Raw genomic sequence first — 57198 nt, forward strand, 5'->3', positions numbered from 1 at the left:
CGCGGCTTTCGCTCACCGTTGCGAGGTGGCGTATATTACGCTTTCCTCTTTCAGAGTCAACCCGTTATTTCAGGATTTTTTCTCTTCAACCGACCGGGCTGTTTGTGAAGTGATTCACATGTTCCGTGTCGATGGAGGCGCATTATAGGGAGTTCTCCGCAGGCCGCAACCGCTAAATGACAGAAAAATGACTGACTGCTGCATTCCACAGCAAAACCCCGCCTTATACCTTTTTACACACAGACTTATCCACAACCGCCCCTTAAATCCACTATACTAGCGACAAATATTCCCCCTGCAGGCTCCTCCCATGACCACACAACGTCTCACCCGTGACTGGCGCATCCCCACAGCAGGGCTGATGGCGCTGGTACTTCTCTTTGCAGGTTTTACGCTCCATACGCACTGGAATGCCTTTATTCAGTGGTGCCTCGCCACCCAGATCACCTTACATCGCTATCTGGTGATGTACTTGCTCCAGCTGAATAACCATCAGTACAGCGGCGGTCTGTGGCTACTCACCGGTGCCTTCCTTTATGGCGTACTGCACGCCATCGGACCGGGGCATGGTAAATTCATTGTCACCACCTATCTCAGTACAAATAAAGAAAGCGAATTGGCCGCCCGGGTTGTGCCGTTTCTCGGCAGCCTGATGCAGGGCGTCAGCGCCATACTCTTTGTCTTTATACTGGCGATAGGGTTTAACCTCGCCTCGGGGGATATCAGTACCAGTCGATGGTATGTCGAGAAGGTCAGCGCCGTCCTTATTGGCGCATTCGGCGCATATGTGATTTATCAGGCACTGAAAAGCCTGCGTCCGCGTCGAATGACACTCTCCTCGATCAAGCCCTTCCACCAGCATGATGAGCATTGCGGCTGCGGCCATCATGGCGTGGGAGCCGAACTGACAAAAGGCGACTGGAAAACGCGTCTGGGCGTGGTGATGGCGATTGGCGCGCGGCCGTGCAGCGGCGCGATCATGATCCTGATGTTCTCGAATGCGCTCGGCATTGTCACCTGGGGGATCGCCGCGGTGATGACCATGTCACTGGGTACAGCGCTTTCTATTATGGTTCTCTCGCTGGCGGTACGCTATGCCCGCGAACGTACGGTGGCGTATTTCGGCGGCGGGTCATCGCTAAGCTGGCTGGTCCCGGTCGTAAAAATTGCGGGAGGGATCGTGCTGATTCTGTTCGCCACCGTCCTGTTCCTGACGGTGATCCCCATCAGCGCCAACGGCGACTACATTGCCGCCGGATGCTAATAAAAGAAAACCCGCCAGCGGCGGGTTTCATTATTACTCGTTAATTCGTGGATGTTGATCAACAAGGCGAGAGCGTTTCTTCTGCAGCTCTTCAATCTCTGCGTCAATATCCTCTATCTTCTGCTCTACGTTATCGTAGTGCTCGCGCAGGATCTCTTTCGCTTCCTGAATATCGGATGCCGCAGGCGTCGCCCCTTTCAGAGGACGGTTCGCCGTCTCCTTCATGGTCAGACCGGTTGCCAGGCCAATGACTGCAATAACCATCAGATAATAAGCAGGCATCATCAGGTTCTGCGTGCTTTCCACCAGAGAGGCGGCAAGCGTCGGCGTCAGGCCCGCAATCAGAACCGAGATGTTGAACGCCGCCGCCAGCGCACTATAACGAATGTGCGTCGGGAACATCGCAGGCAATGTTGACGCCATCACCCCGATAAAGCAGTTCAGGATCACCGCCAGCATCAGCAGGCCCGCGAAAATCAGACCCAGCACATTACTGTTAATCAGAATAAAGGCCGGGATCGCCAGCGCAAACAGCGCCACACTGCCGAGGATGATGAACGGTCGACGGCCAAAGCGGTCGCTCAGCAGCCCCATAATCGGCTGCACAAACAGCATACCCACCATGATGGCGATAATAATCAGCACACCGTGATCTTCCGAGTAGTGCAGGTTATGCGACAGGTAGCTCGGCATGTAGGTCAGCAGCATGTAGTAGGTCACGTTGGTGGAAATCACCAGACCGATACAGGTCAGCAGGCTGCGCCAGTGTTTGGTGGCAATCTCTTTGAACGATACTTTCGGGCCTTCCTGCAGCCCTTCGCGGTCTCCCTGCTCCAGCTTTTCAACGTGCTGCTGGAACGCTGGCGTCTCTTCCAGCGCATGGCGCAGGTAAAGACCGATGATGCCCAGCGGCAGCGCGATAAAGAACGGAATACGCCAGCCCCATTCGAGGAAGTTCTCTTCACCCACCACGGTTGAAATCAGCACCACGACGCCCGCGCCCATCACAAACCCGGCAATCGAACCGAAGTCCAGCCAGCTGCCCATAAAGCCACGCTTACGGTCAGGTGAATACTCCGCAACGAAGATCGACGCACCGGTATACTCGCCCCCGACGGAGAAGCCCTGCGCCATTTTGCAGAGCAGCAGCAAAATCGGTGCCCAGATGCCTATGGTGGCGTAGGACGGTATCAGGCCGATACAGAATGTACTGATCGACATAATAACAATGGTGATAGCGAGTATTTTCTGGCGACCGTATTTGTCACCGAGCATACCGAAGAACAGACCACCCAGAGGGCGAATCAGGAAGGGAACGGAGAACGTACCCAGCGCGGCAATCATCTGCAGGCTTGGGTCGGCACCGGGGAAGAACACTTTACCTAATGCATAGGCAACAAAACCGTAGACACCAAAATCGAACCATTCCATCGCATTACCGAGCGAGGCGGCGGTGATCGCTTTACGCAGTTTTGCGTCATCGATAATCGTGACATCGCGAAGCGTAATGGGTTTAACCTTTTTCCTTCTTAGCATAGCTTTCCTCGTAGACTCAGCCCTGTCCGTTCCACAGCTAACTCGCGTTCTGTGAACCTGGGATTCGCTCCATGCGAATCGCCTTATTCAAGCGTAGCAGGTTTACTTACATTGACGTTTCACGTCGATACAACCGAACCTGTTGACGCCTGCCTGGGCAGTTAATGACCTTTTTACCCTACCAGTGTTTATATATGTGATCAACTTCACATATCTTTTTCCTGTTCGTCAAATGACGTCAGACTTTGTCAATTCCTGCGAATGCGTACTTACTCAAGCGGCCTAAAAAATATGCTTACGTACGTTATTATTCGGGGCGCAGCAAAAGATTAAGCCACAATCCTTCACATCAGATTTACATAAATTTTAATAATAAAATGCCGCATCCTTTGTTTACATTCATTATGTGATCGAGATAACTAAAACATTGTTTTATTTTCATTGAATCGCAATTCCAAAGATCGCATCATAAATCCGCAAACATCATCTCCAGTGCTTCCGAACAAAAGAATCGGAAGACACTCATTTAATTTTATTGCATGGATAACGAATTAGCCCCTCAAAAAGGCAGGTAATCCATTGAATTTGTTTATTTATTTTTTTGAAGCTTTCCGCCAGATACGCGGGGCGAGATGCGAGGGTTAAACATGAAGATTAAAGCCACAATAGAACGTATCCCCGGCGGAATGATGTTGGTTCCGCTGGTACTTGGTGCGATCTTAAATACACTGGCACCGAATACCGGTGCTTATTTTGGTGGATTCACAAAAGGTATGATTAGCGGAACGGTACCGATTCTGGCGGTATGGTTCTTTTGCATCGGTGCATCCATAAATTTACGTGCCACGGGTACGGTATTACGCAAATCAGGCACACTGGTTATCACAAAAATTGCCGTCGCCTGGGTTGTTGCAATGATCTGCGCGATGTTCATTCCGGAGAACGGCATTCAGACCGGATTCTTTGCCGGATTATCCGTGCTGGCCATCGTGTCAGCGATGGATATGACCAACGGGGGCCTGTATGCCAGCCTGATGAATCAGTACGGCACCAAGGAGGAATCCGGTGCGTTCGTGCTGATGTCGCTGGAGTCCGGCCCGCTGATGACCATGTTGATCCTGGGCTCTGCCGGTCTTGCCTCCTTTGAGCCTCACCACTTTGTCGGCGCGATCCTGCCATTCCTGATCGGTTTTGCGCTGGGTAATCTGGATCACGATTTACGCGATTTCTTCAGCAAAGCTACGCCGGTGCTGATCCCGTTCTTTGGCTTCGCACTGGGTAACACTATCAACCTGAACGTGATCCTGGATACCGGCCTGCTGGGTATTGTGCTGGGCGTTGCCGTCATCATCATCACCGGTATTCCGCTGATTATTGCCGACCGCGTGATTGGAGGCGGAAACGGAACCGCGGGTGTCGCCGCGTCTTCGGCCGCCGGGGCTGCCGTCGCAAACCCGGTGATTATTGCCCAAATTAACCCAGCCTTCGAACCGGTCGCCGCGTCAGCCACAGCGCTGGTTGCCGCCAGCGTGATCGTCACCGCGATTCTGGTCCCCATCATCACGGCGCTGTATGCGAAACGCTACGGGAATGTGCAAGAGACTCAGCCTGAACCGAAACCAGTAGAAATGAATCATTAAACCGCACCAAACCATCCCCTCTCCCCTGCGGGGAGAGGGTTAGGGTGAGGGGGGAAGGGATCAGCCAAAAATTTCTTCCACCATCCCATCCACCAGCCGTTTTGCCGAACAGAGCCTTGGCATGCCCAGCGCGACAGTTTGCCAGCTCTGCGTCACCGACCAGCAAACCGGATGCTTATCCGCCAGGCACCAGTCCCCCAACCAGCCCAGCATATCCTTGTAATCCATCAGACCGGGGGAGGCGGATGTTGTCAGCCATTGAGGGTAAAAGTGTCGGGTAGTGGGAGAGGCATTAATACCCTGAGCAAGATAATTCGCCGCCATGCTGCGCAGGTTATCCTTGAGCATGGCCGCCACATCGTCATTTGCCAGGCGGCACGCATCACCAAACGCCCCCCAGCGCAACTCTTCCAGAACAACGTAACAGCGGCCAGCCAAAGACCAACTGTCGTATTGACCGGCACGCCAGCGGGTAAAAATCTGCTCGCTATGCTCACCCGCCTGAACCGTGAGCCCGCGCTGCGTCAGCGCTTTCTCTTTATAAGCCGCACGCTGGCTAAAGTGAGCGGTGAGTTCTTCATACTGCTGTATCAGACCCGGAGGCTGAACGGTGCGCGGGTTCGTCTGCTGCCGAAGCGCCAGCAATTTATCGGACATACGGGTCAGTGCCAGATGGCCAGGATCGAGCATTCCGGCCAGCTTCTCCGCCAGCCCCAGCCGCAATGCCGTATTTTCGGTGAACATTCCCGACATCGCCCACGGCCGCAGCCGGGTGTGCGTCATGATTTCCTGAGTCAAACGTTCACGAAACTGCAGCTGCTGCGGCCCCAGATGGGGATGACGCGCAGCGTCCACGCCCTGAACCAGATCGACCATAAATTTGGGATGAATACACTCCAGCGTCCGCCCGGGACCGTCCAGTAGCTGTGTTGTCATGGTTGCTCTGCCGCGAATAGGGTTTGAATATCATCGCGTAACAGTCGGGTATCTTCCTGAATCCACGCTGCAGTCGTAAGACTTTGCTTCAGCATCTGGCTGAGCGCTCGTGTCGAATGCTCATTTTGCTGACGCACTGCGAGGCTATCACGCAAGCTTTCCTGTAACCCGGTCAGGCATAATGAAAATTCCGCAAAGAATGTCGCCATACCTGCCGTAACAGAAACATCGACCTGCGCGGCCAAAGCTTTACCTATTTGTTCACAAAACTGGTCGATATGTTGCTTAAATTTGTCATGAAGCTGCGCGATATCGATGACGTATCGTGTACGCGTCGCGACCGCGTCCTCCCAGCCCCAGCCCGGATTGTTCAACCAGCGCGAGACGGTTTCACGCATGCTGCCCGTACCTGAAGATCGCCCTGCCGGACGGCTATCCATCGCAATGGCATCGTTAAACAGCGCGCGCGTGTTGAAGTTCAGCTGATTAGGCTGAAACGCAGGGAAACTGATCCGCGCCCGAAAACCCGCATGGCTCAGCTGCGCTTTAATCCGCGTCTCTATGGGGCGCATGGCCTCATTCAACGAACGTGCCAGCGTGGATTCCAGCTGATCGAAGCGCAACGCCAGCTCTCGACAGATCTTATCCTGCGCATCCAGCATGATCAGTTCACATGAGGAGCTGATCTTGCTCAGCACAACCTGCGCCTGCCCTTCGTCGTCCAGCACCAGATGATGTGCCTCTTCCACTGCGTCGTTTCGCACATTCAGCGGATCGATACCGGCGACACCCATAATATTGCTGTGGCTAAAGACCTGCCCAATCGCCTGTTGCAGCGCGTCCTTTTGCCGCGCCATGAACTCAGCTGTTGCGCTAAGCGCCTCTTCAACTTCGTGCTGCACTTCATCACTGACCACACTCTGACGCGTTTTTATTAGCGCCATGTCGTCCTCAAGCCGGGCAATGTTCAACTCCAGCTCGTCGAAGGCCACGGTCAGCCCCTGATAGCGAAAATCGAGATACTCCCGGGCATTCTGCGCATAGTTGAGCAGCTTGTGGGACGCCGAACGCAGGGCAAACAGCGAGGCGTTGGCATACGCGGCGTAAATCAGCTTACGAATGGGTTGTTCAAACAACGAGTCTTCCCACAGCAGGTCCGCGGCGTGACGGATATGGTCGATATCGTCCAGATCGGCTGTTCGCCAGCGACGTCCCAGCGCCGCCTCGGCAAAATCCTGCACCCAGCGCTGCGCCTGATGGTCAGGGAGCCGTCCGTTAGCGGCCATCTCATAGCGGGCACGATTGGCCAGGTAGGCCCACATCGAGGAAACCGGGTAAATCTGCCCAGGCGAAATATTTCCCTTCATCAATGTGCCGGAAATCAACGCCCGGACCTGTTCCTCGTCGTCGCTGTTACGATCTTTCTGATCGAACTTATTGACCAGCGCATACAGGGGGACCGATTTCCCCGCCACCGAAATCGCCTGACGAACTTCTTCATCGGAAATCGATTTGAGCTGGGTGTAGTCCATCACCGCCAGGACAGCCGAGGCGCGAGCCAACTGCTCGCTGAGCATTTTTTGCAGATGCGGCTGTCCGGCTTCATTTGGCCCCGGCGTGTCGAGTAACGTCAGTTGACCCAGATGGGCATCCAGCCCTGCGAGATGGACAAACTCCACCTCAATGACCGGAATATGTTCAATTGTCGTGTATTCGGAAAACGGAAAATCCACGCCCAGCGCCAGAGAAAGGCGTACCAGGTCGTTAAGGCTTTTCAGACAATGGAATATCGGCTCTGCGCCCAGATGATGCTTTTCAAATGGCTCACCTTTTTCGATACGCTCCAGCAGGGTATTCATGTCTTTATCTATTTCCAGACGCTGGGCCAGCTTACCGCGATCGTCATCGCAGAGCTTTTTCTGCAATTGCAGGATCAACGCATCAATAGGAGAGACATGCGAAAAATGAAGTACAGGCTCCTTCTGGCCCGGCGTATGGCGGATCAGCGTCGGGAGCGCGGTCATTGGCCGGTTGCGGTTCGGCAATACCTCGGTACCCACAATCGCATTAATGGTGGTTGATTTACCCGCCTTCATGGTCCCGACTATGGCCAATACCATTTCGAGACGGGTTATTTTGCGTAATTCATTATTTAGCATCGCCTGCTGAGCATCGACGCCACGGGCGCTGAAATGTAAAGGCAATACATTATTATTAACGCCACTCACCGCGGCCGTCGCGCTATCCAGCATCGCCCCTGGCATTGATTTCAACGTCTCAAGATTCTGTAGCGCGAGCTGTAACAGACGCTCAGCTTCCTGGCTTAATTCAAAAATAGTCTGTGTGTGCATGATAAAAGCCTTTCCTTAACGCAAATTTATTACTTTTATTAAGCCACTTTGTTTTGATTATGCTGTTTCGGCTTATATGATCACGTATGGAAACATGTTCGCAAAATATAACTAATTGATGGCAATCAAAAATAAATAACCATCCTTGCAAGGCGTGTAAAACGGCCCCCTTGGCCGGAAAGCCAAAAGATAAAAAGCGTAGCTCATTTTCAGGAAACATCAGGATATATCATTGCTATTTACCCACCTAAAAAGAGAGGTAATTCTCCACCACCACGGGATGAATGGCGTTGGTGAACGTAGATAAATAACAGCTTGTTGCTTAACCTTATCCGAAATGGAAGAGCGTAGCAATTTGATGCAATAAAATATTCGATATATTTAGCATCATTTCTTTCCATCGTCTTAATGCGTCAAGCATCGCTTAACTGACTGACAGCAAGTGTCACTGGCCACACAATTTTTTGCATTTTTTAATTATGCAATAGCACCGACAAAAGTGTGGATTTGCGTTATACTTGCCGCCTTTTTCGGCACTCTGCCGTCATTTAGCTGGCATTTTCCAGCGTGTTAACACTTTTGAGGATACCGACATGCAACTCCCACACTGCCCGAAATGCAATTCTGAATACACGTACGAAGATAATGGCATGTTCATCTGCCCGGAATGCGCGCACGAATGGAATGACGCAGAGCCTTCGCAGGACAGCGATACCCTTATCGTAAAAGATGCGAACGGCAACCTTCTGGCCGACGGCGACAGCGTCACTGTGGTGAAAGATCTGAAGGTGAAAGGCAGCTCTTCCATGCTGAAGATCGGCACCAAAGTGAAGAATATCCGTCTGGTTGAAGGCGATCACAACATCGACTGCAAAATTGACGGCTTCGGCCCAATGAAGCTGAAATCTGAGTTCGTGAAAAAGAACTGATTTACCCGCCCGGTGGCGCTTCGCTTGCCGGGCTTTCGGGAACTACACTTAATGGGCTTTTCTTACGTGAGGTAAAGATTATGCCGTTAAGTCCCTACATCTCTTTCGCCGGCAACTGCGCTGAGGCCACCGCCTTCTACCAGCAGGCCGTCGGCGCAGAACTCCTCTATAAAATCACCTTCGGCGAAATGCCAAAAGACGAAAACAGCGAAGAAGGCTGCCCGTCCGGCATGCAGTTTCCGGATTCCGCCATCGCCCACTCTAACGTCCGCATCGCGGGCAGCGATATCATGATGAGCGATGGAATACCGCCCGGCAGCAGCGCGCAGTACGCCGGATTCACGCTGGTGCTCGATACCCAGGACGTCAATGAAGGTAAACGCTGGTTCGACAGTCTTGCCGCGGGCGGAAATATCGAAATGGCCTGGCAGGAAACCTTCTGGGCCCACGGCTTCGGTAAGGTCACCGATAAATACGGCGTGCCGTGGATGATAAACGTCGTTAAATCGTAGGCCGGATAAGCGCAGCGCAACCAGCAACAGCGCCCGGTGGCGCTGCGCTAACCGGGCCTACGGTAATTGTCATCAAACTCCCCTCAACTCTTCAAATTCCCGCAACCCAGACTTAACCCAAATGTCATATTGATGCGCCAGCATGAGGCCACATTTATCGTGAGGCCCAGCACATGCAAACCGTCATCCGCGTCGAGAAACTGAGCAAGACCTTCCATCACAACAAGGCGCTGCATGCCGTTGATCTGAACGTCCAGCAGGGCGACATGGTGGCGCTTCTCGGGCCTTCTGGCTCAGGTAAATCCACCCTTCTGCGCCATTTAAGCGGTCTCATTACCTGCGATAAAAACCCGGAAAGCCACGTCGAACTGCTGGGCAACACCGTACAGCGTGCAGGCCGTCTGGCGAGCGATATTCGCAAAAGCCGCGCCCAGACGGGCTACATCTTCCAGCAGTTCAATCTGGTTAACCGCCTGACGGTGCTGGAGAACGTGCTGATTGGCGCGCTCGGCAGCACCCCGTTCTGGCGCACCTGTCTGCGCTGGTTCTCCCCTTCTCAGAAACAAGAAGCGCTGCAGGCGCTAACCCGCGTCGGTATGGCGCATTTCGCCCACCAGCGCGTCTCCACTCTGTCCGGTGGACAGCAGCAGCGCGTCGCCATCGCCCGCGCGCTGATGCAGAAAGCGAAAATCATTCTTGCCGATGAACCCATCGCCTCGCTGGACCCGGAATCGGCGCGCATCGTAATGGAAACCCTGCGCGACATTAACCAGCACGACGGCATCACCGTGGTGGTTACGCTGCATCAGGTGGATTACGCCCTGCGCTACTGCGAGCGCATCGTCGCCCTGCGTCAGGGGCACGTGTTCTTTGATGGCGCAAGCCACCAGTTTGATAACGAACGTTTTGACCATCTCTACCGCAGCATAAATCGCGTCGAAGAGAACGCGCAGGCTGCTTAACGCCCCCATAACGAGGAATGGAAATGAGCTATAAAACGGTTGCCGCGCTGGCCTTCACCAGCATGTTCAGCATCAGCAGCCTGTTAAGCCCGGCCCACGCCGAGGAGCAGGAAAAAGCGCTGAACTTTGGCATCATTTCGACGGAATCACAGCAGAACCTGAAACCCCAGTGGGAACCGTTCCTGAAAGATATGGAAACCAAGCTGGGGATCAAAGTGAATGCCTTCTTCGCCCCGGACTACGCGGGCATCATCCAGGGGATGCGCTTTAACAAAGTGGACATCGCCTGGTACGGCAACCTCTCCGCCATGGAAGCGGTGGACCGCGCGAACGGCCAGGTCTTTGCCCAGACCGTTGCAGCAGACGGTTCTCCGGGCTACTGGAGCGTGCTGATCGTGAACAAAGACAGCCCGATCAACAACCTCAACGACCTGCTCGCCAAACGCAAAGAGCTGACCTTCGGCAACGGCGACCCGAACTCCACCTCTGGCTTCCTCGTTCCTGGCTACTACGTCTTCGCCAAAAACAACGCCTCCGCCAGCGACTTCAAGCGCACCGTCAACGCCAGCCACGAAACCAACGCCCTGGCCGTCGCCAACAAGCAGGTGGACGTTGCCACCAACAACACCGAGAACCTCGACAAGCTGAAGACCTCCGCGCCGGACAAGCTGAAAGAGCTGAAGGTCATCTGGAAATCGCCGCTGATCCCCGGCGACCCGATCGTGTGGCGTAAAAACCTCACCGAAAGCACCAAGGAGAAGGTGTACGACTTCTTTATGAACTACGGCAAAACGCCGGAAGAGAAAGCGGTTCTTGAACGTCTGGGCTGGGCACCGTTCCGCGCGTCAAGCGACCTGCAGCTGGTTCCGATTCGCCAGCTGGCGCTGTTTAAAGAGATGCAGGGCGTGAAGGACAACAAAGGCCTTAAGGAAGACGAGAAGACCAGCAAAGTCTCTGAAATTCAGGCCCAGCTGGACGATCTCGACCGCCTGACCGCCGCGCTGGGCGCAATGACCAGCGTGAATAAAGCGGTGCAGTAACTCAAGTCCCCTCTCCCTTGAGGGAGAGGGTTAGGGTGAGGGGGAAATGCGCACGCTGATGCCCTCACCCCGGCCCTCTCCCACAGGGAGAGGGAGAACGGATTAAGGAGTCAAACATGCAAACCATCACCCTCCCACCGCCAAAGCGCAGCTGGTTCTCGCTCATAAGCTGGGCCATCCTGCTGGCGGTGCTGGTTATCTCCTGGAAGGGCGCGGAAATGGATCCGCTGCTGCTCTTCAAAGACGCGGGCAACATGGCGACCTTCGCCGCCGACTTCTTCCCGCCGGACTTCAGCCAGTGGCAGGACTACCTTGGCGAAATGGCGGTCACCCTGCAAATCGCCGTCTGGGGCACCGCCCTTGCCGTCGTCCTCTCTGTTCCGTTTGGCCTGATGAGCGCCGAAAACATCGTGCCGTGGTGGGTATACCAGCCCATGCGCCGCCTGATGGACGCCTGCCGCGCCATCAACGAAATGGTCTTTGCGATGCTGTTCGTGGTCGCCGTCGGCCTGGGTCCGTTCGCGGGCGTGATGGCGCTGTTCATCCACACTACAGGCGTGCTCTCCAAGCTGCTCTCCGAAGCGGTCGAAGCCATCGAGCCCGGCCCGGTAGAAGGCATTCGCGCAACGGGCGCCAACAAAATCGAAGAGATCCTCTACGGCGTTCTGCCGCAGGTGATGCCGCTGCTGATCTCCTACTCCCTGTACCGCTTTGAGTCCAACGTCCGCTCCGCCACCGTGGTCGGCATGGTCGGCGCAGGCGGGATTGGCGTCACCCTGTGGGAAGCGATTCGCGGTTTCCAGTTCCAGCAAACCTGCGCCCTGATGGTGCTTATCATCGTCACCGTCAGCCTGCTGGATTTCCTCTCTCAACGTTTGCGTAAGCACTTCATCTGAGAAGCGAGGCTTTGTTTTCTATGCACTTATCCAGACATCCGACCAGTTACCCCACCCGCTGGCAAGAGATTGCGGCAAAGCTCGAAGTGGAGCTGCGCACGCACTACCGCTGCGGGGACTACCTGCCCGCCGAGCAGCAGCTTGCCGACCGCTATGAGGTGAACCGACACACCCTGCGCCGCGCCATTGACCAGCTGGTCGAGCGCGGCTGGGTACAGCGCCGTCAGGGCGTGGGCGTGCTGGTGCTGATGCGCCCGTTCGACTACCCGCTAAACGCCCAGGCGCGCTTTAGCCAGAACCTGCTGGATCAGGGCAGCCACCCGACCAGCGAAAAGCTGCTCTCGGTATTGCGCCCGGCTTCCAGCCACGTGGCGGACGCGCTGGGGATTCAGGAGGGCGATAACGTCATCCACCTGCGCACCCTGCGCCGCGTCAACGGCGTGGCGGTGTGCCAGATAGACCACTACTTTGCGGACCTCGCTCTCTGGCCCGTGCTGCAGCATTTCTCCAGCGGCTCGCTGCATGATTTTCTTCAGGATGCGACAGGCATTGCGCTCAAGCGCACCCAGACGCGCATCAGCGCCCGCCGCGCGCAGGCGAAAGAGAGCAAGGTGCTTGAAATTCCCAATATGGCCCCGCTGCTCTGCGTACGCACCCTCAACCACCGTGACGGCGAGATTAACGCGACGGAATACTCCGTCAGCCTGACCCGCGCCGACATGATCGAATTCACCATGGAGCACTGAATGCACTTCGACACCGCCACCCGACAGCGCTGGATGCGCGTGCTGGCCCACACCCAGCCTGCCGCGCTGGCTGCCCGCATGAACGCGCTCAGCCTGACGCCAGACTACGACACCCTCCGCGCACCGGAGATTGGCCTGGTACAAATCCAGGCGCGCATGGGCGGCACCGGCGAGCGCTTCTTCGCCGGAGACGCCACCCTCACCCGCGCGGCGATCCGCCTGCACAGCGGCACGCTGGGCTACAGCTACGTGCTGGGGCGCGACAAAGCCCACGCCGAGCGTTGCGCGGTGATCGACGCGCTTTTACAGGAACAGCCGCATTTCCAGACGTTAATGGAAACCCTTATTGCCCCGCTGGAAGCCGACCGCGCCGCGCGCATTGCCGCACGTCAGGCCGAAGTGAACACCAGCCGGGTCGACTTCTTTACGCTCGTTCGCGGAGACAACGCATGACGCTTCAACCTGCTTTTACCCTGGCCGTCCAGGATGCCCAACACAGTTTTCGTCGCCTGCTGAAGGCCATGAGCGAGCCGGGCGTGATCGTCTCGCTGCACCAGCTCTCCCAGGGCTGGCTGCCGCTGAATCTGGCAACCACCAGCGTGCTGCTGACGCTTGCCGATAACGACACCCCGGTGTGGCTTTCGGGCACCCTGTCGAACGACATCGCCAGCCAGAACCTGCGCTTTCACACCGGCGCCCCGCTGGTCGATCAGCCCCGGCAGGCGGTCTTTGCCGTGGCCGATGAGCACATCAGCCACGAGCAGCTCAACGACCTGAGCGAAGGCAGCGCCGTCGCCCCGGAGACCAGCGCCACCCTGATTTTGCAGGTCTCCAGCCTCAGCGGCGGCCGCATGCTGCGCCTGACGGGCGCAGGCATCGCGGATGAACGCATGGTCGCGCCGCAGCTGCCGGAGTGCATCATTCACGAACTGACCGAGCGCCCGCACCCGTTCCCGCTGGGCATTGACCTGATCCTGACCTGCGGCGAGCGCCTGCTGGCGATCCCGCGGACCACCCACGTGGAGGTGTGCTGATGTACGTTGCCGTCAAAGGGGGCGAGAAGGCCATCGCCGCCGCCCATGCGCTGCAGGCGCACAGACGACGGGGCGATGTACGGCTGCCCGAGCTGAGCGTCGCCCAGATTGAACAGCAGCTAAACCTTGCCGTCGACCGCGTGATGACCGAGGGCGGCATCGCCGACCGCGAGCTGGCGGCGCTGGCCCTGAAGCAGGCCAGCGGCGATAACGTCGAAGCCATCTTCCTGCTGCGCGCCTACCGCACCACGCTTGCCAAACTGGCGGTGAGCGAGCCGGTGAACACGGCACAGATGCGCCTGGAGCGCCGCATTTCTGCCGTTTATAAAGACATTCCCGGCGGCCAGCTGCTTGGCCCTACCTTTGACTACACCCACCGCCTGCTGGATTTTACCCTGCTGGCGAACGGCGAAGCGCCGCCGCTCAGCGCCTCTGACGCCGAACAGGAAGCGTCTCCGCACGTCTTCAGCCTGCTGGCGAAACAGGGTCTGGCGAAGGCGGAAGAAGATTCCGGCGCGCAGCCGGATGACATCACCCGCACGCCGCCGGTTTACCCGTGCTCGCGATCGTCCCGCCTGCAGCAGCTGATGCGCGGCGACGAAGGCTATCTGCTGGCGCTGGCCTACTCCACCCAGCGCGGCTACGGGCGTAACCATCCGTTTGCCGCCGAAATTCGCAGCGGCTATATCGACGTCGAAATCGTGCCGGAAGAGCTGGGTTTTGCCGTAAACGTCGGCGAACTGCTGATGACCGAATGCGAAATGGTGAACGGTTTTGTCGCGCCCGAAAATGAAGACCCGCACTTTACCCGCGGCTACGGGCTGGTGTTCGGCCTCGGCGAGCGCAAGGCGATGGCAATGGCGCTGGTTGACCGTGCGCTGCAGGCACCGGACTACGGCGAGCACGTTGCAGGCCCGGCGCAGGACGAAGAGTTCGTGCTGGCCCACGCGGATAACGTTGAGGCCGCGGGCTTTGTCTCGCACCTCAAGCTGCCGCACTACGTCGATTTCCAGGCCGAACTGGAACTGCTGAAACGCCTGCAACGGGAGCGCAAACATGGCTAACTTAAGCGGCTACAACTTTGCCTATCTGGATGAGCAAACCAAACGCATGATCCGCCGCGCCATCTTAAAAGCGGTGGCCATTCCGGGCTATCAGGTGCCGTTCGGCGGCCGCGAAATGCCGATGCCCTACGGCTGGGGCACGGGCGGTATTCAGATCACCGCCAGCGTGATCGGCGAGGCGGACGTGCTGAAGGTCATCGATCAGGGCGCCGACGACACCACCAACGCCGTGTCGATCCGCAGCTTCTTCAGGCGCGTAACGGGCGTTAACACCACCGAAAAAACCGAAGACGCGACGCTGATCCAGACCCGTCACCGCATCCCCGAAACCCCGCTGACGGAAGATCAGATTTTGATTTTCCAGGTGCCAATTCCGGAGCCGCTGCGCTTTATCGAGCCGCGCGAAACCGAAACCCGCACCATGCACGCCCTGGAAGAGTACGGGGTCATGCAGGTGAAGCTGTACGAGGATATCGCCCGCTTCGGCCACATCGCCACCACCTACGCCTACCCGGTGAAGGTCAACGGGCGCTACGTCATGGATCCGTCGCCGATCCCGAAATTCGATAACCCAAAGATGGACATGATGCCCGCCCTGCAGCTGTTCGGTGCCGGGCGCGAAAAGCGCATCTACGCCGTCCCGCCTTATACGCGCGTCGAAAGCCTGGATTTCGACGACCACCCGTTTACGGTGCAGGAGTGGGACGAGCCGTGCGCCATCTGCGGATCCAAACACAGCTATCTGGATGAAGTGGTGCTGGATGACACGGGCAAACGGATGTTTGTCTGCTCCGACACCGATTTTTGCCGCCAACAGAGCGAGGCGAACGGCCAATGAAACCGCTGCTTTCGGTAAACAACCTGACCCACCTTTACGCGCCGGGCAAAGGCTTTAGCGACGTGTCGTTCGAGCTGTGGCCGGGCGAAGTGCTGGGGATCGTCGGCGAGTCCGGTTCCGGCAAAACCACCCTGCTGAAGTCCATCTCCGCGCGCCTCGCGCCGCAACACGGCGAGATCCTGTATCAGGGACACTCCCTCTACGGCATGAGCGAGGCCGAGCGCCGCCGTCTGCTGCGCACCGAGTGGGGCGTGGTACATCAGCACCCGATGGACGGCCTGCGCCGTCAGGTCTCGGCGGGCGGCAACATCGGCGAACGCCTGATGGCCACCGGCGCGCGCCACTACGGCAACATCCGCGCCACGGCGCAGCGCTGGCTGGAGGAAGTTGAAATTCCCGCGTCGCGCATCGACGACCTGCCCACCACCTTTTCCGGCGGCATGCAGCAGCGCCTGCAGATCGCCCGCAACCTGGTCACGCACCCGAAGCTGGTGTTTATGGATGAACCCACCGGCGGGCTGGACGTCTCGGTGCAGGCGCGCCTGCTCGACCTGCTGCGCGGCCTGGTGGTAGAGCTAAACCTGGCAGTGGTGATTGTCACCCACGATCTGGGCGTTGCGCGCCTGCTGGCGGACCGCCTGCTGGTGATGAAGCAGGGCCAGGTGGTGGAAAGTGGGTTAACCGACCGCGTGCTCGACGATCCGCACCATCCGTACACCCAGCTGCTGGTGTCGTCCGTGTTGCAGAACTGAGGTTGCTGCTGCCGGGCAACACGAACACCGCACCTGTAGGCCGGGTAAGGCGTAGCCGCCACCCGGCAAAACGAATCGCGAGGCCAACATGATCCACGTACAAAACGTAAGTAAAACCTTTGTGCTCCACCAGCAAAACGGCGTGCGCCTGCCGGTGCTGCAAAACGCCTCGTTAGAGGTCAGCAAGGGCGAATGCGTAGTGCTGCACGGCCACTCCGGCAGCGGAAAATCCACCCTGCTGCGCTCCCTTTACGCCAACTACCTCCCGGACGAAGGCCATCTTCATATTCGCCACAATGATGAGTGGATCGATCTGGTGCAGGCCCCCGCGCGTAAAGTGCTCGAGGTGCGCCGCTCGACGATCGGCTGGGTAAGCCAGTTTCTGCGGGTGATCCCACGGATCTCAGCCCTCGACGTGGTGATGCAGCCCCTGCTGGATCTCGGCGCGCCGCGCGAAACCTGCGCCGCCAAAGCCGCCAGCCTGCTGACGCGCCTGAACGTGCCCGAGCGCCTCTGGCACCTTGCCCCGTCGACCTTTTCCGGCGGCGAGCAGCAGCGCGTCAATATCGCCCGCGGGTTTATCGTCGACTACCCGATTTTACTTCTGGATGAACCCACCGCCTCGCTCGACGATAAAAACAGCGCCGCCGTGGTTGAGCTGATCGAACAGGCCAAAGCGCGCGGGGCGGCGATCGTCGGGATCTTCCACGACGAAAGCGTTCGCAGTCGCGTCGCGGACAGACTGCACCCAATGGGGACTCTCGCATGATTATCAATAACGTCAAGCTGGTGCTGGAAAATGAGGTGGTTGACGGCTCAATCGAGATCCGCGACGGCGTCATCCGCGCGTTTGCTGAAACCCAGAGCCGCTCACCGGAGGCGATGGACGGCGACGGCGGCTGGCTGCTGCCGGGGCTGATCGAACTGCATACCGATAATCTGGACAAATTCTTCACCCCTCGCCCGAAGGTGGACTGGCCCGCCCATTCGGCGATGAGCAGCCACGACGCGCTGATGGTCGCCAGCGGCATCACCACCGTGCTGGACGCGGTGGCGATTGGCGACGTGCGCGACGGCGGCGACCGCCTGGAGAATCTGGAGAAGATGATCAACGCCGTGGAGGAGACGCAAAAGCGCGGCCTCAACCGCGCCGAGCACCGTCTGCACCTGCGCTGCGAGCTGCCGCACCACACCACCCTGCCGCTGTTTGAAAAGCTGGTTGACCGCGAGCCGGTGTCACTGGTCTCCCTGATGGACCATTCGCCGGGACAGCGCCAGTTCGCCAACATTGAAAAGTATCGCGAATACTATCAGGGCAAATACTCGCTCAACGATGCGGAGATGGCGCGCTACGAGAAGGAGCAGCTGGCGCTGGCAGCGCGGTGGTCGCAGCCGAACCGCCTCGCTATTGCCGCGATGTGCCGGGACCGCAACATCGCGCTGGCCAGCCATGACGACGCCACGCACGATCATGTGCGCGAATCCCACCTGCTTGGCAGCGCGATCGCCGAATTTCCCACCACGTTCGAAGCGGCGGAAGCCTCACGCAGGCACGGCATGAACGTGCTGATGGGTGCGCCGAACATCGTTCGCGGCGGATCGCACTCCGGCAACGTCGCGGCAAGCAGGCTCGCCTCCCTCGGCCTGCTGGATATCCTCTCGTCCGACTACTACCCCTCCAGCCTGCTGGACGCGGCGTTCCGGGTGGCCGACGACGAGGGCAACCGCTTTACGCTGCCGCAGGCGATTCGCCTGGTGACGAAAAACCCGGCCTCGGCGCTTAACCTTCACGATCGCGGAGAAATTGCCGAAGGGAAACGTGCGGATCTGGTGCTCGCCCACCGCAAGGGCGAGCACGTTCATATCGACCACGTCTGGCGTCAGGGAAAAAGGGTGTTCTGATGGGAAGACTCATCTGGTTAATGGGGCCATCCGGCTCAGGGAAAGATAGCCTGCTGTCGGCGCTGCGGCAGCAGGAACACGCGCGACTGTTGGTCGCGCACAGGTACATCACCCGCGCGGCCAACGCCGGAAGCGAAAACCATATCGCCCTGAGCGAGCAGGAGTTTTTTACCCGCGCCGGGCAAAATCTGCTGGCGCTGAGCTGGCACGCCAACGGCTTTTACTATGGCGTGGGCATCGAAATCGACCTTTGGCTGCATGCGGGTTTTGACGTGCTGGTTAACGGCTCGCGCGCGCATCTACCGCAGGCAAAAGCCCGGTATGAGGCGGCGCTGCTGCCGATCTGTTTGCAGGTGTCGCCGGATATTCTGCGCAGCCGACTGCAAAGCCGGGGGCGGGAAAACGCAAAAGAGATAGACCAGCGCCTGGAGCGTGCGGCGCGCTACACCCCGTCGGGCTGCCACGTCCTCAATAACGACGGAAGTTTGCTACAGTCAGTCGAGACCTTTTTATCGCTTATCCGTCAGAAGGAGAAACAGCATGCCTGAGTGCCAGCTTCGCCCCGCCACCGCCGACGACGCGCAGAGTGTTTACGCTCTGATCTGCGAACTTAAGCAGGCAGAGTTCGATCATCAGGCGTTTCACGCGGGCTACCTTGCCAACCTGCAGGATCACAACATGCGCTACCACCTTGCCGAACTGGACGGGCAGGTCATCGGCATGATCGGTCTGCACATGCAGTTTCACCTGCATCACGCGCGCTGGATCGGCGAGATCCAGGAGCTGGTGGTGATGCCGCAGGCACGTGGGTTGAAGGTCGGCAGTCAGCTGCTGGCCTGGGCAGAGGACGTTGCGCGGCAGGCCGGTGCGGAGTTGACCGAACTTTCCACCAGCGTGAAGCGCGTGGACGCGCACCGTTTTTACGTCCGTGAAGGATATACGCAGAGCCATTTCCGATTCACCAAACCGCTATAGAGGTGCGTTATGAGTCTGACAATCACGCTCACGGGGACGGGTAGCGCCCAGCTGGTGCCGGTCTTTGGCTGCGACTGCGCGGCCTGCCGCCGGGCGCGCCTGCAGGACAACTATCGCCGTCGCCCCTGCAGCGCGGTGGTCAAATTCAACGATGCGGTGACGCTGCTGGACGCGGGAATTCCGCACCTGATGGACGACTGGCCCGCAGGCAGCTTTCAGCAGTTTTTGCTCACGCACTACCATATGGATCACGTTCAGGGGCTGTTCCCCCTTCGCTGGGGCGTGGGCGCGACGATCCCCGTTTACGGTCCGCCGGACGAAGCGGGCTGCGACGACCTGTTCAAGCATCCGGGGATCCTGGATTTCAGCCACACGCTGGAGCCGTTTGTGATGTTTGAGCTCCAGGGTCTGCGGGTCACGCCGCTGCCGCTCAATCATTCGAAACTGACCTTCGGCTATCTGCTGGAATCGGCCCACAGCCGGGTGGCATGGCTTTCGGACACCGCCGGGCTGCCGGAGAAAACGGTGAAGTTTCTGCTCAACAACCCGCCGCAGGCGATGATTATTGACTGCAGCCATGAGCCGCGCGACGAGACGCCGCGCAACCATTGCGACTTAACTACCGTGATGGCGTTAAACGAGGCGATTGGCTGCCCGCAGGTGATCCTGACGCACATCAGCCATCAGTTTGACGTGTGGATGATGGATAATCCGCTGCCGGAGGGAATTGAGGCGGGGTATGACGGGATGATGCTGGTACTCGACTGAGTTTTGCCGGGTGGCGACTGCGCCTTACCCGGCCTACGGCCCAGGGTTTTGTAGGCCTGCGTCAGCGAAGCGCCACCAGGCTTTATCCTCGATCGTAATCGTCTTCTAACCTGCGCTCATCCTCTTCTAACCGACGGCGATCGTCATCCAGCTGGCGCTGGCGCTCGTCTAAGCGCTGGCGTCTGTCCTCAAGCTGCCGACGGCGATCGTCGTACTGGCGGCTGTCGGTCTGGCGGCTGCGATCGTAACGATCGTCGTCGTCATCGTCGCTGCGGCTGCTGCTGGGGTTATAGGCATCGTTGATCGCCTGCTGAATGTTGCCAATGGCATCATCAATCACATCGGCGTGAGCCAGCTGGCTGGTTAAAGACAGCAGACCAAATAACAGCGCGGTAGAGTAACGTTTCATAGAGCCAGTCTCACAGGTTGACTGGCTTTACGGTAATGAACGGCAGGGAACGGGGGTAGCGGAGGAATCTCAAATTACCATGACCTTCCGCAGCGCCTGCGCCAGCTGGACCCGCGTAAACGGCTTACGCAATAACGGAACGTCCGGCAGCTGCGGATTATGCGTGGGCCGCAAATCCTGACCGCTGATCAGCAGCACCGGAAGCTGCGGATAGTGGCTGCGCACATGGCTAATCACCTCGGCCCCGCTCAGGCTTCCGGGCAACATCAGGTCGCTGATAAACATGCCAATATCCGGCGACGCCGCCAGCATGCTCAGCGCCTGCTCGCCGTTGTCCGCTTCCAGCGTCAGATAGCCGAGCTGATGCAGCTGCTCGCACAGGGTCTGGCGGACATCGGCTTCGTCCTCCAGCACCAGTACCAGGCGCTCGCTCTCGACGGAGGCGGTGGCTGACAGCGCTTCATCAACTGCAGCGGCGGGCAGCGTCGAGCGCGGGAGGTGAAGCCGCACGGTGGTGCCCTGTCCCGGCGCGCTTTCAATCTCCACGCGACCGCCGGACTGACGCACAAAGCCATAGACCATCGACAGGCCTAGCCCGCTCCCGCTCCCGGTCTGCTTGGTGGTAAAGAACGGTTCAAAGACCCGGGACTTCACCTCCTGCAACATGCCGCTGCCGTGGTCAATGACCTCCAGCGCCACCATATCCTGCCTGCGCCCGTCGCTGCGGGTCACGCGCTGGTTCCAGGTGCGAATTTTGATCACCCCGCTTTGCCCTTCCATCGCGTCACGCGCGTTCATCACCAGGTTGATAATGGCGTTTTCCAGCTGGCTGACGTCTATCCACGCGGGCCATGCCGGGGATTGCGCTTCAATCTCCAGGGTCAGGGTGGCAGGCAGAGAGTGGCGAAGCAGTTCCCGGAGGTTCTCCAGCAGCGGCAGCATCTCTACCGCATGCGGCGTCAGGGATTGCTTACGGGAAAACGCCAGCAGGCGCTGGGTCAGTAAGGCGCCACGCTCGGCCGCCTTCAGCGCCCGGGTAATGCGCGGCGCGTCTGGTGATTCGGGGTCGGTGAGCTCAAGGCTGCCGATGATCACCGCCAGCAGGTTGTTAAAATCATGCGCCAGCCCGCCGGTCAACTGCCCGACCGCCTTCATCTTCTGGCTATGCAGCAGCGCCTCTTCCAGCCCCTGACGCTCGAGGCGGTCGATCTCCATCTGGGAGGTTTTCTCTTTCAGCAGACGCGTGGTGTGCTCAAGCGAGGCGGTGTTGCGGGCAAAAACGTTAAACGCGCGCGCCAGCTCGCCCAGCTCATCGCGCCGCTGCAGCGCGGGCACCGAAACATCCTGCTCGCCGTGCGCAAGGCGCGACATCGCCCGGGAAATGGCCGTCAGGTTAGAGCCCAGATTGCGGTAGATATACCAGCAGGCGCACCCGGTGATGATCAGCGCCAGCACGGCGAAAATGGTGATAAACACGCTGATGGATTGCAGTTCATGATGGCTCTGGGCGGTGCGAAGCCGGGAGGCCTGCGCCACCTGCTCCACGTACTGATTGATGTCGCTATTGAGGATCGCCACCAGCGCCTTGATGTGGAACATATACCAGCTTATCGCCAGATCGCTCTCCTCAAGCTGCTTCGACAGAGGGGCAAGTTTATGCAGCTCGATGTTAAAATCAGGCAAAACCCTGTTCACGACAGGCTGGATGGCACGCCGGGGAAGCATGGCCGTCACGGCGTCAAGCTGCTGAACGGTCGCGCGCGGCGAAGGGGTGTCGATGGCGGCAGCGATCAGCCGGTCCATTTCCATCAGCTGCTGCGCGTCCGGTACGTTGGTGCTGTAGCGGCGGTTGATGTCCTGCAGATGACGCAGATAGCTCTGGCTTTGATATAGCGAGCTGAGCAGCGCGTTACGCTCCAGATGGCGTCGCTGCCCGCGCTCCAGCATCTCCGTCACGCTCTGCTGGAGCTCATTGCTTCGCTGAATAATGCGCGCCACCAGGGCCGGCTCCTGCTGCGCCAGCGGTGCCTCCGCAAGCTGTTCCAGCGAGTGGCGAAGCGCCATCTGGGTCTGCTTCAGCCGCTCGGCTTCGCCTTTATATTCCAGCGCCCCGACAACCTGGGAGAGCCGCACCGCCGCCGTCGCCACGTTGGCGGTATCACGAGCCAGGTTCATGCTGCCGGTCATGTCGTCCAGCGTTTGCTGCTGCACCTGCTCCTGGATCTGGCTCGCGTGACGAAAGCCAAGTACCGCCACGCCGCTCACCATCAGCGTCACGGCGACCACCAGCAGATTGAAAATCAGCAGGCGTCCGCGGGCGCTGGCGAAAAACGGGGGGCGTGAAGACATGTTGACTCCGTAACTGTGATCCACATTAGCTATTCATAACTATGACAAATATGAACAGCTTCTGACATTTTGCATTTACGCACCTGTGATGAAGTGCAGATATCGACATTCGCAGGAGATCCGCCATGAGCAGAACCCCGGTATTAGAGATGCGCAGCATTGCCAAAACGTTTGGCAATTTCCACGCGCTCAAGGGTGTGGATTTGACGGTTTTCCCCGGTGAGATCCACGCGCTGATGGGGGAAAACGGCGCGGGAAAAAGCACGCTGATGAAAATCCTCGCGGGAGCCTATACCGCCACCGGCGGCGAGATCCTGATCGACGGCCAGCCGTTTCACATTAAAGGGCCGAAAGATGCGCTGGCCGCAGGCATCACCCTGATTTATCAGGAGATGCAGCTCGCGCCCAATCTGACCGTTGCTGAAAATATCTTCCTTGGCAGCGAGCTGTCGCGCGGCGGGATGGTGCAGCGCAAAGAGATGGCTGCCCAGGCGCAGGCGGTGATTGACCGCCTCGGCGCGCAGTTCAGCGCCACCGATCTGGTGATGAAGCTGACCATCGCCGAACAGCAGCAGGTGGAGATCGCCCGCGCGCTGCACCGCAATAGCCGCATTCTGGTGATGGATGAACCCACCGCCGCCCTCTCCTCGCGGGAAACACATCGCCTGTTTGAACTGATTTTACGCCTGCGCGATGAAGGGATGGCGATCATCTACATCAGCCACCGCATGGCGGAAGTGTATGAACTCTCTGACCGCGTCAGCGTTCTGCGTGACGGGCAGTACGTCGGCAGCCTGACGCGCGACAAGCTGAATGCCTCTGAGCTGGTGCGCATGATGGTGGGCCGCCCGCTAAGCGACCTGTTCAACAAAGAGCGAGATATCCCCCTCGGCAGCCCGCGCCTCAACGTCCACCACCTCACCGACGGTAAAAAAGTACAGCCGTGCAGTTTACAGGTGCGTTCCGGCGAAATCGTCGGGCTGGCGGGGCTGGTCGGGGCCGGACGGTCCGAGCTGGCGCAGCTCATCTTCGGCGTGCGCAAAGCCACCGGCGGCATGATTGAGGTCGACGGCGAGCCGGTGGTGATCCACTCCCCGCGTGCGGCCATCGAAAACGGCATCGGTTTTCTCACCGAAAACCGCAAGGAGCAGGGGCTGTTTCTGGAGCTGGCGGCGCAGGAGAACATCACCATGGCGACGCTGGAACGCGACGCCACCTTCGGCATGCTAAACCGTAAAAAAGCCCAGTCGATTTCCGATGACGCCATTGCCCTGCTCAACATCCGCGTGCCGCATTCGCAGGTGCGGGCGGGCGGGCTCTCCGGCGGCAACCAGCAGAAGCTGCTCATCTCCCGCTGGGTGGCCATCGGCCCGCGCATTCTGATTCTGGACGAACCCACGCGCGGCGTGGACGTCGGCGCGAAAAGCGAGATCTACCGCATCATGAACCAGATGGCGCGCAAAGGGGTGGCGATTTTGATGATCTCCAGCGAGCTGCCGGAAGTGGTGGGGATGAGCGACCGGGTGTACGTGATGCGCGAAGGCAGCATTGCGGGCGAGCTCCACGGGCGCGACATCTCTCAGGAAAACATTATGACGCTGGCAACCGGCGTGAACGACACTCATCATCAGGCGGTGCAATCATGACAACTCCTACCCATCCGCAGCAGGTGGCGAAATCCGCCTCCGCCAAAAAAATGCTGATGAGCGATCTGATGCAAACGGTCGGTATCCTGCCGATTCTGATCCTGATTGTGGCGGTATTTGGCTTTATCGCCCCTAACTTCTTCACCGAGAGCAACCTGCTGAATATTACCCGCCAGGCGTCGATCAACATCGTGCTGGCGGCGGGAATGACCTTCATCATTTTAACCGGCGGGATTGACCTCTCCGTGGGCTCGATTCTGGGCACCACGGCTGTAGCGGCGATGGTGGTCTCGCTTATTCCTGAATTTGCGATGCTCTCCATTCCGGCCGCGCTGATGCTCGGCATGGTGCTGGGCCTGTTCAACGGCGCGCTGGTGGCCTTCGCCGGGCTGCCGCCCTTCATCGTGACGCTCGGCACCTATACGGCGCTGCGCGGTGCGGCCTATCTGCTGGCCGACGGCACGACGGTCATTAACTCCAACATCAGCTTCGAGTGGATCGGCAATAACTACCTCGGCCCGATTCCGTGGCTGGTGGCGATCGCCCTGGCGGTCATTGTGGTGTGCTGGTTCATCCTGCGCCGCACCACCCTCGGCGTTCACATCTACGCGGTGGGCGGCAACATGCAGGCGGCGCGGCTGACCGGCATCAAGGTCTGGCTGGTGCTGCTGTTTGTCTACGGCATGAGCGGCCTGCTCTCCGGCCTCGGCGGGGTCATGAGCGCCTCGCGCCTCTACAGCGCTAACGGTAACCTCGGCACGGGTTACGAGCTGGATGCGATTGCGGCGGTGATCCTCGGCGGCACCAGCTTCGTCGGCGGGATCGGCACGATCACCGGCACGCTGGTCGGCGCATTGATCATCGCCACCCTCAATAACGGCATGACGCTGATGGGCGTCTCCTACTTCTGGCAGCTGGTGATCAAAGGGGCGGTGATCATCATAGCGGTGCTGATCGACAAATACCGTACCCGACACCATCAAAGTGCATAACAACAACACCCTACAGCTTCGAGGAAAACCATATGCGTTTGAAACCCTTAGTGACCGCGCTCTGTGCTGGCGCGCTGCTTGCCGCAACGCCGTTTGCGCAGGCAAAAGATCTGAAGTCCATCGGCGTGACGGTGGGCGACCTGGCCAACCCGTTCTTCGTGCAGATCACCAAAGGTGCCGAGCTGGAAGCGCGCAAGCTGGCTGGCGATAACGTCAAGGTGACGCTGGTTTCCAGCGGTTACGATCTGGGTCAGCAGGTGGCGCAGATCGACAACTTTATTGCCGCGAAGGTGGACATGATCATCCTCAACGCCGCGGATTCCAAAGGGATCGGCCCGGCGGTGAAGCGCGCGAAGGACGCCGGGATCGTGGTCGTGGCGGTTGACGTAGCGGCGGAAGGGACTGATGCCACCATCACCTCCGATAACACCCAGGCGGGCGAAATGGCCTGTAAGTACATTACCGACCGCCTGAAAGGCAAAGGCAACGTGGTGATCATCAACGGACCACCGGTTTCCGCAGTGCAAAACCGCGTGGAAGGCTGCCAGACGGAATTCAAAAAATATCCGGATATCAAGGTGCTCTCGGATAACCAAAATGCCAAGGGCAGTCGTGAAGGCGGTCTGGAAGTCATGACCTCCCTGCTGGCGGCCAATCCGAAGATCGACGGCGTGTTTGCGATTAACGATCCGACCGCGATCGGCGCCGATCTGGCGGCCAAGCAGGCTCAGCGCAACGAGTTCTTTATCGTCGGCGTGGATGGTTCACCGGACGGTGAGGAAGCGCTGAAGCGGGAAAACTCCCTGTTTGTGGCGACCCCTGCGCAGGATCCGCAGGTCATGGCGGCAAAAGCGGTGGAGATCGGCTATGACATTCTCCAGGGTAAACCTGCGCCGAAAGCGCCGGTGCTGATCCCGGTGACGATGATCGATAAAAAGAACGTCGGGACCTATAAGGGGTGGACGGTTAAGTAACCTCGCTGCAGCCTGATGCCCCCTCACCCCGGCCCTCTCCCCAAAGGGGAGAGGGTTAGGGTGAGGGGTAAGGTTTTGCATAAAATTCAAGGAGTACCATGAAACGCTCCGACATCAATGAAATCCTCGGCCACACGCGGCAGTTTTTCTCCATGCACGACGTGCATCTCCCGCCGTTTGCCAGCTTTCCGCCAACAAAATGGCAGCAGCTTGACCAGGCCGCGTGGCAGGAAGTGTTCGACCTCAAGCTCGGCTGGGACGTGACGGCGTTCGGCGGCAACAACTTTGCCGCTGAGGGCCTGACGCTGTTCACCCTGCGCAACGGCTCGCCCAACGGCGTTCCGTATGAAAAAGGCTATGCTGAAAAAATCATGCACGTGCGCGACGGCCAGGTGACGCCGATGCATTTTCACTGGCGCAAGCGCGAAGACATCATCAACCGGGGCGGCGGGAATCTGATTATAGAGTTATGGAACGCGGGCGCGCATGAAGAAACCGAAAACACGGATGTGACCGTCACGATAGACGGCTGCCGTCAGACCCACGCGCCCGGCAGCCAGCTGCGGCTGCTGCCCGGGGAAAGCATCTGCCTGACGCCCACTCTTTACCACAGCTTCTGGGGCGAACGCGGCTTCGGCGACGTGCTGGTGGGCGAAGTCTCCTCGGTCAATGACGATGAACACGACAACCACTTTTTGCAGCCCGTTGCCCGCTATAACAACATCGAAGAAGACGAGCCGGCGGTGCTGGTGCTGTGCAACGAGTACAACCTGTTTCGGATATAAGGGGTGAATGATGCCATTGATTTCTCTTGCCGACGGTCTTGCCCACGCCAGACAACACCGCTATGCACTGGGCGCATTTAACGTGCTCGATTCCCACTTCCTGCGCGCGCTGTTCGCCGCCGCGAAGCAGGAACGCTCGCCGTTTATCATCAACATCGCCGAAGTGCATTTTAAGTACGTGTCGCTGGATTCGCTTGTCGAGGCGGTTAAGTTCGAAGCCGCTCGTCACGACATTCCCGTGGTGCTTAACCTCGACCACGGGCTGCATTTTGAGGCCGTCGTACGCGCCCTGCGCTTAGGGTTCAGCTCGGTGATGTTCGACGGATCGACGCTAAGCTACGAGGAAAACATTCGCCAGACGCGGGAAGTGGTGAAGATGTGCCACGCGGTGGGCGTGTCGGTGGAGGCGGAGCTGGGCGCGGTCGGTGGTGATGAAGGCGGCGCGCTTTACGGGCATGCGGACGAAGCGTTCTTTACCGACCCGCAGCTGGCGCGCGAATTTGTCGATTCAACCGGCATCGACGCGCTGGCGGTGGCTATCGGTAACGCGCACGGCAAATACAGAGGCGAGCCGAAGCTCGATTTCCCGCGTCTGGACGCCATTCGTCAACAGACGGGACTGCCGCTGGTTTTACACGGCGGCTCCGGGATTAGCGATGCCGACTTCCGCCGCGCCGTCGAGCTGGGCATTCATAAAATCAACTTCTATACCGGCATGTCGCAGGCCGCGCTTGCCGCCGTGGAGCAGCGCATGGCGAACCGCCAGCCGCTGTACGACGAGTTTGCCGAGCTGCTGCTGGGGATAGAAGAGGCGATAACCGATACGGTCGCCGAACAGATGCGCATCTTCGGCAGCGCGGGGCAGGCATGATGGAACGCAAAGGCATCATCGCCGCAGGCAATATGCTGGTGGATCACGTCCACCAGATCGTGCAGTGGCCGGAGCGCGGCTGGCTGGCGGAAATCACCCACAGCGAACGATCGACCGGCGGCGCGCCCCTCAACGTGCTGCTGACGCTGGCGAAAATGCACGTCGGCCTGCCGCTGCAGGCGGTGGGGCTGATTGGCGAAGACGGAGACGGGGACTACATTCTGGCGATGCTTGACCAGTACCACGTCAACCGCCAGCGCGTGCAGCGCACGACGTTCGCCCCAACGTCAATGTCGCAGGTGATGACCGATCCCAGCGGACAGCGCACCTTCTTCCACTCGCCGGGCGCCAACCGCCTGCTGGATCTTCCCGCTTTCGATCGCTTAGACGGATCGATGAAGATCTTCCATCTCGGCTACCTGCTGCTGCTCGACAGCCTGGATATGCCCGACGACGAATTTGGCACCCGCAGCGCGCGGCTGCTGGCGCAGATGCGCGACCAGGGATATCAAACCTCGCTCGACCTGGTGTCCCGCAAGGGCGACCCGCGCTACCAGCCGCTGGTGCTCCCTGCCCTGCGCCATCTGGATTATCTGGTCATTAACGAGCTGGAGGCCGGAGAGTTTAGCGGGCTGGAGATGCGCGACGGCAGCGATGCGCTGAACACAGCCCATATTGCTGAAGCCGCCGCGCAGCTGCTGGCGGCAGGCGTTCGTCAGCGGGTGGTGATCCACTGTCCGGAAGGGGCATGGGGGGAAGCTCCGGGTGAGCAAGGCCGCTGGATCCCGTCGTGGATGCTGGAGCAGGAAGAGATTATCGGCAGCGTCGGCGCGGGCGATGCGTTTTGCGCGGGGTTTTTATACGGTTGCCATGAATCGCTGTCGCTTACCGAGAGTATTTATCTGGCGCACGCCTGCGCGCGGGCAAGCCTGCTGGCCGCCAACGCGATTGACGGCGCGAAAACGCTGGCCGAGCTGCAGCTGTTTATCAAAGAGAATACCTAGGCCGCTTTCTCGCTATGGGAAACGTCGGTGGCAAAGACATAGCCCAGACCGCGAATGGTTTTAATCAGCGCAGGCTGATGCGGGTTGGCCTCGATTTTTCGTCGCAGACGCATGATCAACACGTCAATCGTACGGTCGAACACCTCGGTACTTTCGCTGTGGGTGAGTTCAAGCAGCTGCTCGCGGCTGAGTACCCGGCGGGCATTTTGCGTGAGCGCCAGCAGCAGGCCGTACTCGCCCTGCGTTAAAGGGACGGTGTTACGCTGCGGATCGCTCAGCTCGCAGCGGGTGGTATCCAGCGTCCAGCCGTTGAAAGCAACGCCCGTCGCACGCGGCGCGGGGGCTTCTGCTGCCAGCACGCCCGTCCGTCGCAGTACCGCCTTCACGCGGGCAACCACCACGCGCGGGTTAAACGGTTTGCCGATGTAATCGTCGGCGCCCATCTCCAGGCCCACGACTACGTCGGATTCACTGCCCAGCCCCGTCAACATGACTACCGGCAGTTCTGGCCGCTGCTTTTGCAACTGGAGCAAGACCTGCAGGCCGTTGATATCCGGCAGCATCATGTCCAGCAGCACGAGTGCGATACCCGGTTCCTGATGTACCCGGCTCAGCGCGTCCTGTCCGTTATGGCAGACGAGCACGGTAAAGACGTGCTCGCTGAGCACGTCCTGCAGCAATTCACACACTGCCGTATCGTCATCAACCACCAGAATCGCCGGTTTCATCGTATGCTTCCGTCAGGGGATTATGTTAAGTCTGAACCATTCTGCCGTCGGCTCCAGCCAAATTGTTTTTTACGTGACGGAAATTCAACCCATGTCACATCCGCTGCCCTTTCGACACGTCAATTTTGACGATTGCCTGTTTTTCGTCAGGGTTTTGCGCACATATCAGCCGTACAGTCTGGAGATACCCACATTAAAAACATGGCATAGAAGCTGCATAGTGGGTGCGAAAGATTCGATTAACTGGAGCAGACTGATGAAAAAAGTCGTCACGGTTTGCCCTTATTGTGCCTCAGGTTGCAAGATCCACCTGGTGGTCGATAACGGCAAAATCGTCCGGGCAGAGGCCGCACAGGGGAAAACCAACCAGGGCACGCTGTGCCTGAAAGGTTACTACGGCTGGGATTTTATTAACGATACCCAAATCCTCACCCCGCGCCTGAAAACCCCTATGATCCGCCGCGAGCGCGGCGGCAAGCTGGAAGCCGTCTCCTGGAGCGAGGCGCTGGATTACGTCGCCACGCGCCTGAGCGCCATCAAGGCCAAGTATGGCCCGGATGCCATCCAGACCACCGGCTCTTCCCGCGGAACGGGGAATGAAACCAACTATGTGATGCAAAAATTCGCGCGCGCCGTTATTGGAACCAATAACGTCGACTGCTGCGCTCGCGTCTGACACGGCCCATCGGTTGCAGGTCTGCACCAGTCGGTCGGTAACGGCGCAATGAGCAATGCCATCAACGAGATAGATAATACCGATCTCGTCTTCATCTTTGGTTATAACCCGGCGGATTCTCACCCTATCGTCGCGAACCACGTTATTCGCGCTAAACAGAATGGGGCAAAAATCATCGTCTGCGATCCGCGCAAAATTGAAACCGCGCGCATTGCGGATATGCACATCGCGTTGAAAAACGGCTCGAACATCGCGCTGCTGAACGCAATGGGGCACGTCATCATTGAGGAGAACCTGTACGACCAGGCGTTTGTCGCGACCCGTACGGAAGGCTTTGAAGAGTACAAGAAAATAGTCGAAGGCTATACGCCAGAGTCGGTTGAAGCGATCACCGGCGTCAGCGCGCAGGAGATCCGCCAGGCGGCACGCATGTATGCCGGGGCGAAAACCGCCGCCATTCTGTGGGGTATGGGCGTGACCCAGTTCTACCAGGGCGTGGAGACCGTGCGCTCGCTGACCAGCCTCGCGATGCTGACCGGAAACCTTGGCAAGGCGCACGTCGGCGTCAACCCGGTGCGCGGTCAGAATAACGTCCAGGGTGCCTGCGATATGGGCGCGCTGCCGGATACCTATCCGGGCTACCAGTACGTGAAGTTCCCGGAAAATCGCGCCAAGTTCGCGAAGGCCTGGGGCGTGGAAAGTCTGCCTGAGCACACCGGGTACCGCATCAGCGAGCTGCCGCATCGCGCGGCGCATGGCGAAGTGCGTGCGGCCTACATCATGGGTGAAGATCCGCTCCAGACCGACGCCGAACTGTCTGCGGTGCGCAAAGGGTTTGAGGATCTGGAGCTGGTGATTGTCCAGGATATCTTTATGACCAAAACCGCGGCGGCGGCGGATGTGATTTTACCGTCGACCTCCTGGGGCGAGCATGAAGGCGTCTACACGGCAGCCGACCGCGGCTTCCAGCGCTTCTTTAAGGCAGTCGAGCCGAAGTGGGATCTGAAAACGGACTGGCAGATCATCAGCGAAATCGCCACCCGCATGGGCTATCCGATGCACTACAACAACACTCAGGAGATCTGGGACGAGTTGCGGCATCTGTGTCCGGACTTTTATGGGGCAACCTATGAAAAAATGGGTGAGCTGGGCTACATCCAGTGGCCGTGCCGGGATGAGTCAGAATCCGATCAGGGGACGTCATACCTCTTTAAAGAGAAGTTCGACACCCCGAACGGGCTGGCGCAGTTCTTCACCTGCGACTGGGTCGCGCCGATCGATAAGCTCACCGACGAGTATCCGATGGTGCTCTCCACCGTGCGTGAAGTGGGCCACTACTCCTGCCGCTCCATGACCGGCAACTGCGCCGCGCTGGCGGCGCTGGCGGATGAACCGGGCTACGCGCAGATCAACACCGCCGATGCGGAACGCCTCGGTATTGAGGACGAAGCGCTGGTGTGGGTGAACTCGCGTAAGGGCCGCATCATTACCCGCGCGCAGGTCAGCGACCGTCCGAACAAAGGGGCGGTCTATATGACCTACCAGTGGTGGATTGGCGCCTGTAACGAGCTGGTGACGGAGAACTTAAGCCCGATAACCAAAACGCCGGAGTATAAATACTGCGCCGTCAACGTTGAGCCGATTGTGGATCAGCACGCGGCGGAACAGTATGTGATCGACGAATATAACAAGCTGAAAGCCCGGCTGCGCGAAAGCGCAATGGGTTGATGCCGTTAATTAAACGATGAATAAAGGGAGTGAAATATTCACTCCCTTTTTATTTCCGCTTAATCCATTAAAAATATCAATTATTATTCTGGAAAGCGGCTCGCAGAAATAATGTAATTTTCGCGAAAAAGAATTACATCTTTGCATTTTAATTCAGAGGGATAAGATGTGCGGCGGGTGCTTAAGACTTTCTGTCTTGAGCATTGTTGAGGGACAGAAAGCAGGAAGCCCCGGGAAATTTTCATTTACCCGAGGCTACTCCCTCAACTCCAACAAGTTGAGAGTAGCCTCTTATTCTTTTTTTGACAAGGAGTAAAAGGCATGACGCCATTAAAAACTGCGTTAGGCATCGTCTTTATTATCTGCCTGACGATAGTGATCTTTACCTTTATTACTCGCGGCAGGCTCTGCGAGTTTTCAATAAAGAGTGAGCATCAGGAGGTGGCGGCGAAATTAGCCTGCAACCCAGGCTAACCTCTGCGGGCGGAACAACGGTTCCGCCCGGCTTGTAGGATGCTGAGGTCTTAATGCACCCGTTTTTTTCTTTTGCGCCCGCGATTATACTGCGCGGCGTGTACCCAGATGATAAGAATCCATGAAAGCCATTTTTCTGTTGTTCGTGTTTTTAACGTCCTTCGCCCGCGCGGATGAGATAGGCAGCCAGTATCGGAAACAGGCGGAAGCCGGTGATGCACGTGCCCAGTATTATCTTGCCGATACGTACTTCAGCTCCGGCGACAGCAAGCAGGCCGCGCTGTGGGCCGAGAAAGCCGCAAAAGGCGGCGATGTCGACGCCATGGGGCTGCTCTCGCAAATCCTTTTTACGCAGGGCGATTACGCCCAGGCCAAAGCCTTGGCCCAACAGGCAAACATTGCTGGCAGCAAACGCGGCGCGATCATGCTGGCACGCGTGCTGGTGAATACTCAGGCGGGGAAAACTGACTATCCCCAGGCCATTAAACTGCTGCAAACGGCGACCGAAGATATCGACAGCGACTCTGCGGTCGATGCGCAACTGCTGCTGGGGCTGATTTATGCCAACGGCGTAGAGGTGGCGCAGGATGACGTGCAGGCCGCCTCGTGGTTCAAGCGGAGTTCAGCCCTTTCGCGTACGGGCTACGCCGAGTACTGGGCAGGGATGTTGTTCAGGCAGGGTGAGAAAGGCTTTATCACGCCCAATAAACAGAAAGCACTGTACTGGTTGAACCTGAGCTGCACGGAAGGGTTTGATACGGGATGCGAAGAGTTTGATGCGTTGAGCGGGGAGTAAACCATTGCCCGGTGGCGCTGCGCTTACCGGGCCTACGGCTTGTGTAGGCCGGGTAAGGCGAAGCCGCCACCCGGCTTTTTACATTACTGGTCAGCCGTCTTATCAAAACGACCCAGCACTTCGCGTTCATACGCCAGCGCTTTTTTGCGATCGAATTTGTGCTCCCACTTGGCGATAACCAGCACCGCCAGGGCATTCCCCACCACGTTCAGCGCCGTACGCGCCATGTCGAGGATACGGTCAACACCCGCAATAAACGCCAGACCTTCCAGCGGAATACCGACGCTGCCGAGCGTTGCCAGCAGCACCACGAACGAAACGCCCGGAACGCCTGCAATACCTTTGGACGTCACCATCAGCGTCAGCACCAGCACGATCTCCTGCCACAGCGACAGATCAATGCCGTACAGCTGCGCGATAAAGATAGCGGCGATACTCTGGTACAGCGTTGAACCGTCCAGGTTAAAGGAGTAGCCGGTCGGCACCACGAAGCTGGTGATCGACGCTGGCGCGCCATAGGCTTCCATCTTCTCAATAATACGCGGCAGCACGCTCTCAGAGCTTGCCGTGGAATAGGCCAGAATCAGCTCATCCTTCAGGATACGGATCAGGATCCAGATGCTCAGCCCGCACAGACGTGCCACGATCCCCAGCACCACCAGCGCGAAGAACAGGATGGCGAAGTGCACCAGGATGACCAGCTTCGCCAGCGGCCACAGGGAGGCAAAACCGAAGTTCGCCACGGTGACGGCGATAAGCGCGAACACCCCGACCGGCGCGTAGCGCATCACCATGTGGGTCACTTTAAACATGGTTTCGGAGATAGAGCGGAACACGGTGACCAGCGGCTCACGGTGCGTCGCCGGCAGAGAAGAGAGTCCCAGACCAAACAGCACCGAGAAGAAGATAATCGGCAGCATCTCGCCCTTCGCCATTGATGCCACAATGTTGGTCGGCACCAGCGAAAGAATAGTCCCCATCAGGCCGTGCGCGTGGCTCTGCACGTCAGCGGTCGTACTTTGGTATTTCGAAATATCCACCGTAGCCAGCTGCGACATATCTATCCCGGAACCCGGCTGGAACACGTTCGCCAGCGTGATACCGAGGATAATCGCAACCGTAGTGATCACTTCGAAATAGATAATGGTTTTTGCACCAATACGGCCTAACTGCTTCGCATCGCCGACGCCCGCAATACCGACCACCAGCGTCGAGATCACAATCGGTACCACAATCATCTTGATCAGATGAATAAAGATGTCCCCTGCCGGTGAAAGCAGGTTCGCAATCAGCCATTCGCGGCTGTCGCTGTGATAGTGAAGGTAACTGCCCAGCAAGATGCCCAGCACAAGGGCGATTAAGATCTGCCAGGCAAGGCTGACTTTAACGTTTTTCATAGAAACTGACTTCCTCAATGAAGCGCCTTATTCACAAAAAATGCATGAATATGGGGACATACTGAAAGGGTATGAATTGTGTTGCGTTGGTTTATGGGATTTTTTAACGCGGCGTATGAGTATCATTTGCACGGCCTGTTGCGCAAGCCTTAAAGAACGACGCATTTCACTCGAAAAAGCGGGGATGACGGGAGTTTGTCCTAATTCTGATAAATAACCTTTTGTTATAAAAAAGCTTTTTTAAACATAAATGTGAATAATCGTCAGCGTAAATTATTTCCCTTCAAAGTTTCATTCGCTCATTTTTCAGCCTATTCAAACAATGCGTGATCTGCCGCCCAAATACTAAACAAAGCTTGTAAAGCCCCTACAATTAACGTTTTTGCGACATATTATTAACATCTTACACGGAGAAAAAAAGCCATGAGCCAAATCCATAAACACGACATTCCCGCAAACATTGCGGACCGTTGCCTGATAAACCCGGAGCAGTACCACGAGAAGTATCAGCAATCCATCTCCAGCCCTGACCTCTTCTGGGGCGAGCAGGGCCATATCCTTGACTGGATCAAACCGTATCAGAAGGTGAAGAACACCTCCTTTGCACCGGGTAACGTCTCCATTAAATGGTATGAAGACGGCACGCTGAACCTGGCGGCAAACTGCCTTGACCGCCACCTCGCCGAGCGCGGCAATGAAACGGCCATTATCTGGGAAGGTGATGACGCCTCGCAGAGTAAATATATCACCTATAAAGAGCTGCACCGCGACGTGTGCCGCTTTGCCAACGTGCTGCTGGAACAAGGTATTAAAAAAGGCGACGTCGTTGCTATTTATATGCCGATGGTGCCGGAAGCGGCGGTTGCCATGCTGGCCTGCGCGCGCATCGGTGCGATCCACTCCGTTATCTTCGGCGGCTTCTCGCCGGAGGCGGTTGCGGGTCGTATTGTCGATTCAAGTTCAAAACTGGTGATCACCGCTGACGAAGGCGTGCGCGCCGGACGCGGTATCCCCCTGAAGAAAAACGTCGACGAAGCGCTGAAAAACCCCAATGTGAAAACCATCAGCAACGTCATCGTCCTTAAGCGTACCGGCGGCAAGATCGACTGGAACGAAGGTCGCGACCTGTGGTGGAGCGACCTGATTGAAAAAGCGAGCGACCAGCATCAGCCGGAAGAGATGAATGCGGAAGACCCGCTGTTTATCCTTTACACCTCCGGCTCAACCGGCAAACCGAAAGGCGTGCTGCACACCACCGGCGGCTATCTGGTCTATGCGGCCACCACCTTTAAATACGTCTTCGACTACCATCCGGGCGACATCTACTGGTGTACTGCCGACGTGGGCTGGGTCACCGGACACAGCTACCTGCTGTACGGCCCGCTGGCCTGCGGCGCAACGACGCTGATGTTTGAAGGCGTACCGAACTGGCCGACCCCGGCGCGTATGTGCCAGGTGGTTGATAAGCATCAGGTCAACATTCTCTACACCGCGCCAACGGCGATCCGCGCGCTGATGGCGGAAGGCGATAAAGCCATCGAAGGGACCGACCGCTCTTCCCTGCGTATCCTCGGCTCCGTGGGCGAGCCGATCAACCCCGAAGCCTGGGAGTGGTACTGGAAGAAGATCGGCAACGAGAAGTGCCCGGTGATGGATACCTGGTGGCAGACCGAAACCGGCGGCTTCATGATCACCCCGATGCCGGGCGCCACGCAGCTGAAAGCCGGTTCGGCCACCCGTCCGTTCTTCGGCGTGCAGCCTGCGCTGGTGGACAACGAAGGCAATCCGCAGGAAGGCGCTACCGAAGGCAACCTGGTGATCGTCGATTCCTGGCCTGGCCAGGCGCGTACCCTATTCGGCGACCATGAGCGCTTCGAGCAGACCTACTTCTCGACCTTCAAAAACATGTACTTCAGCGGCGACGGCGCGCGTCGTGATGAAGACGGCTATTACTGGATCACCGGACGCGTTGACGACGTGCTGAACGTCTCCGGCCACCGTCTGGGCACCGCGGAGATTGAGTCGGCGCTGGTGTCGCATCCGAAAATTGCCGAAGCCGCCGTTGTCGGTATTCCGCACAACATCAAAGGCCAGGCGATCTACGCCTACGTCACCCTGAACCACGGCGAAGAGCCGTCGCCAGAGCTGTACGCTGAGGTGCGCAACTGGGTGCGTAAAGAGATCGGCCCGCTGGCGACGCCGGACGTGCTGCACTGGACCGACTCGCTGCCGAAAACCCGCTCCGGCAAAATTATGCGTCGTATCTTGCGCAAAATCGCGGCAGGGGACACCAGCAACCTCGGCGATACCTCAACGCTCGCAGATCCTGGCGTGGTGGACAAACTGCTCGAAGAGAAGCAGGCCATCGCAATGCCTTCATAATTTTTTCTCCCTCTCCCCGTGGGAGAGGGCCGGGGTGAGGGCATCAGACCGCACCTTCCTCCCCTCACCCTAACCCTCTCCCCATAGGGGAGAGGGGATAAAACAAACCAACCTTACCTTTGGAGAACTCTGTGATGAATGACCATATTTGTCAGCAGATAGAGAATAGTGCGCACTACAGGGAGCTCGTCGATAAGCGGCAACGGTTTGCCTTCTTACTTTCCATCATCATGCTGGTTATCTACGTCGGCTTTATTCTGCTCATCGCCTTCGCCCCGCACTGGCTGGGTACCCCGCTGCACGCGGGTACCAGCGTCACGCGCGGTATTCCGATCGGCATCGGCGTGATTGTCATTTCGTTTGTGCTGACGGGCGTATACGTCTGGCGTGCGAACGGTGAATTCGATCGTCTTAATAAAGCGGTTCTGCATGAGGTAAAAGCATCATGAAGCGAGTCCTGACGGCGCTAGCCGCCACACTTCCCTTTGCCGCCCACGCGGCGGATGCCATTACCGGCGAGGTACAGCGCCAGCCAACCAACTGGCAGGCGATTATCATGTTCCTGATTTTCGTGGTGCTGACGCTGTACATTACGTACTGGGCGTCGAAACGCGTGCGCTCCCGTAACGACTACTACACCGCTGGCGGCAACATTACCGGCTTCCAGAACGGCCTGGCGATTGCGGGTGACTTTATGTCCGCCGCCTCGTTCCTCGGGATCTCCGCGCTGGTCTACACCTCCGGCTATGACGGCCTGATTTACTCCCTCGGCTTCCTCGTCGGCTGGCCGATCATTCTGTTCCTGATTGCCGAACGCCTGCGCAACCTGGGACGCTACACCTTCGCCGACGTGGCATCTTATCGCCTGAAGCAGGGGCCAATTCGTACCCTCTCCGCCTGCGGCTCGCTGGTGGTGGTGGCGCTGTACCTGATCGCCCAGATGGTGGGCGCGGGTAAATTGATCGAACTGCTGTTCGGCCTGAACTACCACGTCGCGGTGGTGCTGGTCGGCGTGCTGATGGTGATGTACGTTCTGTTCGGCGGCATGCTGGCCACCACCTGGGTGCAGATCATCAAAGCGGTCCTGCTGCTGTTCGGCGCCAGCTTTATGGCCTTTATGGTGATGAAGCACGTCGGGTTCAGCTTCAATAACCTGTTTACCGAGGCGATGGCGGTCCACCCGAAAGGGGAAGCCATTATGAGCCCGGGCGGGCTGGTGAAAGATCCGATATCCGCGCTCTCACTCGGTCTCGGCCTGATGTTCGGCACCGCGGGTTTACCGCATATCCTGATGCGCTTCTTTACCGTGAGCGATGCGCGTGAAGCCCGTAAAAGCGTCTTCTACGCCACCGGCTTTATGGGTTACTTCTACATTCTGACCTTTATCATCGGCTTTGGCGCGATCATGCTGGTGGGGGCGAACCCGGCGTTTAAAGACGCGGCGGGCGCGCTGATTGGCGGTAACAACATGGCGGCGGTGCACCTGGCCGACGCGGTGGGCGGTAACCTGTTCCTCGGCTTTATCTCCGCCGTGGCCTTCGCCACCATCCTCGCGGTGGTTGCAGGGCTGACGCTGGCAGGCGCGTCTGCGGTGTCGCATGACCTCTACGCCAACGTCATCCGCAAAGGCGCGAGCGAGCGCGATGAGCTGAAGGTCTCGAAAATCACCGTGCTGGTGCTGGGCGTGGTGGCGATCCTGCTGGGTATCCTGTTCGAGAAGCAGAACATCGCCTTTATGGTGGGGCTGGCCTTCTCGATTGCGGCAAGCTGTAACTTCCCGATCATCCTGCTCTCCATGTACTGGTCGAAACTGACTACCCGTGGCGCGATGATTGGCGGCTGGCTGGGGCTGCTGACGGCGGTGATCCTGATGATTCTGGGCCCGACGATTTGGGTGCAGATCCTCGGTCACGCAAGCGCCATCTTCCCGTATGAATACCCGGCGCTGTTCTCCATTGCCGTGGCGTTTATCGGTATCTGGGTCTTCTCGGCCACCGACAATTCGCCGGAGGGTAACCTGGAGCGCGAGAAATTCCGCGCCCAGTTTATTCGTTCACAAACCGGTCTCGGCGTCGAGCAGGGCCGCGCGCACTAAGCCTTTCTCCCCGGCCATTCTGGCCGGGGAGCTTAAAACATCGCCCACGCCACCAGCGGCGCAACCAGCACCATCACCACGCCCGACAGCATCATCACCAGGCTTGCGACCACGCCCTCCTGCTGACCCAGCTCATACGAACGCGCCGTTCCCGCCCCGTGCGACGCCGCGCCGAACCCAGCCCCTTTCGCCATGCCTTCGCGAATGGAAAGCCGCAGGAACAGCACATCGCCCACCGCCATGCCGAACACGCCCGTCACCACCACAAACAGCGCCACCAGATCCGGCTGCCCGCCGAGCGGTTTGGCCGCCGCCAGCGCAAACGGCGTGGTCACCGAGCGCACGGCGAGACTGCGCTGAATTTCATCGGACAGGGTAAACAGCCGCGCCAGCCAGACGGAGCTGCACACCGCGACCACCGTGGCGGTGATCACCCCTGCGCTGAGCGACATCCAGTGGCGTTTGATAATCGCCAGGTTGTCGTAAACGGGGACGGCAAAAGCGATGGTCGCCGGACCGAGCAGCCACAGCAGCCAGTGGGATTCACCAATGTAGTTCTGCCAGGAGATATGGCCGAAGACCAGCATCAGTACCAGCAGGATCGGCGTGAAGACCAGCGGCATCAGCGGCAGGGCGTGAAAGCGGCGATACAGCCGCTTGTTGGCAAAGTAGATAATCAGCGTGGCAGCCAGGCACAGTACGCTAATCTGAAAGTTAGTCATGCTTCTGCCTGCTGATTTCAAAGCGATACACTTTATCCACCACCCAGGCGGTTGCCCCCAGCACCATCAGCGTGCTTAACGCGATGACCGCAAAGATGCGCCAGCCGTCCACCATCAGCAGCTGCGCGTAGTTCACCACCGCCACCACGGCAGGCACAAAGAACAGCAGCATTTCTGCCAGCAGCCAGCGCGCCCCGGCGCGTACCCAGTTTAGGGGGATCACGCGACAGAGAATAAGCGCCAGCATCAGCAGCATCCCCACCAGGTTGGCAGGCAGCGGCAGGTGGAGCCAGCCGACAAGATATTCGGCGAAAACAAACAGTCCCGCGTAGAGCAGTACCTGAACCGGGACCTGGAGTCGTTGCACAACGGCAGGCGTAACACGGCTTAACGCCACGGCCATGGGGGTTTTCCTCAAAAATGAGACGAGGCGCCAGTATAGTGAGCGCACGGTGTGGACTGAAATGAATTAAAATCATCACAGGTATAGTTTCGAGGAATAATCATGGACATAAGAACGCTGCGCTATTTTGTCGAAGTCGTTCGCCAGCAAAGTTTTACCCGCGCAGCGGAGAAGTTGTTCGTTACCCAGCCTACCATCAGCAAGATGCTGAAAAACCTCGAAGACGAGCTGAACTGTATTCTGCTGATCCGCGACGGGCGCAAGCTGCTGCTGACCGACACCGGACGCGTGGTGTTCGAACGCGGGCTGGCGATTCTGGCGGAGTTCCGCCAGCTGGAGGCGGAGCTGGGCGATATCAACCACCTGACTAAGGGGGTGCTGCGCCTCGGCATTCCACCGATGGTCGGCATGATGATGGCCGGGCCAATAAGCCTGTTCCGCCAGCGTTATCCGGGCGTTGAGCTAAAAATTTCAGAGTTTGGCGGCTTAACCGTCCAGCAGGCGGTCACCAACGGCGATTTGGACGTGGCGATGACCGCCCTTCCCGTTGAGGAGGAGAGCGGACTGGCGACGCTGCCGCTCTTTAGCCACCCGCTGTGCGTGCTGGTGCCCCGCTCCGGTGAATGGCTTAAGATAGAATCAGTAAAGCCCGAGCTGCTCGGCGAGCACCCTCTGCTGATTTATAACGAAGATTTCGCCCTCAGCCGCCAGCTGATGGCGCTGTTTAATCAACACAGCGTCAAGCCGCGCATTGCGGTGCGCAGCGGCCAGTGGGATTTCCTGGCGGCGATGGTACAGGCAGGCGTGGGGATTGCCATTTTGCCGCAGCCTATCTGCGAGCGGCTGGATAAAAACACGCTACGCTGGATCCCGCTGGAGAGCGACCTGCACTGGCAGCTGGGGATGATCTGGCGAGAAGGGGTGTATCTGTCGCACAGCGCGCAGGCGTGGCTGCAGTGCTGTGAGGGGTTTTGGGTGCGGTCTGAATAGTGCCCGGTGGCGCTGCGCTTACCGGGCCTACGTTCGAATCGTAGGCCGGGTAAGGCGAAGCCGCCACCCGGCAAAACAGCGCTACTGATTCTCTATCAACAGCGCTTCCAGCAGGTCCAGATCGTGCAGCAGCTTTTGCAGCGTCTCGTTGCTGATCTGGCGCGTGGCGCGCAGGTGATACAGCTCAGCACGCTCGGAGCGCAGCGCCGCCAGGCGGAACCGGCGCTCAAGGTTCTCCTCCTGCAGCGAGCTTTCCACGTCGTTACGCCCGTCGGCCCGACGACGCAGGTTACCAATCACGCGGGAACTCACTTCCGTCAGCAGCTGATTATCGATGTTCTCTTCCGCATCCGCGGCCAGGCGCTCTTCCATTTTCTGGATGGCGACAATCGCCACTTCGGCGGTGGCCGCACGCGCAATGCGCTCTTCCTTGTGCTGCTGGGTCGAATCACCGACATCAATATGCTGGAGTAAAATCGGCAGCATAATCACGCCGACAAACAGGGAGAACAGAATCACGCCCGCCGCCAGGAAGACCAGCTCGTAGCGCGCCGGGAAGACGTCGCCCGTCGGCAGCAGCAGCGGAATGGAGAGGACACCGGCAAGGGTGATCGCCCCGCGTACGCCCGCAAAAGAGGCAATCAGCAGCTCACGCGTTGACCATGAACCGAACTCCATCGGCTTTTTAGTCAGGAAGCGCACGCTGAACTTCTTCATCGTCCACAGCCAGCCGAAACGCACCAGCATCAGCGCCAGGTAGATCAGCACGATGTCGGTAAACAGCATCCAGACCTCAACGTTCGGGTCGGCTTCGGCCGCCACCAGCGAGGATTCCATAATGCCCGGCAGCTGCAGGCCCAACAGCAGGAACACCATGCCGTTAAAGACAAACTCCAGCATCGCCCAGGTGCTGTTTGCACGCAGACGCATCGCCAGCGGCGCGCGGCGCATCACGCCGGAGCGGGTGATGGTCATCCCTGCCGCCACTGCCGCCAGAATGCCCGATACGCCGATGTGTTCGGCAATCAGATAAGAGGCAAACGGCAGCAGGAACAGCAGAACGATTTGCGTTGCAGGTTCATCACCGCCCCAGCGGCTGAGGAAGCGCAAGGAGCGACCGTACAGCCAGCTCACCACGAAGCCAGCCAGAATGCCGCCAATCGCCACCTTAAAGAATTCCAGGGTTGCACCGCCGACGGTAAAGACCATCGTGCCCATCGCAACCGCCACGGCAAACTTCAGGGCCACCAGGCCGGAGGCGTCGTTCATCAGCGCCTCGCCCTGCAGAATGCCCATGATTTTCTTCGGAATACGGCCTTCACCCACAATGCCAGAAAGCGCCACGGCATCGGTTGGCGACAGCACGGCGGCCAGCGCAAAGGCGGGGATTAACGGAATGCCCGGCACCATCCAGTAGATCAGAAAACCAATCCCGACCACGGTAACGACCACCAGCGCCAGCGCCAGACCGAAGATCTCTCGCCCGTGTTCGAGGAATTCGCGAGTGGGGGTTTTCCAGCCATCGGCAAACAGCAGCGGCGGGATAAACAGCACGAGGAACAGTTCCGGATCGAACTCAACGTGCAGGCCAAACGTCGGCCACGCCAGCAGTGCACCGATGGCAATTTGCATTAATGGCAGGGGGATTTGAAAGGGCAGTACGCGTGTAACCACCCCGGATAGCGAGACCACAAGGGTCATGATGAGTATTGTGAAGAAGATTTCCATGCGTTCCCTGTTTGCTGTGTTGCTTATAAGCCAAACCTAAGGCGTCGTGCCTTTTATTCTATCTTCTCCAGAGTAACGCAAAAGGCAACGGGATGAGTCCTGAAAATAAAAACGGGCGGCCTGAGCCACCCGTTTTCGCATCAATGGACAACTTAGATTGCCCAGCCGCCCGCGTAGAACGCCACCAGTGCGATAGCGATAACGACGGTGCCGATGTTCAGCTTGCGCCATTCACCCGAGACCAGACGACCAATCACCAGCGAGGCGAAACCGATCATGATGCCGGTCACGATGTTGCAGGTCAGCACGATAAAGACTGCGGTGATCAGGCCGGACATCGCGTCCACGAAGTCTGCAAAATCGATTTTCGCCACGTTGCTCAGCATCAGCAGGCCGACGTACATCAGCGCAGGTGCGGTTGCATAAGCCGGGACCAGATAAGAGAGCGGAGAGAGGAACAGGATCAGCAGGAACAGCACGCCGACGGTGATCGCCGTCAGACCGGTTTTACCGCCTGCCGCCGTACCCGCTGCGGACTCGATGTACACCGCCGCAGGCGCCGCGCCCACCAGACCCGAGAAGACGCTGCTCAGGGAGTCGGTCGTCAGCGCTTTGCCACCGTCGATAATCTGGCCGTCTTTATCCAGCAGGTTTGCCTGACCGGCCACCGCGCGGATGGTACCGGTCGCGTCAAACACGGCGGTCATCACCAGCGCCAGCACGCTTGGCAGGATCAGCGGGTTCAGCGCGCCGACAATATCCAGGCTGCCAATCAGGGAGTTGCCTTTGTCATCGCTCAGGGACGGCATGGCAAAAATGCCGGAGAAGTGCACGTTCGGATCGAAAATCAGGCCAACAATAGAAACGCCGATAATGGTCAGCAGAATGCCGCCCGGCACTTTCAGTTTTTCCAGACCGATAATCACCGCCAGACCAATCAGGGACATGATCACCGGGAAGCTGGCGAAGTGACCCAGCGCCACCGGCAGGCCGTCCAGCGGGTTCTTGATCACCAGGCCCACGCCGTTCGCGGCGATCAGCAGCAGGAACAGGCCGATACCGATACCCGTACCGTGCGCCACGCCCTGCGGGAGGTTGCGCAAAATCCAGCTACGGATGCCGGTGGCGGAAATCACGGTAAACAGCACGCCCATCAGGAACACGGCGCCCAGCGCAACGGGCACGCTGATCTGCTGACCCAGCACCAGGCTGAACGCGGTAAACGCGGTCAGGGAGATGGCGCAACCAATCGCCAGCGGCAGATTCGCCCACAGGCCCATCACGATAGAGCCAACACCGGCCACGAGACAGGTGGCGACAAAGACAGCCGCAGGCGGGAAGCCCGCTTTGCCCAGCATGCCCGGAACAACGATGACGGAGTACACCATCGCCAGAAACGTCGTCAGACCCGCAACGACTTCCTGGCGCACGGTGCTGCCGCGAGCAGAAATTTTAAACATGGCGTCAAGCGAACCGCCGGTACGCGCAGATGGCGTAGACATAGAAAACATCCCCTGAGAGTTTTTATAGAACGTCCATAAGCGTGGTGGAGACGCCACTGCCAGCTATCACGTCAAATCCATGTCTTGCGTTTGCGACAAAAGGGGCGTCACAAAAAAAGCAAACGTTTAGCTCCGCGCTTACGAAACGGGTGGTCAAATTAAGGCAAACGATTATCTAGCCTAATCCCCGCCCTTTTCAACTGAACTTTCTCGTTTTTCGCTAAAATTCCCTTATGACGATGAAGAAATAAACAGACGATGCGCAAACGTTATCGTCTATGCGCAATTTAGTTACATTTCACCCTTCGCCAGGAATAGTAAGCGGCCCGCCCTGTTCCAGCGTTTTTTGCCAGCCAGGTCGGTTTTCGACCTTTTTCTTCCAGGCATGGGTATGCGGGAGGTTTTCGACGCCACCGCGCGCCAGCAGGGCAAAAATGGGGAAACTCATCTGAATATCGGCCATGCTGAGTGCGTCACCGGCAAACCAGCTGTTTTCTGAAAGATGCGATTCGATATAACGCGCATGGGTTTCCAGCTGGCGGTTGAGGTAAGCTTTTTGCACTCCCTGCCCCAGCGCTTTCCCCAGCGTGCGCATCCCAAACGGCACGGGGGGTTTGCCCAGGCTGTTAAAAACCAGCTTCATTAGCAGTAATGGCATAAGGGAACCTTCTGCATAGTGCAGCCAGAAACGATATTGCACCTTATGAGCAGGATCCCGCGGTTTAAGGTGTGATTCTGCGTCGTAAGTTTCCTGGAGATACTCCAGAATGGCACCCGACTCGGCAAGGATCAGCCCGTTGTCTTCTATGACCGGTGATTTGCCCAGCGGATGCACTTTTTTGAGAGACTCAGGCGCCAGCATGGTTTTTTCACGCTGGTAATGAACGATCTCATAAGGCAGGGCAAGTTCTTCCAGCGCCCAGATCACGCGGTGTGAGCGTGACTGGTTAAGGTGATGTACCGTGAGCATGAGTGTCTCCTGTAATTCATACTTTCTAACTATAGAAAATCGAACAACATCGCGAAAAAATTTTGGCTAAAAAGAAACCCACCGCGCTGGCGAAAATCGGGGTCTTGCATAGAATTAAAGTGTCAGCACAAACCGGAACCTCCCCAACCAGCTCGACACGAGGGGTGCTGATGTCGGGGGAAACCCTCCCGTGAACCAGCGGGATAGAGAGAAAGACAAAGACCGGGAAAAACTAAAGCGCCCTATGTGGCGCTTTAGTTCTTTATTAGGCTTTTTGCCGGGTGACGCTTCGCTTACCAGGCCTACGTTCTCGGTTTTGTAGTCCGGATAAGGCGCAGCCGCCACCCGGCAAACCGGCCGTACATACTCAATCCTCCTCCAGCAACCGCGCGCCCGTTCCCTGCTCGCCCAGCCTGTCGCCGGGGTTACGCAGTGGACAATCGCTCCGCGACAGACAGCCGCAGCCAATGCAGCCATCCAGTTCGTCACGCAGCGCGACCAGCGTATGAATACGCCTGTCCAGCTCTTCACGCCACTGGGACGACAGCTCTTTCCACTCTTTCGGGCTTAGCGTGTGCCCTTCCGGCAGCACGCCAAATGCCTCGCCGATGGTGGCCAGGGGAATTCCGATTCGTTGCGCAATTTTGATAATCGCCACGTAGCGGAGCACGTCGCGGGTATAGCGACGCTGGTTGCCGCCGTTACGGATGCTTTTAATTAACCCTTTGCTTTCATAGAAGTGGAGCGCCGATACCGCAACGCCGCTGCGCTTTGCCACTTCACCGGGGGTTAACAGCGCTTTAATGCGCGGCAATCTCTTTTCCATAAAACCTCTTTACCTCAAGTTAACTTGAGGAATTATACTCCCCCGCAGAGAAAACGACGAATCCACCAGGATAGATGTATCTACAGAGGGGCAACCTTATGTCGCATCAGCAAATTATTCAGACGCTTATTGAATGGATTGATGACCATATCGACCAACCGTTGAACATTGATGTGGTCGCTAAAAAATCGGGCTATTCGAAATGGTATTTACAGAGAATGTTCCGCACCGTCATGCATCAGACGCTGGGTGAGTACATTCGCCAGCGCAGACTGCTGCTGGCAGCGCAGGCGCTACGTTCGACGCAGCGGCCTATTTTTGATATCGCGATGGATCTCGGTTATGTCTCACAACAAACCTTTTCCCGCGTGTTTCGTCGCGAATTTGACCGCACGCCGAGCGACTACCGCCACCAGCTGAATTAGAGCAAAGGTTGCTGCTGCCAGGCCATAAATTCCTGGGGCGGCATCGCTTTCGCGAAGTGCCATCCCTGACAATACTGCACGCCGCGCTTCAACAGCCAACTGACCTGCTCTGCCGTTTCCACACCTTCCGCGATGGTTTTAAGACGTAAACTTTGCGCCATCTCGATGATGTGCTCGGCAATCAGGTGGCTGGTGCTGTTGGTGGTTAAGGTATCGATAAAGGATTTATCGATTTTCAGGATATCGACGTTCAGCGAATAAAGGTTATGGAGGTTGGAGTATCCGGTCCCGAAATCATCGATGGCCACTTCATAGCCCGCCTGACGGAAAGCCTGAATAACGGGTGTCGTTTTAGGAACATCGATAAACCCGCGTTCCGTCACTTCAATTTTTATCTGCTGCGCGCGCACGGCATAGTGTCTGGCCTTGTCTGAGATCATCGCGATCAGGCGCGAAGAGTGGAAATCAGTCGCCGACAGGTTGATGGAAATATAGAGATCGGGATGCGTCGCCAGGAAATGCCCCAGGTCGCTGAATACCTCTTCGACGACGTAATCCGTAATACGTTCGCTCATGCCCTCTTTTTCCGCCAGCGGGATAAATTCCACCGGACTCATCACCTGTCCGTTAAAGCCAGGCCAGCGCAGTAACGCTTCTGCCCCCACGCACCGATTATTTTTAATATCAATAATTGGCTGATAATGGACGCGAAGCTGGCGCTTATTCAGCGCACGGTGCAGCAAACGGCCTGGGGAGTTGAGTTCACGGTGGGTGCGTGACCACACCAGCAGAATAATAATGCTGCAGATCATCCCCAGCGGCAGCGTCAGTGTGGCCTGATGGTAAAGCGTTTCATAAAAGCGTGTATTCGATGTGGAAACGATGGCCGCGATAGGACGTTTATCGGATTTAACGATGGTATAAAAACGGTCATCTTTTTGAAATGTCGATTCCTTATCCCGAATTAGCGCATTCAATAATGAAATATTGGCCTGCTGGCTGACGGAAAAGAATGCATTCGTTACCGTGTCGTACACCCCCCACGACAGAGAACGATCGGCTGACATCACTTCACTGTAAGAAAGCGGATTGACCACCACAACATAATTTCCACGCTGCATATATGTCATTTTATAGCCAGTAAAAAATGGCGTATCGCGATAATAATAGATAGCAATGTCAGGTTTACGTTTGTAATTGGCGACAGAAATCAGATAGGGCTGGTCGGGGGTATAAACGGTTGAACAAAGAAAACGTTGGCCTTGTGCATAAATTAAATCGGCGACGAAAAGACGGCCACGAACCACATTCAACATATATTGACGGTGTTCAGGTGTACACAGTTTGCCCTGATATTGTTCAGCGCCATCGCGTGCTAAATCAACCTGTTGAATGACAAGCTCTGTTTTGTCTAACGCAAGTCCAGCAAATGTGCGTAGTTGGGCGCTTGTTTCCGACACGGCTCTGAGCTGGGCAAACCATAGCGCAAGCATCACCGGTAGCATAACTACCATGATAATCCCTACCACCCTGAGCATCTTGCGCCGCGCGCTACGATTCATTTCCCGCCCTATATCCCTGCATGTTGTACGCCTGTAGTAATGAAGGCCGGATGCTTTGATAAACAGATGATTACGTTGCATGAATCATGCGAAGTTAGCAACCGACTTTTAGTATTAAAAATCTTAAAATTGCTTATGACGATAATATTTTCCCGTAAGCTAAACTGAAAGTATTCGTTCCGTTTCAATTAAGGAAAATAATTATCCAGTACAGGCAGGCGGTTTTAGATAGCACAACAGCCGATCCTTGATTAAACCAAAATTCTGGCCGCATGAAAAAAGAACAAGATGAACATGTAATCTCGTAATAATTGTTCCCCTCTGCTTCGTAGTTTGATTTATTAATAATCAAACGCAACCAGCATATTTTTATGAAGGGCGGAAAAATAACGCTTTACTTCGCCAGTAAAATGGCTGACCAGACATGTCTCTTGCGCGAGCCTCGCTCTCGCCGCACTTGCCCTGGCGGGCGTTGCGTTGAGGCGTCGGCCTCCCTTACAGAGATATATTCTCCATGGTGATAAATCGCTCATTTTTCCACGCTGTGACACTGGCGAATAAAACAGCAAATGTGATATAGTTCACACATCTTATGTAACAAGAAACGTTGTTTCATTTCAGTTCGTCTGTTTTGATGAGGATGGGTTTATGGCGACCATTACCACCAGCATGGTTCTCCTGCGCTGGCCATTGTTAAGTGCGGTTTTGATGTTTTTAGCCAGCACGCTGAACATTCAGTTTCGTAAATCTGACTACGCTGGCCTTGCGGTGATCAGCACCCTGCTGGGACTGGGCGCAGCCTGCTGGTTTGCAACGGGCCTGCTTGGCATTACCCTGGTGGATATCGCTGCCGTTTGGGAAAATATAAAAGTGGTGATGGTGGAAGCCATGAGCCACACGCCGCCAGACTGGCCGATGGTCATTACCTGATCCCTTCATCAATAAAAAAACCCAGACGATGTCTGGGTTTTTTGTTTTCGCATCCGTTGATCAGAACGGAATGTCGTCGTCGAAATCCATTGGCGGTTCGTTAGACGGTGCAGGAGCAGACTGCTGCTGCGGGCGAGACTGCGCGCCGCCGCTGAACTGGTTGCCACCCTGCGGCTGCTGAGGCTGACCCCAACCGCCCTGCTGCTGGCTCTGACCGCCACCTGCCGGTGCGCCACCGCCCTGACGGCCACCCAGCATCTGCATGGTGCCACCCACGTTCACCACGACTTCCGTGGTGTACTTCTCAGCGCCGGACTGATCGGTCCATTTGCGGGTACGCAGCTGGCCTTCGATATAGACCTGAGAACCTTTACGCAGATACTCGCCGGCTACTTCTGCCAGTTTGCCAAACAGCACAACGCGGTGCCATTCGGTCTGCTCTTTCATCTCACCGGTCGCTTTATCACGCCAGGATTCGGAAGTAGCCAGCGTAATGTTGGCAACTGCGCCACCACTCGGCATGTAGCGTACTTCCGGGTCCTGGCCCAGATTACCGACGAGAATCACCTTGTTTACGCCTCTGCTGGCCATGTTCGTGTCTCCTGAATACGTTTCTTAATAGTGTAAACGCGCGAGTGTACCATTTCCATGCTGCACTTTGATAGTTGCGTAGCACGTTCCAGAGTTCTCTCGCAACTCGACATTGTTACACAGCCAATCAGAAAATGCATTCCAATACTGTATATTCAAACAGGTTAAATTGTGTCATAATTAGCCGTTTCTGACAGCCGTTTGTCCTTCAAACAAATCAGGCAATCCGTGTTCCAACCGGGAAAGGTGAATGGATAAGATCGAAGTTCGGGGCGCCCGCACCCACAATCTCAAGAATATCAACCTCATAATCCCTCGCGACAAACTCATCGTCGTGACCGGGCTTTCGGGGTCTGGCAAATCCTCACTGGCTTTCGACACTTTGTATGCCGAAGGACAGCGTCGTTACGTTGAATCACTCTCCGCGTACGCGCGTCAGTTCCTGTCGCTGATGGAAAAACCGGATGTCGACCATATTGAAGGGTTGTCCCCTGCTATCTCTATTGAGCAGAAGTCCACCTCGCATAACCCGCGTTCTACGGTCGGTACCATTACCGAAATTCACGACTACCTGCGTCTGCTGTATGCCCGCGTGGGCGAGCCGCGCTGCCCGGACCACGACGTCCCGCTGGCGGCCCAGACCGTCAGCCAGATGGTGGATAACGTGCTGTCGCAGCCGGAAGGCAAACGCCTGATGCTGCTGGCGCCAATCATCAAAGAGCGTAAGGGCGAACACACTAAGACGCTGGAGAACCTGGCAAGCCAGGGCTATATCCGCGCCCGTATCGACGGTGAAGTGTGCGACCTGTCCGATCCGCCCAAGCTGGAGCTGCAGAAGAAGCACACCATCGAAGTGGTGATTGACCGCTTCAAGGTGCGTGACGATCTCGCCACGCGTCTCGCGGAATCCTTTGAAACGGCGCTGGAACTCTCTGGCGGCACGGCCGTGGTCTCCGACATGGACGACCCGAAAGCGGAAGAGCTGCTCTTCTCCGCCAACTTTGCCTGCCCGATTTGCGGTTACAGCATGCGCGAGCTTGAACCGCGCCTGTTCTCTTTCAACAACCCGGCGGGCGCGTGCCCGACGTGTGACGGCCTGGGCGTACAGCAGTATTTCGACCCGGACCGCGTGATCCAAAACCCTGAGCTGTCGCTGGCGGGCGGGGCCATTCGCGGCTGGGACAAGCGTAACTTCTACTACTTCCAGATGCTGAAATCGCTGGCAGAGCACTACAAGTTCGACGTCGAAGCGCCGTGGGCCAGCCTGAGCCCAAACGTGCATAAAGTGATCCTGTTCGGTTCCGGTAAAGAGAACATTGAGTTCAAGTACATGAACGATCGCGGCGATACCTCCGTGCGTCGTCACCCGTTCGAAGGGGTGCTGCACAATATGGAGCGCCGCTACAAAGAGACCGAATCCAGCGCGGTGCGCGAAGAGCTGGCGAAGTTCATCAGCAACCGCTCCTGCGCCACCTGCGAGGGCACGCGCCTGCGTCGCGAAGCGCGCCACGTGTTTGTGGAGAACACGGCGCTGCCGACCATCTCAGACATGAGCATCGGCCACGCGATGGACTTCTTCAATAACCTGAAGCTCTCCGGCCAGCGCGCGAAAATCGCCGAAAAAGTGCTGAAAGAGATCGGCGATCGCCTGAAGTTCCTGGTGAACGTCGGCCTGAACTACCTGACGCTTTCCCGCTCGGCGGAAACGCTCTCCGGCGGTGAAGCCCAGCGTATCCGCCTGGCGAGCCAGATTGGCGCGGGCTTAGTCGGCGTGATGTACGTGCTGGACGAGCCGTCCATCGGCCTGCACCAGCGCGACAACGAGCGTCTGCTCGGCACGCTGGTTCACCTGCGCAACCTCGGCAACACGGTGATTGTTGTTGAGCACGACGAAGATGCGATCCGTGCGGCTGACCACGTCATCGATATTGGTCCGGGCGCTGGCGTGCACGGCGGTCAGGTCGTTGCAGAAGGGACGCTGAAGGACATTATGGCGGTACCCGAGTCGCTGACCGGTCAGTTCATGAGCGGCAAGCGCAAAATTGAAGTGCCGAAACAGCGCGTAGCGGCAGATCCGGAAAAAGTGCTGAAGCTGACCGGCGCGCGCGGCAACAACCTGAAAGACGTCACCCTGACGCTGCCGGTTGGCCTGTTTACCTGTATCACCGGCGTGTCCGGTTCCGGTAAATCAACGCTGATCAACGATACGCTGTTCCCGATTGCGCAGACGGCGCTGAACGGCGCGACGCTGGCCGAGCCTGCACCGTACCGCGACATCCAGGGGCTGGAGCATTTCGATAAGGTTATCGATATTGACCAGAGCCCGATTGGCCGTACCCCGCGCTCTAACCCGGCGACCTATACCGGCGTTTTCACGCCCGTACGTGAACTGTTTGCCGGCGTGCCGGAAGCACGCTCCCGCGGCTATACGCCAGGACGCTTCAGCTTTAACGTGCGCGGCGGCCGCTGCGAAGCGTGCCAGGGCGACGGCGTGATCAAGGTTGAGATGCACTTCCTGCCGGATATCTACGTGCCGTGCGACCAGTGCAAAGGCAAACGCTATAACCGCGAAACGCTGGAGATTAAGTACAAGGGCAAGACCATCCACGAAGTGCTGGACATGACCATCGAAGAGGCGCGCGAATTCTTTGATGCCGTCCCTGCGCTGGCGCGCAAGCTACAGACGCTGATGGACGTGGGCCTGACCTACATTCGTCTGGGTCAGTCCGCAACAACGCTTTCCGGCGGTGAAGCGCAGCGCGTGAAGCTGGCGCGCGAGCTGTCAAAACGCGGTACCGGTCAGACGCTCTACATTCTGGATGAGCCAACCACCGGCCTGCACTTTGCCGATATCCAGCAGCTGCTCGAGGTTCTGCATCAGCTGCGCGATCAGGGCAACACCATCGTGGTCATCGAACATAACCTGGACGTGATTAAAACCGCGGACTGGATTGTCGATCTCGGCCCGGAAGGCGGCAGCGGCGGCGGTGAAATTCTTGTCTCCGGTACGCCAGAGACCGTTGCAGAGTGCGAAGCCTCGCACACCGCGCGCTTCCTTAAACCGTTGCTGTAGTTGTCACACGGAGAGCTGCTGTCGGGTGGTTTCCGGCAGCAGCTCAACCGCCTGCTGATAGGACGCATCCACCAGGTAGTAAATTTGCGATCCTGGAATCGATCCATCCAGATAGACCGTGCTCCAGTGCGCCTTATTGAGGTGCTTGCTCGGCCTCACGTCATCATGCTGCTGACGCAGTAAATCCGCCAGTTCAGGGCTGGTTTTCAGCGACGCCGCCGGACGGCCTTCTACCTCTTTCACCATCGCAAACAGCACATCACCTACCTTAATCTGCGTGGCTTTCCAGTCGCTGTGGACGCTCTGCTCCGCGCCGGGCTTGCTCATGCAGTACTGAAGTATCTCCGAAATTGTCATCTTTATTCCCCTTGTAGCGTGGCGATAATTTTACGCGAACCACCGTGAATGCGATGCTCTCCCAGCCAGATCCCCTGCCACGTTCCCAATACCAGCCGTCCATTGTGAACCGGCAGCATCAGCGATACGCCCAGCAAAGAAGATTTAATATGCGAAGGCATGTCGTCAGCCCCCTCATAGTCATGCTCGTAAGGCGCGTTGTCCGGGACGCTCTTCAGAAAATGGTGCTCCATGTCGGACCGGACGGTAGGATCGCAATTTTCATTAAGCGTGAGAGAGGCGGACGTGTGCTGAAGCAGCAGATGCAGCAAACCCGTTTTCACCCGCGACAGGTCGCGGAGTTGCCCGATGACTTCATCCGTCACCAGGTGAAATCCGCGTGATTTAGCGCTTAAGGTCAGGGTCTGTTGGTACCACATGTGCTGCTCCGTGATGAAAGATGAATCTTTCTAAGTGTGCAGCAAGAAGACGAAAGGTAAAACCCGAAGCAGCGAGTTTTGATTAAAAAAGAGTCAAACTCGCTGCCATGTACTTAATACTCCGAGTTGACGATCACCTCTTCGCCAAACTTTCCGGCCATCGGCAGCGGTCGATAGGTCGAGTTAGAGGCGCGTAATACCCTGATCCCTCTGGCACCCACATCCTGTGCGGCGGTGATGTCGTTATCCGAATCGCCATAAAACACTTTAATATTTTTCTGTTCCAGCCACTGGGTTTTGGTGTTTTGCCCCTCTTTATCACCCGCAAAAATAACCGGGTTCATGCTGGCAGCCGGGATCAGGAAATCATCCTGGAGCGTCTTTGAAACGGTTTCCGTTTTGGTCTGGCTGCGTCCGGTGACAAAGTAAATGCTGTCGCCGCGCTTAACGTGCATGGCGATCAGCGCGCGTGCCACCTCTTTCGGGATGCTGAATTCGTCCCAGCCGTTGTTCATTTTTTCCCAGAACTCCGGGTTCTTCAGATACGCTTCGCTGTCTGGCGACCAGGTTTTTTTGCCTCGCCAGAAGCCCGGACTCGAGAAGAGAACGGTATCGTCAATGTCGAAGCCAACGGCCATCGGCGGACGGCCTACCAGACTGTTTTCGATTTGTGCCACAGAGACCCAGTGTATAGGTGCCTGTTCGGCAAGAATGGCGGCGGTGGTACCGGTGTAAAGCGGCGTCGGCGCAGAAGCACGCGCGACGACGGCGCTGTTAAGTGAGAACAATAAGCAGGCGGCGCTGAGCGCCAGTGTGATCTTGCGCATATTTTCCCCTGAATATTCAGTTTGTTATCGTTTTAATTTGAGCGGATGGTCAAAAAACTATCCGACCATAACCCCAGCGGGAGGTGAAGGGAAGGAGTTTTTGCTTATGAAGGGGAATAAAAAGAAGACGATCACAAAAGGCCGGGCAACGTTTTTGTGCGGCCTGATGCCCTCACCCCGACCCTCTCCCACGGGGAGAGGGAGGGGTAAGTGAGTACTTACATTACAGCGGCAAACGCCTGCGCTACGCGCTGGACGTTGCTGGCATTCAGACCCGCCACGCACATACGACCGCTGGCGATCAGGTAGACGCCGAACTCTTCGCGCAGGCGATCGACCTGCGCCGCGCTCAGTCCGGTGTAGCTGAACATTCCGCGCTGCTTGAGCAGGTAGTCGAAGTTATGCCCCGGCACGGCCTCTTTCAGGACGTTAACCAGCTCCTGACGCATCGACAGAATGCGCTTACGCATTGCTTCCACTTCAGCAAGCCACGACGCTTTCAGCTTTTCGTCACCGAGAACCGTCGCCACCACCTGCGCACCAAAGTTTGGCGGGCTGGAGTAGATGCGGCGCACCGTTGCTTTGAGCTGACCCAGCACGCGACCCGCCGCGTTGGCGTCTTCACACACCACGGACAGACCGCCCACGCGCTCGCCGTAAAGCGAGAAGATTTTAGAGAAGGAGTTACTCACCAGAACAGGTAGCCCGGCGCTGGCAGCGGCGCGGATGGCATAGGCGTCTTCTTCCATACCCGCACCAAAGCCCTGATAGGCAATGTCGAGGAACGGGATCAGGTTGCGGGCCTTCAGTACCTCAATCACCGCATCCCACTGGGCATGGGTGAGATCTGCCCCGGTCGGGTTATGGCAGCACGGGTGCAGCAGCACAATGCTGCGCTCAGGCAGCGCGTTCAGTTTTTCCAGCAGCGCTTCAACGCGCACGCCGTTGGTTTCGCTGTCGAACCATGGATAGGTTTCAACCTTGAAGCCTGCGCCCTCGAAGATCGCGACGTGGTTTTCCCACGTCGGATCGCTGACCCACACGCCTGAATCCGGGAAATATTTTTTCAGGAAGTCGGCCCCCACTTTCAGCGCACCCGAGCCGCCGAGCGTCTGGATGGTCGCCACGCGTTTTTGCGCGAGCACCGCGTGATCGGCACCAAAGAGCAGCGGCGCGATGGTGTTGCGGTAGGCATTGAGCCCTTCCATCGGCAGATAAAGAGAGGCACCGTGCGGAACAGCGTTCAGACGCGCTTCCGCTTCAGCAACGGCCTTCAACTGAGGGATAATGCCATCCTCGTTGTAATACAGGCCAATACTGAGGTTCACTTTGTCGCTGCGAGGATCTTCTTTGAAACGCTCCATTAAGGAGAGAATAGGGTCGCCGGCATAGGCGTCAACTTTCTGAAACACGCGATGGTTCTCCGGAATTCGATGAGGCAGGAATTTCAACAATAAACCGGAAGTGGGAGAAGGTCGAGAGGATGTTAATAAAGTTGGAGTGAGGTTAAATCCCTCACTCCACCGGCGCCTCAATCAATGTACTTCATCGCTACCCTTGACGTCAGGCGCGTGATAAGTTCGTAAGCACTCACTTTCGTTAATTCAGCAATGCGCTCAACGGGCAAACCTTCCCCCCACATCACCACTGCATCGCCTGCTTTATCCTGCGCTTCCGGCCCGAGGTCAACGCAGATCATGTCCATCGCCACGCGACCGACAATTTTCACTTCACGACCATTGACCAGAACCGGCGTGCCCGTCGGCGCGGCACGCGGATAACCGTCACCATACCCCATCGCCACCACGCCCAGGCGCGTATCGCGTTCGCTGGTCCACGTGCCGCCGTAGCCCACCGGCTCACCGGCTTTGTGCTCGCGCACGGCGATCAGGTTAGAGACAAGGGACATCACCGGCTGGAAACCGAAATCTGGCCCCCAGGGTTTGCCCTCCAGCGGCGACACGCCGTAAAGGATAATGCCCGGGCGAGCCCAGTCGAAGTGCGACTGCGGCCACAGCAGAATGCCGCCGGACGCCGCAATGGAACGCATCCCCGGCTTGCCTTCGCAGAAGGTGTTGAAGATATCGAGCTGCTTTTCGGTCGCACCACACTCCGGTTCATCGGCGCGAGCAAAATGGCTGACGATATTTACCGGCTGGCGCACGTTTTTGCACTGACACAGGCGATGATAAAACGCTTCAGCGTTTTCCGGGCGCACGCCCAGACGGTGCATGCCCGTGTCGAGCTTCATCCACACGGTCACCGGCTCGCTCAGCTCGGCGGTTTCGAGTGCCGCAAGCTGTTCTTCATTGTGTACCGCCGTGTGCAGATGCTGATCGGCAATGGTTGGCAGGTCCGACGCTTCAAAAAAGCCTTCGAGGAGCAGAATCGGTTGGGTAATACCGCCCGCGCGCAGGCGGAG

Annotated in this window: 54 protein-coding genes (1 of these 54 only partly in view); 34 read left to right on the forward strand and 20 right to left on the reverse strand. The window is 57.6% G+C overall.

The window, feature by feature from the left end:
* Nucleotides 1-310: 310 nt before the first annotated feature.
* The gene (locus KK102_RS20845; RefSeq protein WP_216358354.1) at nt 311-1264 is read left to right on the forward strand and encodes a nickel/cobalt transporter; all 954 of its coding nucleotides are present in this window, start codon (nt 311-313) and stop codon (nt 1262-1264) included.
* Nucleotides 1265-1297: 33 nt separating this feature from the next.
* Here the strand turns inward: KK102_RS20845 and proP are convergent, their stop codons facing one another.
* Nucleotides 1298-2800 (reverse strand): glycine betaine/L-proline transporter ProP, encoded by a 1503-nt coding sequence (proP, locus tag KK102_RS20850; RefSeq protein ID WP_089598654.1) that lies wholly within the window; start codon nt 2798-2800, stop codon nt 1298-1300.
* Between the two features lie 647 nt (nt 2801-3447).
* Between proP and kdgT the strand changes: the two genes are divergently transcribed.
* On the forward strand, nt 3448-4440 hold the full coding sequence (gene kdgT / locus KK102_RS20855) for a 2-keto-3-deoxygluconate transporter (protein WP_042719120.1): 993 nt from the start codon (nt 3448-3450) through the stop codon (nt 4438-4440).
* A 60-nt stretch (nt 4441-4500) separates the two neighbouring features.
* On the opposite strand, the gene KK102_RS20860 is transcribed toward kdgT, so the two are convergent.
* Both KK102_RS20860 and crfC read right to left on the reverse strand, forming a co-directional pair.
* Complete coding sequence (locus tag KK102_RS20860) at nt 4501-5376, reverse strand: diguanylate cyclase regulator RdcB family protein (RefSeq protein ID WP_126546153.1); 876 nt, start codon at nt 5374-5376, stop codon at nt 4501-4503.
* Complete coding sequence (gene crfC, locus KK102_RS20865) at nt 5373-7727, reverse strand: clamp-binding protein CrfC (protein ID WP_216358355.1); 2355 nt, start codon at nt 7725-7727, stop codon at nt 5373-5375. The genes KK102_RS20860 and crfC overlap by 4 nt, the downstream gene beginning before the upstream one ends.
* 593 nt (nt 7728-8320) lie before the next feature.
* Here crfC and KK102_RS20870 point away from each other — a divergent pair.
* From KK102_RS20870 to phnP, 16 genes are all read left to right on the forward strand, one after another.
* On the forward strand, nt 8321-8656 hold the full coding sequence (locus tag KK102_RS20870; protein WP_042719123.1) for a zinc ribbon domain-containing protein YjdM: 336 nt from the start codon (nt 8321-8323) through the stop codon (nt 8654-8656).
* An 80-nt stretch (nt 8657-8736) separates the two neighbouring features.
* Nucleotides 8737-9168, forward strand: coding sequence for a VOC family metalloprotein YjdN (yjdN, locus tag KK102_RS20875; protein WP_126546151.1), 432 nt, complete (start codon nt 8737-8739; stop codon nt 9166-9168).
* Nucleotides 9169-9341: 173 nt separating this feature from the next.
* Nucleotides 9342-10130, forward strand: a complete 789-nt coding sequence (phnC, locus tag KK102_RS20880) for a phosphonate ABC transporter ATP-binding protein (protein WP_126546150.1) — start codon at nt 9342-9344, stop codon at nt 10128-10130.
* A 23-nt stretch (nt 10131-10153) separates the two neighbouring features.
* Nucleotides 10154-11170 (forward strand): phosphonate ABC transporter substrate-binding protein, encoded by a 1017-nt coding sequence (gene phnD / locus KK102_RS20885; RefSeq protein ID WP_216358356.1) that lies wholly within the window; start codon nt 10154-10156, stop codon nt 11168-11170.
* A gap of 116 nt (nt 11171-11286) precedes the next feature.
* A complete protein-coding gene (phnE, locus tag KK102_RS20890) occupies nt 11287-12066 on the forward strand; it encodes a phosphonate ABC transporter, permease protein PhnE (RefSeq protein ID WP_126546148.1) in 780 nt (259 codons plus the stop codon).
* Nucleotides 12067-12086: 20 nt separating this feature from the next.
* Nucleotides 12087-12812 carry a phosphonate metabolism transcriptional regulator PhnF gene (gene phnF, locus KK102_RS20895; protein WP_032662528.1) on the forward strand — a complete coding sequence of 242 codons (726 nt, stop codon included), beginning with the start codon at nt 12087-12089 and terminating at the stop codon, nt 12810-12812.
* The gene (phnG, locus tag KK102_RS20900; protein ID WP_126546146.1) at nt 12813-13265 is read left to right on the forward strand and encodes a phosphonate C-P lyase system protein PhnG; all 453 of its coding nucleotides are present in this window, start codon (nt 12813-12815) and stop codon (nt 13263-13265) included.
* A complete protein-coding gene (phnH, locus tag KK102_RS20905) occupies nt 13262-13846 on the forward strand; it encodes a phosphonate C-P lyase system protein PhnH (RefSeq protein WP_126546145.1) in 585 nt (194 codons plus the stop codon). Before phnG ends, phnH begins: the two co-directional genes overlap by 4 nt.
* Nucleotides 13846-14910, forward strand: a complete 1065-nt coding sequence (locus KK102_RS20910; protein WP_216358357.1) for a carbon-phosphorus lyase complex subunit — start codon at nt 13846-13848, stop codon at nt 14908-14910. The genes phnH and KK102_RS20910 overlap by 1 nt, the downstream gene beginning before the upstream one ends.
* Nucleotides 14903-15748: an alpha-D-ribose 1-methylphosphonate 5-phosphate C-P-lyase PhnJ gene (phnJ, locus tag KK102_RS20915; protein ID WP_126546143.1), complete on the forward strand. Its 846-nt coding sequence runs from the start codon at nt 14903-14905 to the stop codon at nt 15746-15748. Before KK102_RS20910 ends, phnJ begins: the two co-directional genes overlap by 8 nt.
* Complete coding sequence (gene phnK, locus KK102_RS20920) at nt 15745-16500, forward strand: phosphonate C-P lyase system protein PhnK (protein ID WP_216358358.1); 756 nt, start codon at nt 15745-15747, stop codon at nt 16498-16500. Before phnJ ends, phnK begins: the two co-directional genes overlap by 4 nt.
* 88 nt (nt 16501-16588) lie before the next feature.
* Nucleotides 16589-17269 carry a phosphonate C-P lyase system protein PhnL gene (gene phnL / locus KK102_RS20925; RefSeq protein WP_216358359.1) on the forward strand — a complete coding sequence of 227 codons (681 nt, stop codon included), beginning with the start codon at nt 16589-16591 and terminating at the stop codon, nt 17267-17269.
* On the forward strand, nt 17266-18402 hold the full coding sequence (gene phnM, locus KK102_RS20930) for an alpha-D-ribose 1-methylphosphonate 5-triphosphate diphosphatase (protein ID WP_216358360.1): 1137 nt from the start codon (nt 17266-17268) through the stop codon (nt 18400-18402). The genes phnL and phnM overlap by 4 nt, the downstream gene beginning before the upstream one ends.
* The gene (gene phnN / locus KK102_RS20935) at nt 18399-18950 is read left to right on the forward strand and encodes a ribose 1,5-bisphosphokinase (protein ID WP_126546139.1); all 552 of its coding nucleotides are present in this window, start codon (nt 18399-18401) and stop codon (nt 18948-18950) included. Before phnM ends, phnN begins: the two co-directional genes overlap by 4 nt.
* Nucleotides 18943-19377, forward strand: coding sequence for an aminoalkylphosphonate N-acetyltransferase (gene phnO / locus KK102_RS20940; RefSeq protein ID WP_126546138.1), 435 nt, complete (start codon nt 18943-18945; stop codon nt 19375-19377). The genes phnN and phnO overlap by 8 nt, the downstream gene beginning before the upstream one ends.
* Nucleotides 19378-19386: 9 nt before the next feature.
* Nucleotides 19387-20145 (forward strand): phosphonate metabolism protein PhnP, encoded by a 759-nt coding sequence (gene phnP, locus KK102_RS20945; protein WP_216358361.1) that lies wholly within the window; start codon nt 19387-19389, stop codon nt 20143-20145.
* Between the two features lie 82 nt (nt 20146-20227).
* On the opposite strand, the gene yjdP is transcribed toward phnP, so the two are convergent.
* Both yjdP and KK102_RS20955 read right to left on the reverse strand, forming a co-directional pair.
* Nucleotides 20228-20554, reverse strand: coding sequence for a DDRRRQL repeat protein YjdP (gene yjdP / locus KK102_RS20950; RefSeq protein ID WP_216358362.1), 327 nt, complete (start codon nt 20552-20554; stop codon nt 20228-20230).
* A gap of 69 nt (nt 20555-20623) precedes the next feature.
* Nucleotides 20624-22903 (reverse strand): ATP-binding protein, encoded by a 2280-nt coding sequence (locus KK102_RS20955; RefSeq protein ID WP_216358363.1) that lies wholly within the window; start codon nt 22901-22903, stop codon nt 20624-20626.
* 125 nt (nt 22904-23028) lie between these two features.
* Here KK102_RS20955 and KK102_RS20960 point away from each other — a divergent pair, with 125 nt between their 5' ends.
* The 6 genes from KK102_RS20960 to KK102_RS20985 all read left to right on the forward strand — a co-directional run bounded on the left by KK102_RS20960 (nt 23029) and on the right by KK102_RS20985 (nt 29175).
* Nucleotides 23029-24549, forward strand: coding sequence for a sugar ABC transporter ATP-binding protein (locus KK102_RS20960; protein ID WP_216358364.1), 1521 nt, complete (start codon nt 23029-23031; stop codon nt 24547-24549).
* Complete coding sequence (locus KK102_RS20965) at nt 24546-25541, forward strand: ABC transporter permease subunit (protein ID WP_126546133.1); 996 nt, start codon at nt 24546-24548, stop codon at nt 25539-25541. The genes KK102_RS20960 and KK102_RS20965 overlap by 4 nt, the downstream gene beginning before the upstream one ends.
* Before the next feature lie 32 nt (nt 25542-25573).
* The gene (locus KK102_RS20970; RefSeq protein ID WP_216358365.1) at nt 25574-26515 is read left to right on the forward strand and encodes an ABC transporter substrate-binding protein; all 942 of its coding nucleotides are present in this window, start codon (nt 25574-25576) and stop codon (nt 26513-26515) included.
* Between the two features lie 98 nt (nt 26516-26613).
* The gene (locus KK102_RS20975; protein WP_126546132.1) at nt 26614-27300 is read left to right on the forward strand and encodes a D-lyxose/D-mannose isomerase; all 687 of its coding nucleotides are present in this window, start codon (nt 26614-26616) and stop codon (nt 27298-27300) included.
* 10 nt (nt 27301-27310) lie between these two features.
* Nucleotides 27311-28171 carry a ketose 1,6-bisphosphate aldolase gene (locus KK102_RS20980; RefSeq protein ID WP_216358366.1) on the forward strand — a complete coding sequence of 287 codons (861 nt, stop codon included), beginning with the start codon at nt 27311-27313 and terminating at the stop codon, nt 28169-28171.
* Nucleotides 28171-29175 carry a carbohydrate kinase family protein gene (locus tag KK102_RS20985; protein WP_216358385.1) on the forward strand — a complete coding sequence of 335 codons (1005 nt, stop codon included), beginning with the start codon at nt 28171-28173 and terminating at the stop codon, nt 29173-29175. Before KK102_RS20980 ends, KK102_RS20985 begins: the two co-directional genes overlap by 1 nt.
* Here the strand turns inward: KK102_RS20985 and KK102_RS20990 are convergent.
* Nucleotides 29172-29903, reverse strand: a complete 732-nt coding sequence (locus tag KK102_RS20990; protein ID WP_126546131.1) for a response regulator — start codon at nt 29901-29903, stop codon at nt 29172-29174. The genes KK102_RS20985 and KK102_RS20990 overlap by 4 nt on opposite strands.
* Nucleotides 29904-30159: 256 nt before the next feature.
* Here KK102_RS20990 and fdhF point away from each other — a divergent pair, with 256 nt between their 5' ends.
* The 3 genes from fdhF (at nt 30160) to KK102_RS21005 (ending at nt 33577) form a co-directional block, all read left to right on the forward strand.
* Nucleotides 30160-32307 carry a formate dehydrogenase subunit alpha gene (fdhF, locus tag KK102_RS20995; protein WP_216358367.1) on the forward strand — a complete coding sequence of 716 codons (2148 nt, stop codon included), beginning with the start codon at nt 30160-30162 and terminating at the stop codon, nt 32305-32307.
* A 321-nt stretch (nt 32308-32628) separates the two neighbouring features.
* Entirely contained in the window at nt 32629-32781 is a 153-nt protein-coding gene (locus KK102_RS21000; protein ID WP_032650616.1) for a Hok/Gef family protein, read from the forward strand.
* Between the two features lie 121 nt (nt 32782-32902).
* Nucleotides 32903-33577: a tetratricopeptide repeat protein gene (locus KK102_RS21005; RefSeq protein ID WP_216358368.1), complete on the forward strand. Its 675-nt coding sequence runs from the start codon at nt 32903-32905 to the stop codon at nt 33575-33577.
* A gap of 83 nt (nt 33578-33660) precedes the next feature.
* Here KK102_RS21005 and gltP read toward each other — a convergent pair whose 3' ends face one another.
* Nucleotides 33661-34974, reverse strand: coding sequence for a glutamate/aspartate:proton symporter GltP (gltP, locus tag KK102_RS21010; protein ID WP_024906735.1), 1314 nt, complete (start codon nt 34972-34974; stop codon nt 33661-33663).
* A gap of 423 nt (nt 34975-35397) precedes the next feature.
* On the opposite strand from gltP, the gene acs reads away from it, so the two are divergent.
* From acs to actP, 3 genes are all read left to right on the forward strand, one after another.
* On the forward strand, nt 35398-37356 hold the full coding sequence (gene acs / locus KK102_RS21015) for an acetate--CoA ligase (RefSeq protein ID WP_216358369.1): 1959 nt from the start codon (nt 35398-35400) through the stop codon (nt 37354-37356).
* Between the two features lie 134 nt (nt 37357-37490).
* Nucleotides 37491-37805, forward strand: coding sequence for a DUF485 domain-containing protein (locus KK102_RS21020; protein WP_120159816.1), 315 nt, complete (start codon nt 37491-37493; stop codon nt 37803-37805).
* Nucleotides 37802-39451, forward strand: coding sequence for a cation/acetate symporter ActP (actP, locus tag KK102_RS21025; protein ID WP_126546127.1), 1650 nt, complete (start codon nt 37802-37804; stop codon nt 39449-39451). The genes KK102_RS21020 and actP overlap by 4 nt, the downstream gene beginning before the upstream one ends.
* 32 nt (nt 39452-39483) lie before the next feature.
* On the opposite strand, the gene KK102_RS21030 is transcribed toward actP, so the two are convergent.
* Together KK102_RS21030 and KK102_RS21035 are read right to left on the reverse strand one after the other, a co-directional pair.
* Nucleotides 39484-40173, reverse strand: a complete 690-nt coding sequence (locus KK102_RS21030; RefSeq protein WP_216358370.1) for an LrgB family protein — start codon at nt 40171-40173, stop codon at nt 39484-39486.
* Nucleotides 40166-40576: a CidA/LrgA family protein gene (locus tag KK102_RS21035; protein WP_126546125.1), complete on the reverse strand. Its 411-nt coding sequence runs from the start codon at nt 40574-40576 to the stop codon at nt 40166-40168. Before KK102_RS21035 ends, KK102_RS21030 begins: the two co-directional genes overlap by 8 nt.
* Before the next feature lie 102 nt (nt 40577-40678).
* Here KK102_RS21035 and KK102_RS21040 point away from each other — a divergent pair, with 102 nt between their 5' ends.
* Nucleotides 40679-41566, forward strand: a complete 888-nt coding sequence (locus KK102_RS21040) for a LysR family transcriptional regulator (RefSeq protein WP_216358371.1) — start codon at nt 40679-40681, stop codon at nt 41564-41566.
* Between the two features lie 81 nt (nt 41567-41647).
* On the opposite strand, the gene KK102_RS21045 is transcribed toward KK102_RS21040, so the two are convergent.
* The 4 genes from KK102_RS21045 to soxR form a co-directional block, all read right to left on the reverse strand.
* Nucleotides 41648-43294 carry a Na+/H+ antiporter gene (locus tag KK102_RS21045; protein WP_126546123.1) on the reverse strand — a complete coding sequence of 549 codons (1647 nt, stop codon included), beginning with the start codon at nt 43292-43294 and terminating at the stop codon, nt 41648-41650.
* A 152-nt stretch (nt 43295-43446) separates the two neighbouring features.
* Entirely contained in the window at nt 43447-44796 is a 1350-nt protein-coding gene (gene ghxP / locus KK102_RS21050) for a guanine/hypoxanthine transporter GhxP (protein ID WP_216358372.1), read from the reverse strand.
* 298 nt (nt 44797-45094) lie between these two features.
* Entirely contained in the window at nt 45095-45766 is a 672-nt protein-coding gene (locus KK102_RS21055) for a glutathione S-transferase family protein (protein ID WP_126546121.1), read from the reverse strand.
* A gap of 367 nt (nt 45767-46133) precedes the next feature.
* Nucleotides 46134-46592, reverse strand: coding sequence for a redox-sensitive transcriptional activator SoxR (soxR, locus tag KK102_RS21060; RefSeq protein WP_023331806.1), 459 nt, complete (start codon nt 46590-46592; stop codon nt 46134-46136).
* A gap of 98 nt (nt 46593-46690) precedes the next feature.
* Here soxR and soxS point away from each other — a divergent pair, with 98 nt between their 5' ends.
* Nucleotides 46691-47017 carry a superoxide response transcriptional regulator SoxS gene (soxS, locus tag KK102_RS21065; RefSeq protein WP_008503387.1) on the forward strand — a complete coding sequence of 109 codons (327 nt, stop codon included), beginning with the start codon at nt 46691-46693 and terminating at the stop codon, nt 47015-47017.
* Here soxS and KK102_RS21070 read toward each other — a convergent pair.
* Nucleotides 47014-48579, reverse strand: coding sequence for an EAL domain-containing protein (locus KK102_RS21070; protein WP_126546155.1), 1566 nt, complete (start codon nt 48577-48579; stop codon nt 47014-47016). The two genes, soxS and KK102_RS21070, sit on opposite strands and share 4 nt — an antisense overlap.
* A 648-nt stretch (nt 48580-49227) precedes the next feature.
* Here KK102_RS21070 and KK102_RS21075 point away from each other — a divergent pair.
* Entirely contained in the window at nt 49228-49509 is a 282-nt protein-coding gene (locus tag KK102_RS21075) for a YjcB family protein (RefSeq protein WP_003860282.1), read from the forward strand.
* A gap of 60 nt (nt 49510-49569) precedes the next feature.
* Here the strand turns inward: KK102_RS21075 and ssb1 are convergent, their stop codons facing one another.
* Nucleotides 49570-50100, reverse strand: a complete 531-nt coding sequence (gene ssb1, locus KK102_RS21080; RefSeq protein WP_023310055.1) for a single-stranded DNA-binding protein SSB1 — start codon at nt 50098-50100, stop codon at nt 49570-49572.
* 250 nt (nt 50101-50350) lie between these two features.
* Between ssb1 and uvrA the strand changes: the two genes are divergently transcribed.
* Complete coding sequence (gene uvrA, locus KK102_RS21085) at nt 50351-53173, forward strand: excinuclease ABC subunit UvrA (RefSeq protein WP_029740212.1); 2823 nt, start codon at nt 50351-50353, stop codon at nt 53171-53173.
* 3 nt (nt 53174-53176) lie between these two features.
* Here the strand turns inward: uvrA and KK102_RS21090 are convergent, their stop codons facing one another.
* The 5 genes from KK102_RS21090 to alr all read right to left on the reverse strand — a co-directional run.
* Nucleotides 53177-53530 (reverse strand): MmcQ/YjbR family DNA-binding protein, encoded by a 354-nt coding sequence (locus KK102_RS21090; RefSeq protein WP_023310053.1) that lies wholly within the window; start codon nt 53528-53530, stop codon nt 53177-53179.
* A gap of 2 nt (nt 53531-53532) precedes the next feature.
* Nucleotides 53533-53949, reverse strand: coding sequence for a secondary thiamine-phosphate synthase enzyme YjbQ (locus tag KK102_RS21095; RefSeq protein WP_126546119.1), 417 nt, complete (start codon nt 53947-53949; stop codon nt 53533-53535).
* 113 nt (nt 53950-54062) lie between these two features.
* A complete protein-coding gene (aphA, locus tag KK102_RS21100) occupies nt 54063-54776 on the reverse strand; it encodes an acid phosphatase AphA (protein WP_126546118.1) in 714 nt (237 codons plus the stop codon).
* A gap of 218 nt (nt 54777-54994) precedes the next feature.
* Nucleotides 54995-56188: an aromatic amino acid transaminase gene (gene tyrB / locus KK102_RS21105; RefSeq protein ID WP_216358373.1), complete on the reverse strand. Its 1194-nt coding sequence runs from the start codon at nt 56186-56188 to the stop codon at nt 54995-54997.
* Between the two features lie 119 nt (nt 56189-56307).
* Nucleotides 56308-57198, reverse strand: the 3' portion of a protein-coding gene (gene alr, locus KK102_RS21110) for an alanine racemase (RefSeq protein ID WP_126546116.1). Its footprint extends 189 nt past the window's final position; the window shows 891 of its 1080 coding nt (coding positions 190-1080); its start codon lies beyond the right edge, outside the window; it ends in the stop codon at nt 56308-56310.

Source organism: Enterobacter quasimori, assembly GCF_018597345.1.
Lineage (GTDB): Bacteria > Pseudomonadota > Gammaproteobacteria > Enterobacterales > Enterobacteriaceae > Enterobacter > Enterobacter mori.

What these genes read in the sequence shown, in the direction of transcription:
- KK102_RS20910 (WP_216358357.1), top strand. Translation starts at nt 13,846, where the DNA reads ATGTACGTTGCCGTCAAAGGGGGCGAGAAGGCCATCGCCGCCGCCCAT.
- KK102_RS20990 (WP_126546131.1), bottom strand. Translation starts at nt 29,903, where the DNA reads ATGAAACCGGCGATTCTGGTGGTTGATGACGATACGGCAGTGTGTGAA.
- KK102_RS21040 (WP_216358371.1), top strand. Translation starts at nt 40,679, where the DNA reads ATGGACATAAGAACGCTGCGCTATTTTGTCGAAGTCGTTCGCCAGCAA.
- KK102_RS21020 (WP_120159816.1), top strand. Translation starts at nt 37,491, where the DNA reads ATGAATGACCATATTTGTCAGCAGATAGAGAATAGTGCGCACTACAGG.
- phnG (WP_126546146.1), top strand. Translation starts at nt 12,813, where the DNA reads ATGCACTTCGACACCGCCACCCGACAGCGCTGGATGCGCGTGCTGGCC.
- phnE (WP_126546148.1), top strand. Translation starts at nt 11,287, where the DNA reads ATGCAAACCATCACCCTCCCACCGCCAAAGCGCAGCTGGTTCTCGCTC.
- KK102_RS21045 (WP_126546123.1), bottom strand. Translation starts at nt 43,294, where the DNA reads ATGGAAATCTTCTTCACAATACTCATCATGACCCTTGTGGTCTCGCTA.
- KK102_RS20960 (WP_216358364.1), top strand. Translation starts at nt 23,029, where the DNA reads ATGAGCAGAACCCCGGTATTAGAGATGCGCAGCATTGCCAAAACGTTT.
- KK102_RS20985 (WP_216358385.1), top strand. Translation starts at nt 28,171, where the DNA reads ATGGAACGCAAAGGCATCATCGCCGCAGGCAATATGCTGGTGGATCAC.
- KK102_RS21090 (WP_023310053.1), bottom strand. Translation starts at nt 53,530, where the DNA reads ATGACAATTTCGGAGATACTTCAGTACTGCATGAGCAAGCCCGGCGCG.
- KK102_RS20870 (WP_042719123.1), top strand. Translation starts at nt 8,321, where the DNA reads ATGCAACTCCCACACTGCCCGAAATGCAATTCTGAATACACGTACGAA.
- uvrA (WP_029740212.1), top strand. Translation starts at nt 50,351, where the DNA reads ATGGATAAGATCGAAGTTCGGGGCGCCCGCACCCACAATCTCAAGAAT.
- aphA (WP_126546118.1), bottom strand. Translation starts at nt 54,776, where the DNA reads ATGCGCAAGATCACACTGGCGCTCAGCGCCGCCTGCTTATTGTTCTCA.
- KK102_RS21075 (WP_003860282.1), top strand. Translation starts at nt 49,228, where the DNA reads ATGGCGACCATTACCACCAGCATGGTTCTCCTGCGCTGGCCATTGTTA.
- phnK (WP_216358358.1), top strand. Translation starts at nt 15,745, where the DNA reads ATGAAACCGCTGCTTTCGGTAAACAACCTGACCCACCTTTACGCGCCG.
- KK102_RS20955 (WP_216358363.1), bottom strand. Translation starts at nt 22,903, where the DNA reads ATGTCTTCACGCCCCCCGTTTTTCGCCAGCGCCCGCGGACGCCTGCTG.
- phnD (WP_216358356.1), top strand. Translation starts at nt 10,154, where the DNA reads ATGAGCTATAAAACGGTTGCCGCGCTGGCCTTCACCAGCATGTTCAGC.
- phnO (WP_126546138.1), top strand. Translation starts at nt 18,943, where the DNA reads ATGCCTGAGTGCCAGCTTCGCCCCGCCACCGCCGACGACGCGCAGAGT.
- soxR (WP_023331806.1), bottom strand. Translation starts at nt 46,592, where the DNA reads ATGGAAAAGAGATTGCCGCGCATTAAAGCGCTGTTAACCCCCGGTGAA.
- phnJ (WP_126546143.1), top strand. Translation starts at nt 14,903, where the DNA reads ATGGCTAACTTAAGCGGCTACAACTTTGCCTATCTGGATGAGCAAACC.
- KK102_RS21005 (WP_216358368.1), top strand. Translation starts at nt 32,903, where the DNA reads ATGAAAGCCATTTTTCTGTTGTTCGTGTTTTTAACGTCCTTCGCCCGC.
- ghxP (WP_216358372.1), bottom strand. Translation starts at nt 44,796, where the DNA reads ATGTCTACGCCATCTGCGCGTACCGGCGGTTCGCTTGACGCCATGTTT.
- crfC (WP_216358355.1), bottom strand. Translation starts at nt 7,727, where the DNA reads ATGCACACACAGACTATTTTTGAATTAAGCCAGGAAGCTGAGCGTCTG.
- KK102_RS20970 (WP_216358365.1), top strand. Translation starts at nt 25,574, where the DNA reads ATGCGTTTGAAACCCTTAGTGACCGCGCTCTGTGCTGGCGCGCTGCTT.
- KK102_RS21095 (WP_126546119.1), bottom strand. Translation starts at nt 53,949, where the DNA reads ATGTGGTACCAACAGACCCTGACCTTAAGCGCTAAATCACGCGGATTT.
- KK102_RS20975 (WP_126546132.1), top strand. Translation starts at nt 26,614, where the DNA reads ATGAAACGCTCCGACATCAATGAAATCCTCGGCCACACGCGGCAGTTT.
- KK102_RS21030 (WP_216358370.1), bottom strand. Translation starts at nt 40,173, where the DNA reads ATGACTAACTTTCAGATTAGCGTACTGTGCCTGGCTGCCACGCTGATT.
- KK102_RS21035 (WP_126546125.1), bottom strand. Translation starts at nt 40,576, where the DNA reads ATGGCCGTGGCGTTAAGCCGTGTTACGCCTGCCGTTGTGCAACGACTC.
- phnM (WP_216358360.1), top strand. Translation starts at nt 17,266, where the DNA reads ATGATTATCAATAACGTCAAGCTGGTGCTGGAAAATGAGGTGGTTGAC.
- phnP (WP_216358361.1), top strand. Translation starts at nt 19,387, where the DNA reads ATGAGTCTGACAATCACGCTCACGGGGACGGGTAGCGCCCAGCTGGTG.
- gltP (WP_024906735.1), bottom strand. Translation starts at nt 34,974, where the DNA reads ATGAAAAACGTTAAAGTCAGCCTTGCCTGGCAGATCTTAATCGCCCTT.
- soxS (WP_008503387.1), top strand. Translation starts at nt 46,691, where the DNA reads ATGTCGCATCAGCAAATTATTCAGACGCTTATTGAATGGATTGATGAC.
- acs (WP_216358369.1), top strand. Translation starts at nt 35,398, where the DNA reads ATGAGCCAAATCCATAAACACGACATTCCCGCAAACATTGCGGACCGT.
- actP (WP_126546127.1), top strand. Translation starts at nt 37,802, where the DNA reads ATGAAGCGAGTCCTGACGGCGCTAGCCGCCACACTTCCCTTTGCCGCC.
- yjdN (WP_126546151.1), top strand. Translation starts at nt 8,737, where the DNA reads ATGCCGTTAAGTCCCTACATCTCTTTCGCCGGCAACTGCGCTGAGGCC.
- KK102_RS21055 (WP_126546121.1), bottom strand. Translation starts at nt 45,766, where the DNA reads ATGCTCACGGTACATCACCTTAACCAGTCACGCTCACACCGCGTGATC.
- phnH (WP_126546145.1), top strand. Translation starts at nt 13,262, where the DNA reads ATGACGCTTCAACCTGCTTTTACCCTGGCCGTCCAGGATGCCCAACAC.
- KK102_RS21070 (WP_126546155.1), bottom strand. Translation starts at nt 48,579, where the DNA reads ATGAATCGTAGCGCGCGGCGCAAGATGCTCAGGGTGGTAGGGATTATC.
- KK102_RS20980 (WP_216358366.1), top strand. Translation starts at nt 27,311, where the DNA reads ATGCCATTGATTTCTCTTGCCGACGGTCTTGCCCACGCCAGACAACAC.
- phnL (WP_216358359.1), top strand. Translation starts at nt 16,589, where the DNA reads ATGATCCACGTACAAAACGTAAGTAAAACCTTTGTGCTCCACCAGCAA.
- KK102_RS21000 (WP_032650616.1), top strand. Translation starts at nt 32,629, where the DNA reads ATGACGCCATTAAAAACTGCGTTAGGCATCGTCTTTATTATCTGCCTG.
- yjdP (WP_216358362.1), bottom strand. Translation starts at nt 20,554, where the DNA reads ATGAAACGTTACTCTACCGCGCTGTTATTTGGTCTGCTGTCTTTAACC.
- KK102_RS20845 (WP_216358354.1), top strand. Translation starts at nt 311, where the DNA reads ATGACCACACAACGTCTCACCCGTGACTGGCGCATCCCCACAGCAGGG.
- KK102_RS20965 (WP_126546133.1), top strand. Translation starts at nt 24,546, where the DNA reads ATGACAACTCCTACCCATCCGCAGCAGGTGGCGAAATCCGCCTCCGCC.
- KK102_RS20860 (WP_126546153.1), bottom strand. Translation starts at nt 5,376, where the DNA reads ATGACAACACAGCTACTGGACGGTCCCGGGCGGACGCTGGAGTGTATT.
- kdgT (WP_042719120.1), top strand. Translation starts at nt 3,448, where the DNA reads ATGAAGATTAAAGCCACAATAGAACGTATCCCCGGCGGAATGATGTTG.
- ssb1 (WP_023310055.1), bottom strand. Translation starts at nt 50,100, where the DNA reads ATGGCCAGCAGAGGCGTAAACAAGGTGATTCTCGTCGGTAATCTGGGC.
- proP (WP_089598654.1), bottom strand. Translation starts at nt 2,800, where the DNA reads ATGCTAAGAAGGAAAAAGGTTAAACCCATTACGCTTCGCGATGTCACG.
- phnF (WP_032662528.1), top strand. Translation starts at nt 12,087, where the DNA reads ATGCACTTATCCAGACATCCGACCAGTTACCCCACCCGCTGGCAAGAG.
- phnC (WP_126546150.1), top strand. Translation starts at nt 9,342, where the DNA reads ATGCAAACCGTCATCCGCGTCGAGAAACTGAGCAAGACCTTCCATCAC.